Below are 57,671 nucleotides of genomic sequence, written 5' to 3'. Positions count from 1 at the left end.
AATATTTTGAGGAAGAACATTAGTTTTATTTATGGTATCGTCTAATTCTGTTTGAGTGTGCGTCTTGATAGTGGTTGATGACAGTGAAAAAGAGTTGTCTAGCAGTAAGTCTTTGATCCTCATTAACCGATGACTATAGCTACGTCTGCTATCAAGGCATACTTCTGATTGGCTATGGTCGTTTATATCTGCATTTTGTGTACTCATGTCTTTAACATCAGGAGCACATATTTTAGTTAATAAAACGTTGGCATAAGTGTCGATATCAAGTACGTCTTGGGCTGCTTGATTGCCAAAGATAAGCAGTACTCCAGCTTCGGTAGGAATGATGGTAGAGCTATTATTTGAGTACAGCTGTAATTCTAGCCACTCATCATTGATCTGTGTGTCTGCAATGATCAATAAGCAAAGCTCAGGAGACGCTGATTGGGCCAATGGCATCACATGTTCATTGATAAATTGCATAGAGTCGTAAGTGATATTACGTTCTAGATCAATATCATTAGTGACAATCGGGTTAATAGTAATTAAGGATTCTAAAAGCCCATAGGTCGATAGCTGCTCTTTTGTGGCTGCGATGAGTAGATCTGTGTCTGCACCTTCAGGCACGCACAGATAAATGGAAAGTTTAGAGAGTGAGCTATCAGTAGGAGTGACGGTGGGTTCTGCATTGTTTGTTTTGTCTGCACTAACGAGGTAATGCTGCTGCCAATCAGGATGAATATCGATGGCTGAATTGGGCTCAGAAACGTCTTGATTGGAGTGTTCGTAAAAATGTTGAGCAATGCTAGATAACGTCTTATCACTTAAAGAGAGCTGTTCATAAATCAATGAACATAAACGCTCAGTTAAGCCGTTTAAATCTGAATCCGCTAGGTTTGTAGCCTCCATATACTCGTATGGTAAAGGTGCGACATCGGCAAGCGTTGCAATCGGTTTTGTCAGTATTGGCAATCCATCAAAGTCTGTCAGCTTCTCATTTAGTAAAGTAAGATCCTCATCGTTGTCAACTACATCAGACCAGTTATCTCCTTCAGGCAGACAAATGCTGCTGTATATAAACAAATTATAAGAATCCGGCGGTTTGGGGCTTTTTTTCTCACTACTGATATCTGATACATCGGCAGCACTGCTTGCTACTTTTTTTTGTCTCCATCGAAGCGCTAGCATCAAGGCAAGCAATAATATCGGGACAATGACAAACCAAAGCAATAAACCAAATAAAGTAAGCTGTACGGCATGGTCTTTGAAGTACATCCAAGCCAATATGACATAAATGATCAGGAGCAACACTAAGAAATAGCGGGCATAAGATATTAGTTTATTCACTACCACTCTTTTTACCCCTATTTACCGACTTTTTTTCTTAAGTTTTATGAATTAATCAAAATTTTTACTACTGCTTTGTAATATAAACTCAGTCAATAATATAATATTCCCTTTTATTGTTCGACTAAAAATAAGTAATTTTTAGCTTATAGGATTTTTTAGACCAACAGTTTATACAGGATGATTCTCTAAATTGAGTGATTTTCCTTTTAAAAATACGGTAAGAGGAGTAAAGACAATGTAAACATAAAAAGTAATAGTGAAATTAAGTTAGCTTATTTTAAAGCGCTTCATTTGTCTATATACTATCTATAAAATAATGATTACCAACGACTGTTTGTATTTTTATGGTTTACTTAATTGTTTCTGTCTTTACACTGATATCAGTTGTCGTGGTGGTGGTACTTTTTGATCCACAACTGTGTACGCAGATATTTGATAAGGTAAAAAACAATGTCCAGCAGTTATCTGGTTTAAAAACAAGTTTCTTATCAAAGCAGCTACCAGTAACGTTTTCCCGCTCTACTATAAAGGGTACTCATCGTTTTATATTACCTATCAATATAAAGCGCATCCCAATCATATCTACACTGTCACTGTTAATTATTGCGGCGACTATTGGCCTATGTTATGCCCTTATCACGCATAACTCTCTTGAGGTTTACCATGCCAAAGATGCTACGCACAGCACAGCTAATTCACAGATTAACCAGCTACTTGTAGGTGAGCGTCTGCGACCACCGCCATCGCCACCAGAAGAGCTATTTGCTGAACTTGAAGCTGAAATTGCAAGCTATCAAGCCGCACAGACTGAGAAAGGTTATTGGCTCGATGAAAAAACGGATTTTTCTCAAGTCGGAAGGCCGCTCATATTACCTGAGCCAGATTTGTCCACTCTAAATGCTCAAGATAGTACGACTGGCTATCCAGGAGACATCTTGGCTTCGCACCTGCACAATGGTCATATCAATATCAAAAATGCTGACCGCAATTGGAAAAAGATGAACTCAGAATTTGTTCAACGGCTGTTAACTGTTTATAAGGTAATGAGCGATCAGTATGGCTATGATATGGTGCTTTTAGAAGGCTATCGTAGTCCTGCAAGGCAAGCAAGATTGCTTAAAAAAGGCACACACGTAACCAAAGCGGGCTCTTATAAAAGTTATCATCAGTTTGGTCTTGCAGGGGATAGCGCGTTTATTAAAAACGGTAAGATTGTCATTACTGAAAAGGATCCTTGGGCGATGCGAGGCTATAGATTATATGGTAAAGTGGCCAAATCAGCTGGACTTGTGTGGGGAGGAGACTGGCGAATGATGGATCTTGGGCATGTTGAGCTGCGCAAAAAAGGGGTGCTTGGTCGCCCAAAAATGGCAGAGATTTTGACCAGTCAATAATAACTATAGTATTTCAAGGTAAATTGAAAATATGAACATATGTAAGATATTATCCATAGGATTGATGACAGCTGGTTGTCTGTTGAGCGGCACGCTAGCAGGATGTAGCGCTGATAAATTAAGCAAACCAAATAGCAAAGTCTCTACGCTGGCGGGCGAATCTACTATTGCTGATAATATAAAAAGCATCATCAGTAATGGCAAAAACAGTGACAATGACGATCTGCAAAACTTAAAAGCTCAGTTAGAAAAGCAGCAACAGCAGATCGAAAACATGAATATCGAGCAGCAGGCTTTGCAAGAGCAGCTAAATCGGCAACAGGTTACGCTAAATATCAAACCTATGGCCAATGCCAATGCAGGACGTGCCAAACAAGGTACTGCGAGTATCGCTTATATTGCATTTTTAGCAGAAGAAAGTCAGTTCACCGAAGTTGAAAAACTGGCTGCGAAAGAAGTCAGTGTCATCCCCAATCGTGAGACCAGTCTGACTTTAAATATTCCTCAAGATGCACACTTTATGGCGGTTAAAGTGGGACTTAGATACACCAAAAAACGCTCACAGCTCCTTATTCCGCTTAATAGTCTCAATTTTGATAAGCCACTGGTGCTTCATATAGGCGCATGTGACGTCAATATCGTAGAGGGTATCAGCCCAAAGCTTGCGCCTGCATTTACGACCAAACTTAAATATTATCAGCAGCCATTAGTCAGCTGTTTGTAGGAGATTGTCTTGAGTAAACATAGAGTACTATGGGGTGAGGGGCTGTTTTTAAGACCTCAGCATTTTCAGATTCAAGACACGTATCATAACTCACAGCGCGCCCTGAGTATGATGCTGATGCAGCCGTATGCTTACGGAGTATCCGATGTTCAGATAGATAAACAGCTTTTAGAGAGTAACTTGTTAAGCTTTCAAAGTATTTACGCTGTATTGCCAGATGGCACAATATATCAGGCACCTCGTATAGATGCATTACCAAAAGGTATTACGCTAGATAGTCAAGATCATGGTGATGAGGTCTTTGTATTTTTAAGTTTAGAGATTGTCCATAATGACAGCAATAATATACAGACAGAGCATAGTGATAATCCAGCGCGCTATGTGAGGGGAGCTATTGAAGCAAAAGATTTATATAGTCAAGCAGCTGAAGCGGTCATTGATGTTATTAAATTGTCACCGAGCCTGCAACTGAGTCATTCTGCGCAAGCGCCCAGTCAAGATACCCTATCGTTGTTAGTTATCAAACTGGTGCGCACAACCCAAGGCATCTACCAAGTGGACGAAGATTATATCGTCCCTAGCGTTCATATTAAGAGTAACCCTGCGCTCGTTGGCCAAGTTTATCGTTTGATGACCATGATCAATACCAAATCGACTTCATTATATGATCATCATCGTCAGTCTAATAATGATTTACTAGAATTTCGCTCATCAGACATTGCATCTTTTTGGCTATTACATACGCTCAATACTGCATACTCTCAGCTAAGTCACTTATATAACAATGCTAAAATACATCCAGAGCGCCTTTACGAGACACTATTAAATGTGGCCAGTCAATTGGCCACTTTTAGCTCATTATACAAAGTAGGCGATCTGCCGTCTTATCATCATGACAATGCTAATGAGTCGTTTAATAGCATCATCTCAATCATTCGTGAGTTACTCAACACCGTGATTGCGAGTAACTTCATCTCAATCCCATTGCGTCAAAATAAATCGTCTTACTATACAGGGGAGCTGAGCGGCGACAAAATCACACGCAGCTCACAGCTATATCTATCTATTAGCTCCTCACTGCCGATGCATGAATTAATCGATATCGTACCACGCCGCTTTAAGGTCGCGACCCCTGATTCGGTAGAGAAGCGTGTCTTATCAGCGCTGCCCGGTTCATCTGTCTCGCATGTGACTCAAGTACCTAGTGCGATACCTGTGCGGCCAGGATTTAGTTACTTTACCATTGAGCCTGTAGGTGAGCTGTATGATGAGATGATAAAGTCTGAATCTATCTGTATCTATGTGCCAAACGGTTTTGATGATTTAAAAATAGAGCTAATGGCTATCGTACAGTAGTGGATTTTAGAAGCTACTATCGAGCAGCGTTATAAATCGCTACTTGTGTATACACGTTAATTGATAGCTGTCGTTAATTAATATCTCCAAAACCAGTATTTTCAAAAATTAAGCATTAGGAACGATCATGTCAGAGAATAATTCAATTGGTTCTGCGCCCTCATTGTTAGATTCAGGTGAGGTGGCATCAAAGGTCTCAGCAATCGGTCTTGATAAACGCATCAGCAGCCAATCGCTGGTTGATATCATGTATGACGGCTTTTATTTAGTGTTCTTACTACGCAACCACTACTTTAGTACCGAACCACATAAGTTTCGTCAAAAGATATACGACTTCCTAGATAAATTTGAGATAAATGCGCGCAAAAAAGGCTTTTTATCAGAAGATATTCATGAAGCCAAGTACGCTTACTGTGCGCTGATTGATGAGACCATCATGACCTCGCAGGAGCCAGAATTTCAAACGCTAAAAGACGCGTGGGAGATGAACCCTTTGCAACTGGATTTATTTGGCTCACAAATCGCTGGCAACGAATTCTTTGAACGCTTAGATGGCTTACGTCAACAAGGGGAGAAGCGTTTACCTGCTTTAGAAGTCTATCACTATGCAATGCTGCTTGGTTTTCAGGGAAAGTACCGTCTTGAAGCACCGGAAAAGATTCGCTATCTAATCTCACGTTTAGGCGATGAAATTGAGCATCTTCGCGGCAATAAAAACGAGTTTTCACCGTTTTGGGCGATTCCGGATCAGATTAAGCATACTCTCACTAGCGAAACACCGTTATGGATTATTCTCGCGGTCATGGCGGTATTATTGACTATAATATTTGCAACCATGTGGCAATTTACTAATAGTTTTTCTGACAACCAGCTATCAGCGTATGACAATGTGATTAAAGAAAACAAAGAGCAAGCGCATATTTCAATTTTCTTACCGTAAATCGTATTTAAATATGTTACCAAGCCCATAGAGTTAATACTTCATTCAGCCTCATAACAAAAAAAGCCGTTTCATTTATACAATGGAATGACTTTTTTTATTGTACGGATTTATTGCCTGAAAATTGACATATAGTCGATACCAAATAAAATCGACACGTTGTGACGTGATGCGTAACTGGTATAAATTTTTATTGCTTGCTGTGTCTACGCTGACAGAGGCTGCAAAAAATTTATACCAGTCTCGCTGTATCGTTTTTATAGCGAATCGACTATATAGTATAGCTATTAATAACACTTGGCTCTGTCGTTAATAGGTCGTTATTAATAGCTTGTCAATGTTACGTTTTTAACTTCGCCAAGCCATATCTGTTATAGTTATTTATAGTACTATTAATGAATATAACCAGCTCAATCTTTATAACCAATACCATCATAATAATTATTAAAAATAGGGCTTAAAAAGATGGATACCTTAAATATCCTATACCTAGTGGGGGCATTGTTAATTTTTGCCAGTATCATGGCAAGTACACTATCAGCACGCTTGGGCGTTCCGTTGTTACTGCTGTTTTTAGCAGTAGGCATGTTGGCGGGCGAGCAGGGTATCTTAGGAATTGAGTTTTCACAATATAATATTGCCAACTTCGTCGGGCAGGCGGCCTTAGCTTGTATCTTGTTAGACGGTGGATTGCGTACCTCGTTTAAATCATTTCGAGTCGGTCTAAAGCCTGCGGTCACTCTAGCGACTTGGGGCGTACTGGCTACCGTTATGGTGCTAGGGGTCTTTGTCACTTGGCTGCTTGATGTGGATTGGCGCTTTGGTTTGCTGATGGCAGCAATCGTTGGTTCAACCGATGCGGCAGCGGTGTTCTCTCTATTACGAAATGGCGGGGTCAAGCTCAACGATCGTGTTCAAGCCACGCTCGAATTAGAGTCTGGTGCCAACGATCCTTTGGCTATCTTGTTGGTTACGGGCTTAATCGCTCTAAATGTAGATCCTGCTGGGCAGACCGTATTTGGATTTCTAGGATTGCTATTACAGCAATTGAGCTTTGGCTTGGGAATGGGTTTACTCTTTGGTTATCTACTCTCTAGGCTATTACCCAAGGTTCATTTAGCAGAGGGTATGTATGCAATTTTGATACTTTCTGCTGGCTTGTCAGTCTTTGCAGCTACCAATTTAATCGGCGGTAGTGGCTTTTTGGCTGTCTACCTCACTGGTGTGCTAATTGGCAACCATAAAGTGCGCTCAACTGAGCATGTAATGCGAGTGATGGATAGCTTTGCATGGTTGTCGCAAGCGGTGCTCTTCGTCGTTTTAGGACTATTAGTCACACCATCAAACGTCATCAATGTTTGGCATTATTCAGTGGCAATCGCCGCCTTTATGATTTTGGTTGCCCGACCTATCGCCGTCTATACCAGTGTTAAGCCTTTTAAGTTTAAAGATAGGGAGATTGGTTTTATCTCTTGGGTCGGTTTGCGCGGTGCTGTCCCTATTACCCTTGCCATTTTGCCAGTCATGGCGGGAATAGATGGCGCTTTTATGTTGTTCGATATTGCGTTTGGGGTGGTGGTCTTATCGTTGATTTTACAAGGAACGACCATTCCTATTATGGCAAATTTATTTAAGGTGCGTATTCCGACTAATAAAGACCCAAAAGAGGAGCACGAAGTTTGGGTGTCAGACAAGGCAAGTATCACTTTATACGAGTTTGAAGTTCAATCAGGGGCGTTTGCCATCGGTCGTCATCCTAAAGGCATCTCCAACCGAGTCAGTCCTGATGAGATTAGTATTTTTGCGCTAGTGCGTGGACAACAAATAGTCATTGTCGATGAAAATACTAAGCTGAAATTTGGTGATAGCGTCTGGTACGCCATGAGGGGCAATCATGCCAGTAAGATTGCCAAGATCTTTAATGATACGACGTTAGATCGTAAAGCCATTGATGACTTCTACGGAGATTGGTTGTTATCACCCAGTGTAAAGCTTGGGGATTTACCGTTTTTTACTGGTGTCATGGCATCCGAAACCCTCACACATAAGCTCAAGTCTAAAGCTGACGACCCATCAATAAACATGTGGCAGCAGACCGTGGCTGAGTACGTTAAAGAAAGCTTGGACACGGCTCCAGTGTCGGGTGATACGGTCACGATAAATGACGAATGGTCGTTAGTTATTAAAGAGGTCGATGACAAGGGAGCGCTTAGAACCATTGGCTTAAAACACCAAGAATTGCCAACGATGGTCTAAGACAATAAACAAGCTTTGATACTGTTAAAAAACCAAGCTATGCAAAATCAGGCCATGCAAAATCAGGCCATGTCTGACAAAGGGTAATGCTTCTGAACGTAGGCAATACACAGCTCATAAAAGGCTTGCGCTGGCGGTGAGATGGTTTTATTCGCTAATTTAAAGATGCCGATCTGTCTGTCCAGAGCTGGTTCCAGCAAATCAAGCCATACCAGTTCAGGCTCGTTAGAAGGGAAGGCGAGCTTGGGCAAAGTCGTGATACCAAGGTCATTGCGCAGTAGTGAAAACAAGGAGGTAATGTTTTCGACCGTGTAGCGCGCATTGCGGTTAAGCACCTCAGCAGGCGTGTTTTCAAGTAGCCGACAAGTACCATTATAGATAAAGGGCTGCGCGACTAATTGTTGCCATTTAAGCCCTTTTTTTCGTGATCTATTTTGTTGCTTTTCTGACTGATTTTTCAACTGATTTAACGAGTTACTGTTTAAGCAAACGACGCCTATTGGGTCTGAAATGAGCGGTGTAAAATCTATATCCGCCTGATCTATACTAATACAGTTACCCAATGCTAAATCTACTTCTCCTGCCAATAATCGATTGGCCACTCCAACAGAATTATCATCTATCAATACAATCTCAATATCAGGGTGCTTTTTGGCGTATTCGACCAACACGCTTGGCAACAGCTTGGTGACGAGCGATGGCACGCTGGCAATTCTTATTTTACCTTTGTCACCAGAAGCAGATGCTTTGAGATCATCTTCTAGTGCTTTATAAGTGGTCAGGAATTGCTCAATCTTCGGTAAGCAGGTTTCACCAAAAGGGGTGAGTGTGGCTTTGTTACCACTTTCAAATAAACGCTGACCGAGCGTCTTCTCCAGCTCTTTGATGGAGGCTGACAGCGCTGCTTGTGATCGATTGGCGCGCTCAGCCGCAGCACGAAAACCGCCTTCTTTTACCACAAATAAAAAATGCCGTAATTGCTGTATTTTCATATTTTCTGCCGCCGAAATCTGTTTATCAATAATATATCTACTATGATAGATTAAATCTATCAATTTTAATATTTAATTAGTTAGATTTGTCATTATTAAAAGGGTAGCATGGATGCAACATCGCAATACAGGCTATCAATTAAACAGATGATGCCGCCATTTATCTAAGGAAGAACACCGCATGACGACTCAAACCACTAAACAGCCCGTTAAGACCTCACTTTACGCTTCCAAATCTCCGTTAGAGTGGGCAATTACTAACAATGGAACGCTGTATACCGCACAGATTCCTATCGATGAAAATGGTGAAGTGGTCGCAGGTGGCATTGAAGCACAAACTCGGCAAACGCTAGACAACCTTAAGCACACGCTAGAATGTGCGGGTGTCAGCATGGATTCGGTATTGCAGGTGCTGATCTATGTGACGGATCGCGAGTATCTCAAAACTGTCAATCAAGTGTATGCTGAATACTTCGAAGCACCATATCCAAACAGAGCGGCTCTAGTGATAGCAGGACTGGCTCGTGAGGAGATGCTCGTAGAGCTGGTCGTTTATGCCGCTGTGCCTTAAGTTTCTCATAGATTCTCCAATGAATAATAATTGTACGTTTTCAGTATTTTAATTATTCAAATAAATTTTCCAAGCTTTTGATTTTAATCGTTTTACTAAGGATGTTCTTATGTCAGCTCAAACTACCCAAAAAGTATTGCAACAAGATCCAGCCAAATCCATCTATATCAATGGTGAATGGCAAGCGGGCGCTAATAGCATTGCCAATATTAACCCATCTGATACCAGCGAAACCATTGGTGAGTTCGCGCAAGCCAGTCAGGATCAAGTCAAAGATGCTATTGCTGCTGCGCGTCAGGCGCAGCCAAAATGGGAAGCGACGCCACTTGAAAAGAAGCAGTCTATCTTACAAGCGATTGGTGATGAGATGATTGCCCGTTGTGATGAGCTAGGTACTTTGTTGTCACGTGAAGAAGGTAAGCCGTTTGCTGAAGGTCGCGGTGAGATTTATCGTGCTGGGCAATTTTTTCATTATTATGCCGCCGAAGTGTTACGTCAAATGGGCGATCTTGCTGACTCAGTACGCCCCGGTGTCAAAGTGGAAGTCACGCGTGAAGCGGTGGGTGTGGTCGCAATTATCTCGCCTTGGAACTTCCCAACCGCCACTGCAGTATGGAAAATCGCGCCAGCTTTAGCATTTGGTAACAGCGTTATTTGGAAGCCTGCCAATTTAACTCCTGCCAGTGCGGTGGCAATGGCTGACATCATTCATCGTCAAGGTTTGCCTGAAGGTACGTTTAACTTGCTATTAGGTGGCGGCTCTAGCGTAGGTGATGCGCTCATCAATTCTAAAGACATTGATGCGGTCAGCTTTACAGGCTCTGTGCCCACAGGTCGCAAGGTCGCTGCTGCTACGGCGCCGAACTTCATCCGCTGCCAGCTTGAGATGGGCAGTAAAAATGCCTTGGTCATCGCTGATGATGCTGACTTACAAACGGCCATCGATACAGCGGTTGCTGGTGCATTTGGGGGCTCAGGACAAAAATGTACCGCCTCTTCACGTCTTATCGTCATGGACAGTATCCATGATGCCTTCGTCGACGGTGTGGTCGCCAAAATGAAAACGCTAAAGGTTGGTCATGCGCTTGACGACGGTATCTTTATGGGACCTGTGGTCGATGACAAGCAGTTGGCATCAAACATGGATTGGATCGAAAAAGCCAAGCAAGCCGGTGCCAATTTAGCCTTTGGTGGTGAGCGGTTAGAGATGCCACATGACGGCTACTATATGTCGCCGACCTTGTTTACTGAGACTGACAACAGCTGGGATATTAACCAAGAAGAAGTATTTGCTCCGCTGGCCTGTGTCTTGCGCGTCAAGAATTTAGAAGAAGCGATTGCCATGACCAATGATACGCGCTTTGGTTTGACTGGCGGTATCATCACCCAAAGTCTGCGTAATAGCGCGATGTTTAAAGAGCAAGTACAAGCGGGCTGCGTCATGGTAAATCTAGCGACTGCTGGTACCGATTACCATGTGCCGTTTGGTGGCCGTAAAGAATCGAGCTTTGGCCCGCGTGAGCAAGGTCAATATGCCAAAGAGTTTTATACCATCGTCAAGACCGCTTATCAAAAAGCATATTAGCCTTTGATAAAAGGTAGAGGCGTGTTTTGCGTAGGGTGGGTTAGTTTTTCAAACTCTTGCAAAGAGTGCCGACAAAACGTAATCCGCCACTTTAAATATAAATTGTCACATATCGGCGGGTTACGCTACCGCTAACCTACCCTACGACAGAGTTCAGTCGAAAAACGAGTCATAAGAAGGATAACAAGATGTACCAAGATCATATCGTCATCGACGGATTACAGTATAGCCATTGGGATCGTGACTACTTCAAGATGCTAAAAGATAGTGGTATCAATGCGGTGCACGCAACCTTGGTCTATCATGAAGACGCGCGTCAGACCATGACCCGCTTTGCTGAGTGGCACGAACGTTTTGAGCAAAACAGTGATTTGATCTTGCCTGTGTATTCGGTCGCTGATATTAAAACGGCAAAAGAACAAGGCAAAGTCGGTATCTTTTTTGGCGCGCAAAACTGCTCACCAATCGACGATGAGATTGGCCTAATTAGCGTCATGCGCCGTATGGGTCTCTTGATTATGCAGCTGACTTATAACAACCAAAGCTTGCTAGCAACTGGCTGTTATGAATCAAAAGACAGCGGCGTCACCCGCTTTGGTCAGCAAGCTGTTAAAGAGATGAATCGCGTCGGTATGATCGTCGATATGTCGCACAGTGCCGAGCAATCTACGCTTGAGGCGATAGAAGTCTCCTCGCGTCCGATATGTATCAGTCATGCTAACCCAACCACCGCTCATGATGCCTTGCGTAATAAATCAGACACGATTATTAGCGCCTTGACCAAAGCGGGCGGGCTATTAGGCTTTAGTTTATATCCATTCCATTTGCCGAATGGTAGTGATTGTTCGCTTGATGATTTTTGTACCATGATTGCTAATTGTGCTGATAAATACGGTGTCGAGCATTTAGCGATAGGTAGTGATTTATGTCTCAACCAGCCGCAAGCAGTGCTTGAGTGGATGCGCAATGGACGTTGGTCAAAGGCAATGGATTATGGTGAAGGCAATGCCAATAATTCAGGTTGGCCGGATACCCTGCCTTGGTTCGCTGGCAAGGACGGTATGGAAAATATCTATAACGGTCTGCTAAAACACGGCTTTAATGAGGCTGATGCTGGAAAGATCATCGGCCAAAACTGGTTTGATTTTTTAGAGCAAGGTTTAAAGCCTTTGGCTTAAATATTGATACTCTAAAGCTGATTTTTAAAGGTTCATTTTTTAAAGGTTCATTGTTTAAATCTGAACTTTACAAGTTATCACTCTAAAGCGCTATAAGACAAACGACGTTTTATAGCGTTAAACTCCTTTCATTTTTATAGTGGATTGACTATACCTCCGATTTAAACAATGTAACGTTAGCATATGGAGCCACATCATGGCCGATTTAAAGGGATTTAGTAGCGATGAGCAAGGACGCTCAGACGTCGACAAAACAACAGGCACCTTAACCCATGTAGAGGGGCCGTCCGATACTTTAGGTCTCAAAAACCCAGCGTTTTGGTACAGTGGCGGTTTTATTACTCTCTTTGTTTTGATGGCTATCTTTGCTGAGGAGCAACTAGCAGAAATCGTCAATGTCAGTTTTGCTTGGTCGGTCAACATTTTTGGTCCCTTTTGGCAAATACTGTTATTAGCGACCTTCGTCATTGCTTTGGCTGTTGGTGCTGGCCGCACAGGACGAGTTATTTTGGGCAATTTACCCGTGCCGGAGATGGACAGCTTTAAGTGGATGGCCATTCTTTTTTGTACGTTACTTGCTGGTGGCGGAGTATTTTGGGCGGCCGCTGAACCTATTGCGCATTATGTGACGGCGCCGCCTTTATATGGTGAGTCACCAGACTTACAACAACGTGCATTCAATGCTTTGTCACAGTCTTTTATGCACTGGGGCTTTTTGGCGTGGTCGATTGTTGGCAGCTTGACCGCTATTGTAGTGATGCATCTGCATTATGACAAAGGCTTACCACTTAAGCCGCGTACCTTACTTTATCCTGTGTTTGGTGAGCGTGTACTGACGGGTCAAGCTGGCGCCATTATCGATGCTTGTTGTATCGTCGCGGTGGCGGCGGGCACCATCGGTCCTATTGGATTTTTGGGTTTGCAGACCAGCTATGCGCTCAATGAGTTATTTGGTATCCCTGATACCTTTACCACTCAGCTAATTATTATCGTATTCGCTATTGCGCTTTATACCATCTCAGCAATTAGTGGACTGACGCGCGGTATGCAGCTCTTAAGCCGTTTTAACGTTACGCTGGCTTTTGCACTGATGGTGTTTATTTTGATCTTTGGCCCGACCAACTTTATCGTTAATGGCTATATCCAAGGTGTCGGCAGCTTGATTGACAACTTTATTCCGATGGCCACATACCGCGGTGATGAAGGTTGGCTTAGCTGGTGGACGGTATTCTTTTGGGGCTGGTTTTTGGGCTATGGCCCGATGATGGCTATCTTTATTGCTCGTATTTCACGTGGTCGTACCATTCGAGAGTTGATTACCACAGTATGTATCATTGCACCGCTCGTCACCTGCTTTTGGTTCACTATCGTTGGTGGTTCGGGGCTGGCGTTTGAGATTGCCAATCCTGGTAGTGTGAGCGCCGCCTTTGAAGGCTTTAATTTGCCAGGTGCGCTATTAGCGGTCACGCAGCAATTACCGTTTCCTTTGATTACCTCAATTCTGTTTTTAATCTTGACCACGATCTTTATCGTGACGACAGGGGATTCGATGACCTATACCATTAGTGTCGTCATCAGTGGCGAGCGTGAGCCAAACGCTATGATTCGTACCTTCTGGGGTATCATGATGGGGGTTACTGCTATTGTATTGATTTCGCTTGGTTCAGGCGGTGTGAGCGCCTTGCAGTCCTTTATTGTCATTACTGCGGTTCCTGTGTCTTTTGTTTTGCTACCGTCTCTATGGAACGGACCAAAAATCGCCCAGCAAATGGCACGCGATCAAGATTTGTATCGTCCTAACAGGGTTGTGGTTAATCATCGCAAGGCGGAGGAAAAGCTCGCTAAACAAAAAACTATTGAAGAAAAGTAAATTGTTGAACAACTATCATAATAGATCTATTGTGTATAACATGTTGATTATGATAGTAATTTATTTACAGTGGTTTGATTAAAATGGTTGGTTTTTAAATGGCTTTGATTAAAAGCACTTCGTTAAAACGGTCAGCCAGTCAACTGGTCTGACATATTATGTAAGGTAGTGGCATTATGAATTTGGTTCACGCAAACAATGAGAGCATTGACGTAGCGACACTGTCTTTACGCAGCCCCGATGTGGTCATGAATGCTGAGCGACTGGGCGCGATGCACCAGACGCGTATCAGCTTTGTACGTACATTACTGCGTAAAATTGATAGAGAAAAATGGACACTGAGTACGCATCTGTGGGATTTGGATGACAAGGGTTATGGACAAGTCATCTACCGTTTGCAAACCCCTGAGCATACTTATCATCTGGTGGTGTTTTGTAATGAGCTGGCCGATGACGAGCGTAATGATCGAGTGATCGCTCAAAAGTGGGATGTCACCTTTGGCCTCGTATTTGGGGAGATTGGTCAGGAGCTGCTCGATAATCTCAAAGCCAATGTACCGCTACAAGAGGCAGGTCGCAATTCCAACATGGTGATGGTGCTGGCACGCGCTAACAAAAGCGTGCGAGTGTTTGATCATATCGTGAGCGCCTTAGCTGGTGGTCAGCAGCCGGACCTTGAGGTACTTGCGCAAGTCGGCTATATCCTGCGTACCACGGCAGTCTATGGCAATGGCAAATTTGGTATTTATGATTTTAAGCCATTAGATCATAGCGAAGATTTTAATCAGTCGTTTCGCGCGCAGATGTGTGCAGTTTATTTGCTACGTGAATTTAGCCTTGATTGGGTTGATTTTTTAGCCAAGAAAAAAGGCGGTAATAAAGCCGTCGCGCTCCATCCAGAGATTAAGCGTTATCTAGGAATCGGTAACGCGACGGGTCTGGGTATGGCACCGTATCTAATCAATCACCCTTGTATCGTCGATCAGTGGCTCACCACGCGTGAAGAAGCGGTGCAAGCGACCTTGGTCTGTGATATTGAGTCAGAAAAGGTGGCGTATTTTTCTAGCTTGCTTGCGCGCGCGATTCAGCATTTTACCGAAATCGTTACCATCAATGAGCAGCAAGATCAATTGAACGCGACCGTCGTTATAGAGTTGAGTGTATTACAAAGTAAGCTTATGAACATGATTGAAGGTCATAAAACATGGGCGGAGTTCTTGCAAGCTCACGACCACTTAAGTTTTGAGAGCCAAGAAGTCATCATCTCTTGCTTAATGGAGCTATATCCTGAGCGTGTCGATGCGTTTCAAGAAAAGGTCAACGCGGATGAAGCCTTGTCACTACCAAAAGGCAAAGTGATTCAAGATTTGCTTGATGTATTAGAGTCACGTTATCAATGGGCGATTACGATTGATTTTGATGAGCCTGATAATCGCTATTGGTTTTGGTATCGCTCGGTGGATAAAGAAGAGCCACGCATGGGCGTACGCGGGCAAGAGCCCGGTGATGATCGAGAGCTATCATTAGATATCGGGCGGCAAGCAAAGAACTTGTATGTGGCTTTACAACAGGCCGATCCACAGCAGCTGATATCCGAGTTTATGCTAAGCAAGCCTAAATACCGTTCTATCGCTCGCCGCGTATGGACCATGGGCCACAAAAAAATGGGTGACATTCAGATGAATGTTTTGCATAAGCATACACCGCCTATGCATCTACTACGTTGTAAGCTATCGATGTTTGGCGCGACCAAGTTCGATCCTAGGTCTGATCGCTGGGTACGAATCACTTTGTTCCAAGGTGCGCCTTTATTTAACGAAGTACATAGTGATGAATGGCTGTTTCCTTTATTACCTAACTTGTCTACAAAAGATTCATTTACAGAAAATTCGTCTACCCAAACACTGCCCACTCAAGACTCAACCATTACCAAGGAGGTTTAAGACATGATTGTATCGCACAATGAAATCGTGACAATGGTGTATAAAGCCTTTACGGGGATGCACCGAGAAGTCGGCGAGGCTGATGTCATCGCCTCTATGGTGGCTGAGCTTGAGATGGCAGGATTGGATGGTGTGCGTCATTTTAATAATGCCACGCCCTTTATCTTAACTGAGCAAGATACGCCTATTGATATCGTCCATCAAGAAACGGGCGCCATTCGCTTTGATTTGCATGACAGCAGTTTGATTTGTCATTTGCCTGCCATCATGGACTACGCCCTAGAAAAGATGGGTGATTTGGATCATTTTCAGATTTATTTAATGAACTGTCATAATCGCTGGTTGGCGTATAGTGAGTTGGTCAAGCTCGCTGATAACGGTATCGCTTGTCTGGCCAAATGGGATAACGGCTCAGCGCCTAAGCATACTTTATTTACCCTAAATCAAGGCTTTGTCTATCCTGATATTTACTTCTTTAATAAGGCGCAAGCCAACTATAATACTGACGATATGATCATTGAGCTGGCCACCTCAAATTTTGATATCGAAGACGATATCCAGCACTTCGATCATAAGATATCGACGGATGAGCTGTACGCCACCCATCAGCGCTCATGGAAAGAGGGCATCTATGTCGATGATGAACAGTGGGCAATACTCAAAAAAACAGCGGCTGCCATATTGGTTGAGAATAGCGAGATGTCAAGTAAAGGGGCGGGCGGAGTATAAATCTGACTGGTCCATTTATCGACGTCAAAACCTGCTATATTTTTTAGCGGGTTTTTTGCTGTGGGTTGTACGTTGTTAAAAATTGGATTATCAAAAGCATTTAAAATGCTACTTATAAACATTTTTTATTTATTGTTTATTGAATTATTTCCACATGTCTGTATTATTGGACATATGGAAATAACAACTGCTATCGCAAGCTTCGCGGCGCTCTCTCAAGATACTCGTCTCAAAGCCTTTAAACTATTGGTCAGTCAAGAGCCTAAGGGTTTACCTGCGGGTGAAATAGCCCGTCAGCTATCTGTGCCGCATAACACCATGTCGGCGCATTTATCCGTGCTGGCACGAGCAGGATGGGTGGTATCAAAAAGACAAAGTCGGCAAATTATCTATCGTGCGTCGCTGTCGCATATGGAGGCGGTCGTGCAGTTTTTGTTGCAAGACTGCTGTGCAGGACATCCAGAGCTGTGTGCCTCGCTGATGGATAGTTTGGGTGGATGTGAGATTGTCAAACCTAATAATCAAGACAGTTTTTAGGGCAAACGCTAAGTCGATAGCTAATTCAATAGACATATTCTTAATAACTCTAGTCGATTTCAAATAAAACAAATACATTATATTTCAACGTGGAACTGGTATAAATTTTTCTTGCGTGCTGTGCCTGCGCTGCTCGATGCTGCGTAAAATTCATCCCAGTTCCACTGTATCGTTTTTATGCTGAATTCTCTATAGATTCAAACAATAGGTAAAATTGCTATGAAACCATTAATTTTTCATAATCCAAACTGCGGTACCTCTCGCAATACGCTTGCCATCATAAAGGCATCAGGCGAGCAACCAGAAGTGGTGGAGTATCTAAAAAACCCGCCAACCCGTGACTACTTGGTTGAGCTATTGGCAAAAATGAATATCTCACCAAGAGAGCTGCTACGCAGTAAAGAAGCCCTTAATAAAGAGCTGGGCTTAGACAATCCTGAGTTGTCTGATGACCAGATTATCGATGCCATGATGGCCCATCCTATCTTAATCAACCGTCCTATCGTAGTCACGGATAAGGGCGCAGCGTTGTGCAGACCGTCAGAGCGAGTGTTTGAATTGTTAGAAAATCCAGTAAGCAGTTTTAACAAAGAGGACGGCGAGACAATTTATCATGACAAAAACTAATAGAGACCAACCTCACGCAGATGACTCATTTAATCTAGATGACTTGCCCAATATTGATGCCAGTCAATTACAACCGATTGATATTGAGTCGTTGATTGCGCCAAATGACCCACGTCATCCGCCTAAGATACTTGTCCTATACGGGTCTTTACGTGAGCGCTCGTTTTCGCGGCTAGCGGCCGAAGAGTCTAGTCGGCTGTTGCGTTGGTACGGCTGCGAGGTACGAATGTTTAATCCATCAGGTCTGCCGCTCCCAGATGATGCTGATAGTGATCATCCAAAGGTGCAAGAACTGCGCGAACTGGCGCAGTGGTCAGAAGGTATGCTGTGGGTCAGTCCAGAGCGTCATGGCAGCATTACCAGTATTATGAAAGCACAAATAGACTGGATTCCGTTATCACTGGGCGGCGTACGTCCAACCCAAGGCAAGACCTTAGCGGTGATGCAGGTGAGCGGTGGCAGCCAAAGTTTTAACACGGTCAATCAGCTGCGCATTCTGGGGCGTTGGATGCGCATGATTACTATCCCCAATCAATCGTCTATTCCAAAAGCCTTTTTAGAGTTTAACGACGATAACCGCATGGACAAGTCGCCTTTATATCTGCGCCTCGTTGATGTCTGTGAGGAGCTGGTGAAGTTTACGTGGCTCACTCGTGGACGTTCAGCCTATCTGACTGATCGCTATTCAGAACGGGTGGAAAGCGCTGAAGCAGTGTCGAAACGTGTCAATCAAAAGTCGCTGTAATATCTCCTAGTTATAATCAACACGCTGTAAATAAGGTTGCTCCATGCTCGCATTAACTATCTTTATCGTGACTTTGATTTTGGTGATATGGCAGCCTAAAGGATTGGGGATTGGTTGGAGCGCGATGGGCGGAGCATTGGTCGCCTTAGCTTTTGGTGTGGTGCATTTATCCGATGTCGGTATCGTCTGGGATATCGTTTGGGATGCGACCTTTACCTTTGTGGCGCTTATCATCATCTCGCTTATCTTAGATAGAGCGGGGTTTTTTGGTTGGGCAGCGCTACATGTAGCCAGACTGGGCAATGGGCAAGGACGCTTATTGTTTCCCATGATTGTCATATTGGGCGCGTTTATCTCCGCGTTTTTTGCCAATGATGGCGCTGCACTACTCCTGACACCGATCGTCATCGCGATCTTGCTCCGGCTTAAGTTTTCGCCGCCGTCGGCATTGGCTTTTATCATCGCCACAGGCTTTATCGCTGATACCGCGAGCCTGCCGTTAGTGACTTCTAATCTGGTTAATATCGTCAGCGCCAATTATTTTGATATTGGCTTTGGACGTTATGCGGCGGTCATGGTGCCGGTAAATATTGTCTCTGTCATCGCGACATTAGCAGTGCTGTGGGTGGTCTATGCCCGCCAAATCCCAAAACACTATTCCATTGCCAATCTTAGCGCGCCTGCATCCGCTATTGAAGATCCGTTGGTTTTTAAAGCCGCTTTTCCGCTGCTTGCCTTGTTATTGGTTGCTTATTTTACCACCGAGTCACTAGGTATTCCTATCTCCCTCGTAACTGGTGCGGCGGCATTGGTATTAATGGCTATTGCAGGCCGTTGGTGGCAAGGCGGACGAGATGCCGTTGTTTCGGTGTCTAATGTCGTACGTAACGCGCCTTGGCAAATCGTATTGTTTTCAATCGGTATGTATTTGGTGGTGTATGGCTTGGGTAACGCAGGACTGACGGCTTATGGCGCAAAAGTTTTAAATTGGTTAGGGCAGCAGGGTGTCGTTATCGCAACGTTGGGGACTGGATTCCTTTCGGCTATCGTGGCTTCTATAATGAATAATATGCCATCTACCTTAGTTGGTGCACTGGCTATTGATAGCGCGCAAGTACCCGCAGCGACTCGCGAGCTGATGATATATGCTAATGTGATTGGCAATGATTTGGGGCCGAAGTTTACGCCCATTGGTAGCCTTGCGACCTTGTTATGGCTGCATGTATTGGCAGAGAAAGACTATAAAATAAGCTGGGGGCAGTATATGAAAATCGGGCTGCTCATTACGCCGCCAGTATTATTAGCCACGCTGTTGGCCTTGGTGTTTTGGTTGCCGATGCTACCGAGTTATTAAGAAGCTATAGTTGATTCGCTTTAAAACCGATACAGTGCTCGCTACAAAATCACCTCAACTTGGAAGTAATAATCATCTTTGATAGTAATGCTGACTTTGCCGTTATGGGCGTTGACGATAGCTTGCACAATGGATAATCCCAGACCTGATCCTGCGTGCATAGCCTTGGTTTGATCGTGACGATGAAACCGCTCAAATAACTTATCCGCATCGCTTTGTGCCAGTGGCTCGTCCAAACGATTGGTAATAGTTATTTTTAATGACTGTTTTTTTGTGCAAGATGTAACATTTTTTGATAAGTTGTCTTTGTCAATCATGGCCATTTTATGCGCGGCAATAGTAATGACGCTATCGTTAGCCGCATAATAGATAGCATTTGATAGTAGATTGGCAAACAGCCTTTGCAGCAACCCTTCATCACCTAACACACTGCCAAAGTCTCCTAATTTGTCAAAAGTGATACCGCGCTCATCGGCGATCAGCTCAAAATAATCGACAAGTTTGCCAATCAGCCTGTCAGTATCGACAGTACTAAGCTGCGAGTCACTCAGCCCCTTTTGAGTCTTAGCGAGCAGGAGCATATTATTAATCAGACTCGATAACTGCTCTAAAGTTTCATGCTGGTGATGCAGCTGCTCGATATACTCAGCGCTATCTCTAGGTTTACTGAGCATTACCTGTGTTTGGGTGCTAAGGGTCGCAAGTGGGGTGCGCAGCTCATGGGCAATATTGTCAGAGAAGCGTAGCAGGGAGGCAAAATTGCTCTCAAGCTTGCCCATCATTAAGTTATAGGATTCAGCAAGCGGACGCAGCTCCAATGGCATGTCATGAGCGTTAATTCTTTCATCCAGCCGTTCAGGGTTGATGCCTTTCATCTTTTGCATAATAGTAGATAGAGGCGCAAAGCCCCAGTAAACACTTAATGCTGCCACGGAGACTAACAATAGGGTAATGGCCATTAAGATCATACTAAGCTGACGGTTGAACTGTAATAAATATTGGTGATGAATATCGATGGGTAGGGCGATAAATGCCAAGGTATGGTGGTCTTTGATAATGATGGCTCGATAATTTCTATCGTTTATCTCAACGACGAACTGCTGCTCCTGATGCTCTTTCCATAATGATAATATATTAAAGCTGGCTGGCAACTCATCGGCAAAGCGGCTGGGTATGCTGGTCAAAAGCTGCCCCTCTTTATCAGCAATGACTTTTTTTAAATCATAATCGCGCCAAGAGGGGTGCAAATGGTCGTTGTCTGCTGGAACTGTGAGGGTAGATAAGTTAGAGGTAGCCGTTTGATCATTAAAATCAGTTAGACGCTGACGCAAATCAAAAGCAGCATGGGTGATAATCTCCGCGTCCATCTCCTCAAAGTGACCTTTGACAGAACGTTGCACCCAGATATAAATCACTACTTGTGAGAGAATCACGAAGAAGGTTAGTAAAAATATCGTGCGCCATAATAAAGGCCAGCGCCGATTATCAGATTTCGCTTGAGTATCATTAGGTGGTGTTTTATTTAACATCGATTTATTCAATCGTCTGTATCATGTGTATCTAAAACGTCCAATTTATAACCCATGCCGCGCACGGTATGAATCAGCTTTGTAGCACATTCATCATCGATTTTGAGTCGCAGACGTCTTATCGCCACATCGATGACATTGGTATCGCTATCAAAATTCATGTCCCATACTTGCGAGGCAATGACGGAGCGCGGCAGTACCTCACCGCGACGCTCAAGCATAAACTGTAATAAAGCAAACTCTTTAGCAGTCAGCTTAATAGGGGTATCGCCTCTATGTACAGTGCGCTTGGCAATGTCCATTTTTAGATCTGCTATTTGCATAATCGTACTTTTATAATCTGCTTGATTGGCGCGTCTTAGTAGGCTTTTTATTCTGACTATTAATTCTGCAAAGGCAAAAGGCTTGGTTAGATAGTCATCTCCGCCGATTTCAATACCTTTGACCCTATCGCTTAACTCATCTTTTGCCGTTAAAAATAAGACAGGCGTATGCTTGCCAGCGGCTCGATAATTGCATACCAGCTCAAAGCCACTAATATCAGGCAACATCACGTCCATGATGATGACATTAAAGTCTTCGGTCATAAGAGCATGATAGCCGTTGAGTCCTGTGGTCTGATGGTCAACGATAAAGCCGGCTTCGCTGAGCCCTTTTTTTATGTACTCACCAAGCTTTATCTCATCTTCTACTAGCAATACTTTCATAGGCTGGCCTCCATTAGGCGGATCAATTTAATGCGGCTCGTTCTCGCTATTACTTTTAGCCTTACTGTGGTCTTCATACTAAAGGAGTATACTCGGCATGAAAATCTAAAGCGACGAAGATGACAAAATTGTCATCTTATTGTCATCTAGCAGTCAGAATAAATAAGACATAATCTAAGCCAGTAACATGGCTTTTCACCAAAAAATAAGGATTTACCATGTACTCAACCAAATCAATCATCATCACTGCTGTTGCTCTAGTCGTTTCAACGTCTGCTATGGCTCATGATCCCAAATTCCATGCCGAAAAGGATCAAATGAACTGTAAAAAGATGGAAAAACATATGCAAATGATGCAAAAGATGGATCATAGTAAGATGGATATGAACGACCCTGCTATGAAAGCAATGATGGCCAATATGGGCAAAATGAAACAGATTTATCAAAAACACTGCGTCAGTAGTGACAACGGAAGTAATGACAGTAAATCTTAAGAATTTTAAATATAGTCCTATGAAACATACATCACTATTAGGCAGCTTTACTGAATAAGCAGTTTTATTAAGTAAATAGCCTTACTAAATAATAGTGGTGTATTAACAAAAATAGATTTTTAGGATAAGTACATGAAATTCTTATTGGGGATAATTTTTACCCTTGTTGTCGCAATTACTGGTGTTTTTGCTGTCATTACTGGTGGTGTTATAAATATTGGCGCCGATCAAGAGCATAGTCCAATGGTCTACAATTTCTTGGAAACAGCTCGTAATCGTTCTATAGAAAATGCGAGTAAAGATATCATCGTTCCAGATTTAGAACAGGTGGACATGATTAGCAGTGGCGGTGCAGATTATAAAGACATGTGTGCAGGCTGTCATTTGTCTCCTGGCGTAGAACAGACTGACCTTAGTCAAGGCTTATATCCAAAGCCACCTAATTTTACCAATATTGATGTTGTTGCGCGTTATCAAACGCAGGCTGGTGCTAGACAAGGGTTTTGGGCGATTAAACATGGCATCATGGCGTCTGGAATGCCAGCATGGGGTGCAACGCATGATGACGATAGAATGTGGGCCATGGTCGCTTTTATCAGATCGCTACCTAAATTAGATAAAAGCCAGTACACCATGCTAACGACTAGGTTGGACGACGATATGCTGGATATGTCGTTCAATAGCGACATGATGGATATGTCAGACGACGGATTTGAAATGCAGCATTAGTTGTTTTCAAGATCATGGTTTTTAGTCTTATAGCTTTTAATACCTAGTTTTTAATGTCAAAAATACAAACAGACGCTTAGGAGTGGCTTTATGAAGCGCTATACCAATATGTTTTCTAGCGAACACAACCAATTATCTGGTCGTGCTCTTTTAGTGATGGCGACATCTTCATTATTATTAGCGGCTTGTAGCCAATCAAATACGAGCGCTGCTGATTCTCAGCCTGTACAACCTGAGCCAACAGTTGCGACACAATCAGCTCAGATAGCACAGCCCCAAGCTGAGCTGTCAGCGGTGACGGCTCCTTTGATAAACCAATCAGAGCTTCTTAAAAATGTCTCGGCTACGGTCTATAAAGATGCTAATTGTGGTTGTTGTAAAGAATGGATAGGCCATGCAGAAGATAATGGCTTAAACGCTACCGCGCAAGACGTTGCAGACTTATCGATATTTAAAGAGCGTTATGGCGTACCGCCGCAAATGCAGTCTTGCCATACCGCAGTCACCACCGACGGCTATGTCTTTGAAGGCCATGTCCCTGCTAAGCACATGGCGCAGTTCTTAGAGAACCCACCTAGCGATGCTATCGGTCTTGCCGTACCGGGCATGCCAGTCGGTAGCCCTGGTATGGAGTATCAAAATCAGTTTATGCCATATCAAATCATGCAAATCAATAAAGACGGTACAACCAGCGTCTATGCTGATATTGAGTCGCCGCAGCAGCAATTGTAGTTTGATTGATGTTTGAAGTAGATCGTTTAGTACAAACTCAATTCCCATTTTATGGATTAAGTTAGGTCATTATTATGAATAATAACAGCATGCTTAACCGCAGGCGTTTTTTGACAGGGTCATCGACGCTACTTGGCGCGTCTATGCTATCGACGCTACCAACCATTGCCAATAGTGCGTTGGGTGCAAATCAAAAAAACGTCGTCATTAACAGTGATAAACCTGATCATAAAGTACCCATACTGACAGGCAAAGAGTTTGATCTTTATGTCAGCAAAAAGCCCATTATTGTTAACGGCAAGTCGAGCATGGCGACTCTCATAAATGATTCATTACCAGCGCCAACGCTAAAAATGCGCGAAGGCGATACAGTAGTGATCCGCGTCCATAACCAGATGAATGAATCGACCTCTATTCATTGGCATGGTCTGCTCGTACCGTTTGAGATGGACGGTGTGCCAGGTATCAGCTTTGATGGTATCCCAGCCAATAGTACCTTTACGTATAAATTTACGCTGAAACAAGCGGGCACTTATTGGTATCACTCGCATACTGGATTTCAAGAACAAACCGGTATGCGCGGGGCCATTGTCATCGAACCAAAAGGACGCGAGCGTCATCCTACCCAAGAAGATCATGTCATTTTACTCAGTGATTGGACGCACCGTGACCCACACAATTTGCTGAAACTATTAAAACAGCGCGCAGACTTTGATAATTATCATTTGCCAGATTTCAAGAAGCTATTGTCTGATATTGCCGCAACGGATTTAGAAGCTGCTTTTGATAAGCGTAAAATGTGGAATCAGATGCGCATGATGCCAACAGATTTTACGGATCTGTCTGGTGAAACGACTTTTACTTATTTGATGAATGGTAAAACGACTGCGGCTAACTGGACGCAACTTGTCAAAGCAGGTCAGCCAGTCAAGCTACGCTTTATTAATGGCTCAGCGCAGACGATATTTGATGTACGCATCCCTGGTCTAAAAATGACGGTAGTCGCGACAGATGGAATTGATGTGAGTCCTGTCGATATCGATGATTTCCGTATTGGAGTGGCCGAGACTTATGATGTCATCGTTACGCCAACTAAAGATGCCCATACGATATTTGCCCAAAATATCGATCGGACAGGTTATGTAGCGACGACGCTTGCTACTAAAAAGGACGCGCGTGCACCAATACCTGCTATGGATAAAGTTGAATGGTTGACCATGGCTGATATGATGGGTGCGATGGGAGACAAGGGTTATGACGCTCGTCATGCCAATACAGAGTACGACTTTAAGACGGATATGCGCGTCGATAGTCCGCGTATGAATCTTGATGATCCGGGTATTAATCTACGTAATATTGATCGGCAGGTTTTAAACTACAGTCAACTGCGCTCTGTTGATGAGCATATTTTAGCTGAGCAGCAAAAACCGACTAGAGAGCTTGAGATTCACCTAACGGGTAATATGGAGCGTTACATCTGGGCATTAGATGGGGTTATGTTTCGGGATGCCGCGCCGGTCAACATCAAACCTAATGAGCGCGTGCGTATCACCTTAGTCAATGACACTATGATGAATCATCCGATGCATTTGCATGGTATGTGGAGTGATCTGCGTGCGCCTGATGGTGGCTTTCAGGTTCGTAAACATACGATCACGGTACAACCTGCCCAAAAGATTAGTTTTGATGTTACGGGTGAAGTTGGACGCTGGGCTTGGCATTGTCATCTGCTTTATCACATGGAAGCTGGGATGTTTAGAGAAGTTGCCGTTGTTTAATAAACCTTCGAATATGAGCCTTATTATGAAAGTATATAAAGTAGGTCTACCGTTTATTGGCATGTTATCTTTGATGTTATTAATGTCACCTTTAGCAAATGCTGCTGAGATGTCGCACATGGATCATGGCAGTATGGATATGTCTGGTATGGATCACAGCAGCATGGATATGTCAGGTGATATGTCGGATATGGACCATAGTGGCATGGACATGTCAGGTGGTATGTCAGACATGGACCACAGCGGCATGGACATGTCAGGTGATATGTCAGATATGGACCACAGTGGTATGGATATGTCAGGTATGGACCACAGCAGCATGGATATGTCGGGCATGGATCATGGCAGTATGGATATGTCTGGGATGCAAGGCGGCGAACCACCAGCCGATGCTCGTAGTCCAGATTATTCAAATGGCGTTCCTTATGGAGAGCATGGTAAGCCTTTAATGATGGGCACCTTGCCATTATGGGGCGTGTCAGTAGACGATTTGGGTTATCAGTTTGACGATGATCAAATCAATTATGAGTTTGAAGGTTGGTACGGTACAGACAGTAACCGCGTAACGCTACGTAGCGAAGGTAGTATCCAAACTAAAGATGATAAAGAAATTGATAGCTTAACCTCGCTATCTTACTGGAAGCCACTTAGTATTTTTTGGAATGGGGAAGCCGGTGTCGCTTATGATACCGAAAATGACAAGCCTGCTGTGATGACTGGTATTGTAGGCACTGCGCCATACTTCATCGAAACTGACGCTAGAGCGTATTTATATACCGATGGGCAAGTCCGTCTGGATCTAGGTGCGGAGTATGAGTGGCGCTTAGATCAGCATTGGGTAGTCATTCCAGAAGTAGAGCTGACGGCATTTAGTAAAGATGACACAGATAACAATATTAGTAAGGGATTTAACGAACTAGAAACCGAAGTTAGGCTGACTTATGAGACATTGAGTCGACAGCTTGCACCTTATGTAGGTATCAGCTACGAGACTGCTTTGAGTAACGCACGAGATTTGCGGCGTCAAGAAGACGAAGCCGTTGATTCTAGTAGTGTGACAGCCGGTGTAAAGTTTTGGTTCTAGTGTTAACCATGTAAGCAAAAACAGTTATAACACTAGCGCTAAAAACGGGCACCTCTTCATTTAGGTGCCTTTTTTACTAAATTAAGGACAAGAATATGAATAATCATATGGATAATAAACAGAAGCAAATGAACCCCTATGTGAAGTTCACAATCATGATTTTAACATCGACAGTAGTGATGTTTATCATGATGTATTTTAATACTTATCAATGGGATCACGTTTATTTTAGCGAAACTAGAGCTTATATGGCGTTATATATGGGCGCTATGATGGCTATTATTATGCTCGCCTTTATGACCAATATGTATAAAAAGACTAAGGTGAATCTTATGATTTATGGGATTAGCGTCGTACTATTTGCCTTTTGTTTATGGGGCGTTAGATCACAGCAAACGGTTGATCAGGTCGATTGGATGCAAGCGATGATACCGCATCACTCGATTGCTATTTTGACCAGTACCCGTGCTGATATCGAAGATCCGCGCGTACGTAAGCTTGCCGATGACATTATCGAAGCACAAAAGCGTGAAATCGATGAGATGCAGCAATTAATTGATGAATTGAAATAACTAGAATAGAGCATTATCAACTTTGAGTATTACGTATTCGATATTTTCGAGTAACTAGCTAATTGAAAGGTATACGATCACACGCCAGTACTATATCATTACTACTATTAAGGGAATAAAAAGTAAGGAGTTATTTTAATGGTAATTATGATGCATGGTATGACTGATGCTGTTATGTATAGCATGATGAATGGATCAATGCATGGTGTGGGGTGGGGAAGATCCATAGTCTCCCTATTGTTTACGGTACTGGTTTTTGCTGTACTGATATTGGCTATTTTGGCACTGATTAAATATCTGCGTAAACCAGACTAAGTCTGAGGCTCAATTGAATGGTTAGGCATGTAAAGCAGAGTAGAAACCACGGCTATCAGCACTTGATATAATTGGTTCAAAATCTCTACTCGTTGTCTTCAAGGAGTGATTTTATGAAGCATGTTGACGATACAAAGTCTATAGAAGGCAGACAGTACGATAAAGTACCTACTGGCTATAATGGCACAATCTTTATCTGTCCAATGCATCCAGAAGTTAGAGATGTTGAAAAGAGCGATTGTCCAATATGCGGTATGTTTCTGCAACCTGAGAATGAATTTGCTAACTCAAACAATAATAATCACGACCACAACCATAAACATGCATATAGTCATGGAGAAGGCGCGGACAGCAGGGAAGTAAAATCCGTCATCAGACAGAACTTATTCTTCGCCTTTATCTATAATACGCTTGACGTACCGATTGCTGCTGGCGTGCTCTATCCGGTGTTTGGTCTGCTGCTAAGTCCTATGATAGCAGCGGTAGCGATGAGCTTATCGTCAGTCTCGGTGATTGGTAACGTAACGCGCTCAGGTTGAGGGGTTTGGATTTATCGAAATAGCACTGGGTATCAAGATCGAACATAATATGGTTTAAAAATACCTAAGATAATCTAATAAGAAACACCGTTTGAAAGGGCTAACACTGCATGCAGTGGTGGCTCTTTTTTATAGACTATAACGATAATTGAACTGTCAAATTTATAATCTTTTAATTTATAAACTCTTCTTGTATCTGAGATTTTAAACTTAAATCAGCATATATCTGTTTGAATCTGCGGTTCTCTTTAAGCTCTTTTAGACGCTTCACATCAGATGCTTCTATACCACCATATTTAGACTTCCATTTGTAGAAGGTTAAACTAGTGATATCGTATTTACGGCATAGATCTTTGGCAGAAAACCCCACATCAGCTTCTTTTAAAATGGATACAATTTGCGTTTCAGTGATACGTTTGCTCATGTTAAAACGTTTTATGGATGTTTTATAAAAAACTCTATGGCTAAGGTGTATTAGTTTAGGAGATAGTTATACGAGCATAGAATTTTTATAACCTTTCATCAGCAACTTTTATGCTGATCTCTCGTATATGTTTCTTAGGTTTGTAATTTGGCCTTAAACCTTCTTAATAAAATGATGTCTATTGCACATAACTGACATTAACTGCTCTAGTAGAGCTATGCATTCACATACAAATAAGATACCATCGACAATATCTTCTTAGTCGACTGGTGTACAGCCTACAATATTGTATTTACAGCGATATTTATAACAACTTTATATTAACCTTTTGGACAGTGTTCTTATGAAATTTAGAAAAGATATTAATGGCCTTAGGGCAATCGCAGTTATCGCTGTTCTGCTATTCCATTTCAACCCTTCTTGGATGCCAGGGGGATTTGCTGGCGTTGATGTCTTTTTTGTAATTTCAGGGTTCTTAATGACTGGAATAATATTTAAAGGGATTGAGCAAGACAGATTTTCTATTCTAAAATTCTATGTTGCTCGCGCCAATAGAATCATTCCTGCTTTAGCATTGCTTTGCTTAGTCCTGATGATTTTTGGTTGGTTTTACCTTACGCCCTTTGATTACAGAGTATTAGGTAAGCATGTTGCCAGTAGTATAGGTTTTTTATCCAATATCATGTACTGGAGGGAAGCTGGATATTTTGATGCAGCTTCTCTTGAAAAATGGCTGTTACATACTTGGACATTATCAGTAGAATGGCAGTTTTACATTATCTATCCATTGATTCTGGTCGCTATGCGCAAGTTTCTGTCAATAAAGACTATGAAACTTATGATACTAGTGGCAACGGTTCTAGGCTTTATATTTTGTGTTTTTTCTACTTACAAATGGCCCAATGCCTCTTACTTCTTATTGACTACCAGAGCCTGGGAGATGTTGATTGGTGGTGTTGCTTATTCTTATCCTTTTACCTTAAAAGAGGGCAGAAAAAAGTTTGTAGAGTGGATAGGCGTAGCTTTGGTTGTCAGCTCTTATTTTTTAATATCAGCAGAAAATCCTTGGCCAGGTTACCTAGCGTTATTTCCGGTTCTAGGATCGTTCCTAATCATCCAAGCACAGCGTAATGACAGTATTATTACGAGTAATATAGTCTTCCAAAAACTAGGAGCTTGGTCTTACTCAATTTACCTTTGGCATTGGCCACTTGTTGTAGCTATATACTACTTCTCACTAAGTAGCTCTTATATTTATTTAGGTATGGCACTCTCTATACTACTTGGATTTTTGAGCTACAAATATGTTGAAAAAATCAATTTCAGAAGAGAGTTTGGCAACTTATTTACGTATTTAAAGCACAAGCCTATATACATGGTATTGGCAATTGGCGTCCTAGGAAGCTTTGTTTTTGTAGATAAAGGGGTTGAGGAAAGATTTTCGTTAAACGCGTCTGACGAAAATATTATTGATGGCCTAAAAATACCTTATAGAAATAACGGTTATTGTTTTTATTCATCTCACGACCCAAGTTTTGAGGTAAGCCAAAGTAAGGGGATTGATTGTTATTTAGGTAATAAAGAAAAAAATGCCAAAACATTGCTATTTGGTGATTCTTTTGCTGGTCATAATGAACCATTTTTTGACGAGGTATTTAAGGCTAATGACGCATCCTTTCAATCAATAGTTACCAATTGGTGTGTTCCATCTCTTACCGAAAACTTTATAGGTTCTAAAACGAATAAGGCCTATGAGCAATGCTTATTAAACAGGAAATACCTGAAAGAAAATATGCAAAATTATGAAAATTTAATATTCGCAGGATCATGGGGTAATGCTTTAGAATTTGAACAGTTTAAAGATGTGGAAAAACTGATTGATGAAGCAGCTAAGCTGGATGTAAATATATTCCTTATGGCAGCTCCTTATGATTACAAAAAAAACCCGTTACAAGGTTTTTATAAAAGTATTTATTTTGATCAACCATTTGATATAGATGCTTTCGATGGTAATGATACATTTGTAAGTAAAGCAAACATGAGACTGAACAATTTATCTCAAAAACATGACAATGTTTATTATATTGACAGAACAATGCTCTTTGAGAACAATAACACTTTCGATGTTAATGGAACTAATGTTCCGTACACTTTTGATGGAGATCATATCTCAGTTATAGGTTCAAAATATTCTGCAAAACACTTTATGAACCACAGTAATTACCAAGCTATGATAAATAACTTTGAGTTAAAGTAACTGTTTGAGGGCTAAAAGGGGGCGTATGCCCCTTATTGTGGCGTCATAACTAGCGATATACGCTAGAACTGTGGTCACAGCTATCAATACAGCGAACTTCTAGTACAAGGCACTATACATGACCAATAACAATCCCTTTAACCTTATTCCGCTCAATCCTACCGGCAGAAATGAAGAAGACAACGTCAATACTTATGCTCCTGAAGACATGATAACCATATACGAGCAGCAGTTTCTCACGCCAGTGTCTGAAGATGAGTTAACCGAGTTTTTACCCGCACTAAAAGCCTTTTACGATATCGATGACAATACGCTAGATGTTAGCGCGGTCATTTTTGACGCCATAGCTGACGCTACTATCATCTATAATCACAAGGTAAAAACAGGCGATTATCAGATAGTAGGAAGCTTAGTCACAGAGCAGATTGAAAACAGCGAAGGCAATGTAGACGATGAGAATAGTGATAGCCAAGCCTACACGATAGACTGTATGCGCACGTTTTTCATCAATGATGTAGAGATACCTTATCATTTTAATTTATTTATCCAAGGCGATGGTTATTCTACCTTGACCGAAAAAAACACCGTACTAGAAAAGCTATATTGGTTCGTCAATGCTGGATTTGATGAACACTTATTGGGCAACCCTGAAGATGTTGTAAGTTTAGAGTCTATCAACGAAGAGCTGGTCAGCTTAGGTATTAAAGAGATGGATCTGAGCACCATACATCAATTGGTCAATTATATTGAAGACAATCTTATCGATGACGATATGGCAGAAGCGTTAAATACCCTCATAGATGAAGCTGAATAGATTTGGTTTTAGAGTAAGTTATATTCCACATGCTCTATGAGATAGAGTCAATATATATAGCACGCAAGAAAAATTTGTACCAGTCTCTCATATTAATGCAATGTCTCTATTTTATTTAGTAACAACTATATTGTAGATTTTTTAGCATAGATTTATAAACCAACGCGCAAAAAAATACCGCTAACGATTTATGGTTAGCGGTATTTTAGTATTGGTACCAGTGGTCGGACTCGAACCGACACGCTTTTAAAGGCAACGGATTTTGAATCCGTCATGTCTACCAATTCCATCACACTGGCATGTTAGATGATAATGTTTATTAGATAAATATTATCGAATTGGGCTACAGGGTTGACTGTATAGGCTGCGTATTATAACAGCCTATTTTCAGTCGTCAAGAAATATTTATATAAATTGCATTTTAATATTATCAGCCTTAGCCACATTATCCTACAAAGGCACGCTCGACTGCATAATCTGCCTGTACGCCCATACGCGGTGAGACAGTAAGACCAAAGTCATCTAAAATCGCTGAAACTTCCGCATTGAAGGGCATACTACCGCAGATCATCACACGGTCATCTTCTTTATTCATCGGTGGCAAACCAATATCTTCAAACAGTTTGCCTGATTTCATCAAATCAGTGACGCGCCCAGTGTTTCTAAACTCTTCACGCGTGACAGTCGGATAGTAGATGAACTTTTCGCGGTACCATTCGCCAAAGATTTCGTCATTTGGTAGCTCGTTTTCAAACATATCTTGATAAGCCAAATCATCAATATGACGTACGCCATGAACCAAAATGATTTTATCAAAGCGCTCGTAAACTTCAGGGTCACGTGCTAACGCTAAAAACGGCGCAAGCCCAGTACCCGTTGATAGCATATAAAGGTGTTTACCTGGTAATAAATCGTCTAATACCAAGGTACCTGTTGGTTTTTTGCTGACCAATAGCTCGTCACCGACTTTGATATGCTGCAAGCGTGAAGTCAATGGACCGTCTTGGACTTTGATAGAAAAGAATTCTAAATGCTCTTCATAGTTAGGGCTAGCAATCGAGTAAGCGCGCAGTAATGGTCTACCATCGATAGCGAGACCGATCATCGCAAACTCACCATTACGAAAACGTAAACCGTCATCGCGCGTGGTTTTGATGCTAAATAGAGCGTCATTCCAGTGATGAACCTCTGTGACCGTTTCGGTGCGAAGTTTTGACATAAAGTCCTCGTTAATAGATTACTGACTACATTATTAGGTTTAAATGAGTATTAAATTAAAATTTTCAACGGTAGATTCAATACTCTAAAAGTCTATGTCGCTTATGACCATTATCAAAATCATGATAGAGACAGTGAGTGCAACCGCTTAAAATTTAAAATATTAAACTTATTAATCTTGGGTGTTATGAGTTCAATAGCATTATGAATCAAGCAAATAGGCTGCATTATAAACCGCTATTTTAACATTATTATTAAGCGTTATAAGGAGACCTGAATGCCTGTTAAGTATATGTATAGAGACGCCAGTATACGAATACAAACGATTCTCAATAAATTCCACGCTCATAATACCAAACTTTAAAATAAAAATCCGCTCAGCGGCTCTAAGCGGGCATGATAAAATAGAATATCGTTAGTAAATAATTTTGTATGATTGGATGAGACTGTTTTATAGTCAGTCTGTTTTATTGTATAAATCTGTTTTGAATAGACAAATTGTCACTATTGGCAAGTTTTTTGGAGAGTTTTTATGTCAGGTGACAATATGGTAGAGGGCAATCTACCGGAGGGCTATGCGTCAGAAGGCTATCACCATGCGCCAATTATTGGCTATCATCGTGCGCCATTGTCACAGAAGTTTGGGGCGCCAAGACAGCCAAATTTGGTGGCATTGACTAGCGTGATTGAGATGTTAGCGCCTTACGATACACCAGCGGCGTTTGTCGGATTAGAAGCCTTTAGTCATATTTGGCTCAGCTGGCAGTTCCATCATAACAATTTACATAAAAGTGGTCAGGTAAGCAAAGCCAGTCATGGGAGTACAGAAGAGCATGCTAACAAAGCGGATAGTAGTTTTCGCGCGCAAGTACGACCACCACGACTAGGCGGTAATCAGAAGATAGGGGTGTTTGCCAGTCGCAGTATGTATCGACCATCAGGTTTAGGGCTGTCTGTGGTTAAGCTTGAGCGGGTTGAGGTGGTAGAAGGTCGCATATTACTGATCATTAGCGGTGCTGATATGATTGATGGTACGCCAATTATCGATATCAAACCCTATGTCGCTTATAGCGACGCTGTTATTGAGGCAAAAAGTGGTTTTGCACCAACTGCGCCGGCGCTGCTCAATGTGACGATAACTGAGTCTGCTTACAAGCAATTTATGAATTTGGTTAAGATAGGGCAATCTGACAAAACCAACCATCAGGATGTTGGTACAAATAATGCTACGGTATCTTCGACGGTTTGCAAGATACAAAACCAATTGCTCATCTCTGATATCGACTCTATAAAAGCCTTGATCGCGCAAGATCCGCGTCCTGCGTACCGCCGTACGGAGATAAACAAAGTGTTTACGATGCGCTATAAGTCTGTGGATGTGAGCTTTCAGTTGATAGAGTCAGGGCAGTTACAAATCATGGCAATTGTGGAAGTAGCTTAGTTTTTTTAAATAGTTAGCTAACCAATGCAAGCAGTAGTACTCATTTTACCTAGATTAAAAAGAAGAAAAATATGTCCGCTCAGCAGTATTCGATAGTGATTGATTTACGTTGGTGTCTTGATGAACTATTGGCAGATAGGGTGATTGACCAGCGTGGCTATAATTTGGTGATTACTAGTCGCCGTGATAAGGCGCAGCATCCGCTACTGACGATTAGTGAATTTGGTTTGCCAAATGGTCATGCGCTTGATAATAGTTCCGAGAATAAATTAACACTGGCATGGCTCAACCAATGGCTGGCCGCCAAAGCAGATATGTCAATCGTGCGTATTGATCCGTTAAAGGTTGATGTGCCAGCGGTGACACAGTTGATGTCTTTTGAATACGCACGCTCGCAGCATATTTTGCCGATTGAGGTTACATTAAATGAGGTCATCATCGGTACCGATCAGCCGTTTTATACCGATTGGCACACAAACATCGAAAAGCTGATTAAATCTAAAAGCTATCGCACGGTCTATATTAATCCTGAACAAATTAATCGCTATCGGCAAGAGTTTTACCAAGTCACACAAGCGATTGCCGGGGCAAATAGTGTGCATAAGCGTGCGGCTGCTGATGTGACCAATGTTGAGGCTTTATTGCAGTTAGGCGACAACACCAATCCAGATGCCAATGACCAACATATCGTCAAAGTCGTCGATTGGCTGCTGCAATATGCCTTTGAGCAGCGCGCCAGTGATATTCATCTAGAGCCGCGCCGTGAGACAGGCAAAGTACGTTTTCGTATCGATGGCGTGCTGCATACTGTCTATGAGATGCCACTTGCGATTATAGTCGCGGTAACCGCGCGTATTAAAATCTTAGGACGTCTTAATGTGGCAGAAAAGCGCAAACCGCAAGATGGCCGCCTAAAAACCCGTACCCATAATGGAATGGAGACTGAGCTGCGTCTGTCTACCATGCCGACTGCTTTTGGTGAAAAGCTGGTTATGCGCGTCTTTGACCCAGAAGTGTTGGTGCGCTCGTTTGCTCAGCTTGGATTGTCGGGTAAGCAGCTTGAAACTTGGCAGGAGCTGACCGCACATCCAAACGGCATTATTTTGGTCACCGGTCCGACGGGCTCTGGTAAAACGACTACTCTATACAGTACGCTCAAGCAGCTAGCGACTGAGCAAGTCAATGTCTGTACTATCGAAGATCCTATCGAGATGATTGAGCCCGCCTTTAACCAAATGCAGGTCAATACGGGCGTGGATTTGCACTTCGCTGATGGTATCCGCTCTTTAATGCGTCAAGACCCGGACATTATTATGGTCGGTGAGATTCGTGATAACGAGACCGCCAACATGGCAGTGCAGGCATCCCTAACTGGACACTTGGTACTCTCGACGTTGCATACCAATGATGCACCAAGCTCCCTGACTCGTTTGCATGATTTGGGTGTCCAACCGTTTTTGACTTCGGCAACTATCTTGGGCGTGATGGCGCAGCGCTTGTTACGTACATTATGCCCACATTGCAAGCAGGCAGTTGATGTCAAATCAGATAGCGAAATGGCTATTCAGTGGCAGGAGTTGGTACAGCCTTGGCGCGCTGCTGTGCCAGCACAAATCTATACGGCGCAGGGCTGTGAGCACTGTCGCCATACAGGTTATCAAGGCCGCGTTGGTCTGTACGAGATCATGCCATTGTCGAATGAGCTAAAAAAGCTGGTAGCGGCTGATGCCAATTTGGATACCCTCAAACAACAAGCGTACCGCGAAGGCGTGCAACCACTACGCCTGTCTGGAGCGAAGCGCATCAGTGAAGGGGTGACGACCATAGAAGAGGTAATGCGCGTGGTGCCACTTAACTAGCTAACATGGTTTGAGCTATCTTTAGCGCTCCCAGCGTACATTTTGGCGAATGATTTTTGCAGGCGTACCCGCCACCATACAGTTTGGGGTCTCAATGGGTTTATTGACAAAAGCGCCTGCAGCAATGATACACCCGCTAGCGATAGTGACGTTTTTAGAGATAGTCACATTGGCGGCAATCCATATGTGATCTTCTAAGACAACATCAGCATGAGCATCATTTAGTCGCACATTAGAGTCTATATCGTAGACTTTGTGGACGTCAGTTGCCCGAATTTCAATACCGCGCGATATCATGCAAGCGTTACCGATAGTCACGCTCTTATCGCGTGCCAAAATATAACAGTTTATGGCAGTGGTACGCTCACCGATATGAATGTGCAAATGATTGCCAACGATTAATAATTGACCAGAGAATTTGACATGATCTGCGATAGTGACTTGATTGTGACTACCATTGATATCGATTTTTAAGGTGTTAAATTGTCCATGCTCACCGATGGTGATTTGGTTGTCATGGCCCTTACGAATGGTAATGACTGAATTGCCAATAATACGCGCATCTGTAGCAATATCGATTTGATTGTCGTGTCCGTTGTCCTGCAATAAGAACCGCTGTTTGTACAAATACTTAGGTAGCAGAGTCTTTATGATAGGTGGTAGGGTAACGGTTTTTTTATGATTCATAATGATAAGGCTTGTAAAGGGTGAGTAAAAGATGCGATGTTTTTGCTAGTGATACGCCATTATTAGCGTCGTGGGTTTATGAGGTTTTAGCCATGTTTACGGCATCTATAGAGCTAAGTTAAGTTTTATAAATAGCTATAGTCGATTCTAAATAAAATAGATACATTATATTTCAACGCGGAACTGGTATAAATTTTTCTGGCGTGCTGTGCCTGCGCAGCTCGATACTGCGTAAAATTCATCCCAGTTCCACTGTATCGTTTTTATACTGAACTCACTATAGCCTGATAGTTTACTGTTAAAGAACGCTTGAAAACAGTGCTATTTATAGCAATAAATAGTGTAGCGATTACCAAATCCATATTTTAAAAGATGTTACTTATTAACGAGATTGTTTATGTTTACTGATACCCATTGCCATCTAAACCGGTTAGATTTAACGAAGTATGATGGTCGATTGTCCGGCGCGATAGCTGCTATGAAAGAAGCCAATGTCACCCGTGCGATGGCGATTATGTGTGATTTTGCTGAATATGATGAGATTGCCAATATTGTCAGCACTTACGGTGATGAGACGTTAAATCTAGGCATGAGTGTGGGTATCCATCCTTGTGAAGATATTGGCATATTGCAATCAGCGACGGTTGAGCGTTTGATAGAGACCGCTGACGCTAAGCATGTCTGGGCAATAGGTGAGACGGGACTGGATTACTACTGGTCAACAGAAAATAAAAAAGAGCAACAAGCCAGCCTTGCCCGTCATATACATGCCAGTCAACGCTTGAAAAAACCCCTAGTCGTACATATGCGTGATGCCAAAGAGGATACTATCGATATCTTAAAAGCAGAAGGCGCTGAACATGGCATTATTCACTGCTTTACCGAAGATTGGGAGACAGCAAAACGTGCGCTGGATTTAGGGTTTTATATTTCGTTCTCAGGTATTGTGAGTTTTAAGAGTGCGCAAATGATTCAAGATGCAGCAAAAAATATGCCCAAAGACAGAATACTTATCGAAACAGATAGCCCGTATCTTGCACCTGTGCCCAAACGCGGTAGACCTAACGAGCCGGCGTATGTTCCTTACGTTGCCAGTTATCTTGCTAATATGTATGGCTGTAGTAGTGATGAAGTAGGGGCGCTGACTGCAAAAAACTTTGAAAATTTACTGGCACAGTATCATTAAAATCGTTATGCTATGACCAGTCAGTCATTAATTGTATAGTCTTTTTGCTGCGTACCCAGTTATTAAGTATAAGAGCGTAAGCGTATGATTATGCATAAATATAGTTAATTCGCTATAAAAGTTTATACCAGTTGCGCATCACGTTACCACGTATCGGTTTTATTCGGTATCGACTACATTAAGCGAATATAAATATAGTTCATTATAGTTTTTATGCAGTCTTTATACTGACATTATCATTTCACTATCTATTGTACTGGTTATCGCAATATGGTCACGTGCTTATTTTGGCCAAGTTTTAGGAGAGATTATGAGTCGTCAACATCAGTTTAAAGCGCGCGAAGAGAATATCTTAGCGATGGCTGAGCAGTTATTACTTGAGTCAGGCGACGGTGATATCACTTTAGACAGTTTGGCCGATCAACTGGATCTGGCAAAAGGGACGCTATATAAGCATTTCTCGAGTAAAGATGAGCTGTATCTGCGTATTATTATTCGTTATGAAGAGCAGCTGTTTGAGATAAATCGTATTGATGATTGTCCATCGGCAGGGATTGCGCGGATGATATTTCAGCAGCTGCTCAATCCACAAAAAGCCATGCTGCTCAATCAAATAGAAGAACGTCTGGCAGCTTCAGTGACTGGTCTCAATCGTCTGTTCGGTGAGCTATATGATATTCGCCGCCAGCGTATGAAGCGTCTGCTCGATATTATCAGCATTTATCTAAAAGATGAACGTAGCAGTTTGAGCACTCGTGATTATTTGTCTTCCATTTGGGCGATGGGTCAAGGCGGGGCTGGGCTATTGAACTCTAGTTTTTATCAGCGTTATTTAGGTCGCCGCGATACTCTACGTTATGTCTTTGTGCAGCAGATGCTTGAGTTACCCAGTCATTATCCAGCTGATGCGACGGACCAAGATGTATTGGATGAAGACATGCAAGAATTGGTTGAGCAAATTGATACAGAATCAGAAGAACATCGTAATACGACTTATTAATAACAGGTATAACATGCCGATCACTGTAAAGACTCATTCCCGCTCAGTGGTCGAGCATGCCTTTTGTCCCCTAGGCAATAAACTGTCTAGTATAAATAACGACATGGCTATAAAATTCAGTCATTGTCATCGCTGTTGTCAATCTCCTAAGCCTCAAGAAAGCTATTCGCAAAAAAAATATTTTCAAGCATTACCTAATCAAGTACCTTCTTCAAAAACTGTATTGCCAATACTAGCACGTTCACAGACTGGTTTTACTCTAGTCGAAATCATGGTGGTCATGGTTATCTTGTCTATATTTGCTGGCATGATTGCTGTATCAGTCGGTAGTAGTGAGTCCCGAAAAAACCGCGCCTTTTATGAGCATCTTACTGATTCATTGAGCTATGTCAGACTACTGGCAGCTGAGCGTATGCAGCCAATGGGTTTAAGCTTGCAAGCAGACAAGCAAGGTCAAGTAACGCCCTTTATCATGAGTTTATCAAACCCTTATATCGGCTATCAGACTCAATCGGTAATGCCAAACGGCGATAGTACACCCAAAAACGCAATGGAGTTATCTGCAGACTTGTCTGGTATGTCAGGCGCTAATGGCGATAACCAACCAACGCCCAGCTGGGAGCTGGAGACGGAAGTCACATTGCCACAAATGCCAGCTGGGGTCAGCTTAAGCATTCAAAGTCTACAGGCAAACAGTGCGTCAGGGCTTGAGTCCACTCAAACTTTACAGCCTTGGTTTAATGGGCAAGCAGTGCCGCAGGTATTATGGTTTGGTACAGGGCAAGCAACTCCTGTCACGATTGAGGTGCGCCATCAATCGCGATTGGTCGGAGAAGTCATCACTATTATGCCGGATGGTAGTATGACGATAGGACAAGGACTGTAGCTGATGACGAAGAATTGTAAGCCAACAGCGCACATGACAACTCGTAGCACACGCCAAACCTTACTAACAAAGCGTGAGGGTGGGTTTACATTGATAGAAGTGATGGTGGCGCTTGCGATACTGGCAGTGGTCGCTGTTGCCGCTAGCCGAGCTAGTAGTGCATATTTAAGCTCGGTTGAGGTACTACGTACGCGCACGCTTGCGCATTTTGTAGCACAAAACGTCGCGGCTGATTTACGGATTCAAGAGTCGTGGTTGACAGCCAATAGCACGCAAACGATGGATGCGCAAGGCCGCGCGTGGCAAGTAGCAATGACCGTCAATAGTACTTTGTCGCCAGCGTTAAAAGAGGTAAATATTAGCGTTGCGCCTATTGTTGATGGGCAAGTGCGCTCAGCGGTAACAGATATCGATGTGATCTTAGGCAATACAGAACAAGATGTCGGTAGCTTAGATCTGAGTAGTTTAAATCCAAGTGGAGGCAACTTGTGAGGCAGCAGCGCGGCTTTACCTTACTTGAGCTTATGGTCGCGATGGCAATATTTGCAATGCTTGCCGTCGCAGGATGGCAGGTGTTTGATGGAGTCAACCGTGCGCGCGAGCGGGCACAGTTCCATGCCGATCAGCTTGCGGTCTTACAATATGCGTATTTGCAACTGCAACAAGACATGGGTCAAGTCGTTGCCTATCAAGTCCCCTCTACGCAAAATAGTAGCGCGAATGGCTCCAACCTGAATGCCAACACCAATGGTAATGATGCTAACAACAATACTAATAGCGAACAAGACTCTGTAACTGCTGAACCTTTTATGAATTTAGATGGTGAGCAGCTTAGTTTTGTGCGTTTTGCCGATCCGGATCCGCGCTATCAAACCAGTCCAAGTTTGCAGCGTGTGGAGTATGTCTTTACAGATCAACGTCTTATTCGGCGACAATATCATAGTATCGAAAGGGAGGCTGATAGCGTCAGCCTAGATACAGTGCTGCTCAGCGGTGTCACAGCGGGGCGCTGGCAAGCCTACCTACCTGAGGTCAGTAATAACTTCCCTAGTACGGAACGCCAAGTCGGTAATAATGAGAACAACAATAGCGTTAATTCTGCTTTCGATAAAGTGGAGACTGTCTTACTTCCCAAAGGGGTAGGGATAAGCTTTACTTATCAAGATATGCCGCTTACATGGCAATGGGCGCTTGCGCCGCAACCTCTGCCAGTTAATAGTAGTGGACTTAATACCAATATAGGCGGTAATAACAACAACGAGAATAACCCTGATAACATGACAAACGGCCAATAATAGGAGGCGCTTATGACAATGACAGCAGACTCCCAGCGCGGCGTGGCCTTATTGACCATCTTGCTTTTGGTCGTCAGTATTACAGTGGTAGCAGGGGCAATGCTTGCGAGCCAAAAAATCGTTATTCGTCGCAGTGGGCTACTATTTAATCAAGATCAGTTGCTACAAGACCTTGAAGCAGGAAAGCAGTTAGCGATCACCATTATTCGTGCTGATGATAAGCTAAATGATAACGATAGCATGCAGGATATTTGGGCGCAGCCGATGCCGTCCTATACTTTAGGGTCGCACAGCATCACTATCGCGTTGCGCGATGAGGCCAGTCGTTTTAATATCAATAATCTTTATCATGATAACGCAGTCGATAGCGATGCATTGGAGGTATTTCAGCGTTTGTTAACCCAGTTAAACCTAGAGCCTGAAATCGCTATCGCGATACTTGATTGGCAAGACCCAGACAATGAAATCTATAACGATGGCGGTGATGAAAGTGTCTTATATGGTGAGCAAACAAATATTCGCGCAAATAAAGCACTGCCCAATCAATCATTGGTCAGTATCGACCAACTCCAAGAGGTACGCGGGGTAAATGCTGATACATTGGCAATTTTGCGCCCGTATGTTACCGCAGTCCCTTATTTTGTGCCAATTAATATCAATACAGCAAGCCCCGTACTATTAGCTGCATTGATGGATGAGGCGACCCCACAGCAGATGCAAGCGTTTACAGACTTGCGCACGCAGCAAGTGTTGGCCTCTGTTGATGATTTATGGCAGTTACCGCCATTCATCAGTATGAGTGCTGAGGCGCGTCAAGGGTTTGAATCGTTATTAGCGGTGGATAGTCAAGCATTCAGAGCGCTTATTACCGCAACTGGCAATAGCGATGTAGGCGTCTCGCCGCAACGGTTTGCCACAGTATTAATCAGTAAAACGAACTCTGAAAATGACGACGACGATATAAATAATAATGATGATGTTAACAACAGCGGTAACAATAATAGCAAAGCTAAGACCGTAACAGTCGTAGCACAGCGCTTATGGGCATTTCGTCCTAGTTTTTAACAGCCAGTACTATTATTCAAAAATGCATTGTTAATCATTAAGCTGCGTCTTTTCGCTTGACTTCCAATTGTAAGCACCATAAAACAACATTTGCGCTTGGCGAGTACAATTATGTAGCATTAATTGTTTTTTCTCCTCGATTTCTGCTGGATTCATCTCATCGTCGTGCTCTTCAGAATATGTGAGCTCTAACCAATCAATAATCCAAGAAAAAAACATATTGACCCCAGCTTCGGCCAATAAACGGCGGTCATAATCGTTGATATGCGTGAAGGCAGGCTGCAGTGCCAAATCCTCTCCCAAGATTTTTCCATGCATTTTTATTAGATTGCTAATGGCTTTACGGACAGCTTCTGAGCCACCAAAGCGCTCACTGACCAAAAACTGCCAATAACGAGGCTGTGCATTGACGGTTTGTAAAAACAATTGAATGCTTTTTGCAATTTGACGATCAAAACTGCGTTTGCGACCGATCTGTAGACCATCACGTAAGATCGCAAGGGTACCGCCTAGCTCTTCAACGACCAATGCTTCACCCAATGATTCCATGTCATCAAAATGACGATAAAATGCCGTCGGCACCACACCAACTTCACGAGTTACTTGTCTAAGACTAATGGAGCTAAATGATTGCCCTGTGATGCATAAGTCTAGCACTGCATTAAAAAATGCTCGCCGAGTTTGAAGCTTTTTTTGTTCGCGACTGCTCATAATATTTCAAAATTACCTAATAGATGTTTATCATACTCATTTCAACGCAAAAATACGAATGAAATACGTGGTTAGCGTCGATACTAACAGCGAGATTATCAAACCATTGTACCCCAATGACCCTGCAACTCTTGCGCCAACCTATAAGCTTCATGATCATTCATACCAGTAATAAAGTCTAAAATATTTAGAATATTATGATAAATATCCTCTGTCAGTAGGCGTCTGTTTTCATCAAGATGGGGCTGTAACAAGCTTAAGAGGCGTTGCTGCTCAAAAGGTTTTGATGCGCTTGTATGTGCCATCCATGCCAATGGCATAAATGAGTCAAGTAGACGATGTAAGCATTGGTTCGCCATAAGCTCCATGCGCACTTTACTTGGATGATTAAATATCTGTTCGCGTGCTAATTGCTTGGCTTGATTGATACCATTTTGCACACTTGCATCACAATGCGCAAATAAACTGCCATTGAGGGTTCCAGCTAGCAACTTATCGCTATTTACCACAAAAGCATCGGTCACGGTATTGACCAAGCGCATCATTGCGCGTGCTCGCAGTGAAGCTAGGCTCTGTCGCACAGAGAGATGTGCAGGTAAGTCAATACTACTAGGACGCTCGCCAATCAACTCATAAAATATCGTCGCCACCTCATGATAAGTGAGCATATTCAAATTGATTCCATCCTCTAAATCTATAAGCGCATAGCAGATATCGTCTGCCGCTTCCAGCAGATAAGCCAGCGGATGACGAGCAAAACCATCGTGCTGCTCTGAGCGTGGCAATTGCAAACAGTCCGCCAACTGCTCCAACTGTGCAGCTTCACTATAAAAACAGCCAAATTTTTGTATTTTAGGGATAGGGTCGTTTTGATAAGCACTCTGATGTTGGTTGCTGTTTATTAGAGTGCTATTTATCGGATTGCTGTGCGCCGCTAGCCATGGGTATTTCATAAAGGCGCCTAATGTCGCACAGGTTAGGCGCATGCCGCCCAAGTCAGGATGATGCTCATTACGGACCAGTAGGCGAAACCCTTGCGCATTGCCTTCATATGCAAACAGATCAAGACGCTCGTTATCGCTGATATTCTGTAAAACTGATTGGCGATCAGAATGCATAAACCAATCACGAATGGCGTACTCACCAGCGTGACCAAAAGGGGGATTACCAATATCATGAGCAAGACAGGCTGCTTGGACGATGACGCCTACATCTGCTGGCGTGACACCTGCAGGTAGGCCATTGCCTAATTTATCATGAAGCTTTTCTGCTGCCATGATTCCTAGCGAGCGCCCAATACAAGACACTTCTAAAGAGTGAGTTAGGCGTGTATGAATGCCTAGCTGATTGGTTAATGGATGGACTTGAGTCTTTTGATTGAGCTGACGAAAGGAGTGCGAGAACACCAAACGATCATAGTCTTTATGAAAGGAGGAGCGAGCACTGTCTTGGATAGGGGCTGGTTTTACACTACCTAGACGCTGTGCGGTGAATAATCGTGCCCAATGATCGGCTGGGGTAGTAAGCTTATTAAAATGAGCAGGCATGGTTTATATTCCATTATTATTGTCATTAACATTATCGTCTTTTGAGATACGCTTTATAAAAATGTGCGATGTCTAATGCGTGAGGTTTGACATCCGTTAAATCAGTATAATAAAAAAAGCCAGCGCGAAGGCTGACTTTTAGTTGTACTATGCTAAGACTGTGTAAGTCAGCAAGCAGGCAAAATGCTCATACTGTTGGGACACTTATACGTTAAAGCGGAAATGCATCACATCGCCATCTTGTACAATATAGGTTTTGCCTTCTAGGCGTGATTTACCAGCGGCAGCAGCCCCTTTTTCGCCGTTATATTCGATAAAATCATCATAAGCGATGACCTCAGCGCGGATAAAACCACGCTCAAAATCAGTATGAATCACGCCCGCCGCTTGCGGCGCTGTTGCACCAATAGCGACAGTCCAAGCACGCACCTCTTTAACGCCAGCGGTAAAGTAAGTCTGCATATCGAGTAAGTCATAACCACCGCGAATCACTTGATCCAAACCTGCCTCTTCCATACCCATGTCTTCTAAGAAGTCTTTTTTGTCATCTTCATCCAGTTGCGCGATTTCAGATTCGATTTGGTTGCATAAGGCGATTACGATAGAGTCTTCACCCGTGGCGTAGTCGCGTACAGCATCGAGATAAGGGTTGTTTTCAAAACCATCCTCAGACACGTTAGCAATATACATGGTAGGCTTTAAGGTAATCAGACCATAACTTCTGATCAGTTTTTTCTCATCGCTATCTAATCCTGCTGCGCGCGCCGCTTTACCTTCAGCTAAGAGCGGCTCGATTTTTTTGAACACATCGAGCATAGCTGATGCATCTTTATCACCGCCTTTGGCTTTTTTGGTTAAGTTGAAAATCGCGCGCTCAACCGCGTCCAAATCAGCAAGTGCCAGCTCTGTATTGATGGTTTCGATATCATCAATTGGGCTGATGCGTCCATCGACATGCACCACATTATCATCATCAAAGCAGCGTACCACATGGGCAATGGCATCGGTTTCACGGATATTGGCCAAAAACTGGTTGCCCATACCTTCACCTTTTGAGGCGCCAGCGACCAAGCCTGCGATATCGACGAATTCCATCGTCGTTGGCAAGACGCGCTCAGGATTGACGATGTCCGCCAGCTTCTTTAAACGTGGATCTGGCACTGGTACGATACCAGTATTAGGATCTTTGGTACAAAACGGGAAGTTTTCAGCGGCGATTCCCGCTTTGGTTAAGGCATTAAATAAAGTGGACTTGCCTACGTTTGGTAGGCCGACGATGCCGCAGTTAAAACCCATAGTAATCTCTCAATCATTTAATATATTGTGGAATAAAAATTGGCGCTATTGTAGCAAAGTTTAGCTGTTAGCGGGCGTATAGATATGCTAATTTCATAGTAAGGCATTAGTAAATAGTGCGGGACTGAGGCAAAGACATGAGTAGCTTAAGTGATAGAGAACTGGTATGGATGGCGTTGTCAGACTTGTTCGTCGACCATCGTATCAATCATGAGCACATAGCCAATCAAGTGGCTCATTTGACCATCAGCGAAGTAGAACAAATCTTATTTCATGAAGTCGCCCCTGTTTGTATGAGCAATTTACTGATGCCCACACCGACTGTCTGCGAGAAATTTAGTGAGAATTACGTCCTCTCTAGCATGCAGCAGCATTTGGCTAAAATGCAGTCCAATGGGTTTTATCGTCGTAAGGTCTTATTAAAGGCAAAGTTTTACAAGGTTTTTTTGAAGCAAGATTGGTTAAAGCTAATGGCCAGAATGCGCCGAGCACAAAAAAAGCAAGCAAACGAGTTACAAAATTTTGACTTTTAAAGTTAAGGCTTATTCTTTAGTTTCAACCACTCCAATCATCACACCCATCTCTTTTTTATCGTGCTTATCAATACTGGGCGCATATAATGCTGAAGCAACACCGCCATCTAAAAACAGCGCATCTGGACAGTTTAAGTTATCCTTAAATAAGGATGCAAACTGATAAAATGTCACAGGCTCATCGCTATTGACGAGCTGTATGCTGCCATCCTTACAAACGCCTGCACCGTTACGAAACTTACGTGAGCTACTATCAGGGTTAAACTTTGGATGTATCTCATCATTGATGACCAGCATTGGCCCTGATTGGGTGGCGTACCAAGGATCTACTTCGCCACTGTTAAGCTGCTCAGCTAAAGCATGACTTTCAGTGATTTGCACGTTGCCAGATTTATCCCACCACATGACTCCATTGGGTAATAGATGAAAATTACCACCGCCTGCGTTTAGATTTAAAGCGCGAATCTTGTCACCTTCAATGATTGTATAACCAATCGGTGCGTAACGCTCATTGTACATGCCTGCATTCATGGCAAAAACTAAGTTCTGTTTCTTTGGCAGCGTATTCAATAAATTAGCAAAAGTAAGTAATGGTTTTGAGCCATCAGGTTGTTGCCAAAACAGCTGTAGAGAGTAGCGTTCACTATTTAGTATCTCAGCATTGATGCGACAGGTACTATAAGTAAAGGGTGAATCTTGCGACTGGCATGACCAGCTTTGCGTACCAGTATTAGATTTGTCAGCATCTATCGGCTGGCAGGCGCTAAGGCTTACCGTGAGTAGGGTCAACAGTAAGGCAAACACAAAGCTTGATATCAATCCGCTATCTTTTGTCATATCAATAATAATAGCTCAGCCCCTATAAACTATTTTTAATGATTAGTGGATGGAAGGTCGCGAAAGGTATTGTTTACATTACCAATCAGTTGACCGCCATCGACTTCATCATACTCTGGGCTATTAACGGTTTTTTCTGTAGGGGCGCTGGTCTCTTTACCTTTATCACGCGAGTCTTTGTTATAAGCAATCAGCGCATCGTTGTTTGCCAAAAAGCTATTAGGGTTTGCCATGACCCACATCTGGTTAAAGACATCAGCACGAGCGCTTTGATCAAGTAGCGCCCCCTTATCTGTAAAGTAAAAGTACTTCGATAGTAGCTTAATTTGACCATCATCTAGGCGACGTGCAATATGATAAGGTTGCAATTGGCTTGGGTGCTCAAGACCAACTGCCCCGACAATACTGGCGAGCGATTTGAGTGTGTTTTTGTGAAAGCTTGCAACGCGCTCAGCTTTGCTTGGCACATCGAGCGCTTTTTGACGATACGGATCTTGGGTTGCAACCCCTGTTGGACAAGTATTGGTATGACAAGAGCGCGACTGAATACAGCCAACCGCAAACATAAAGCCGCGCGCAGAGTTACACCAATCGGCGCCTAGCGCGATTAGACGAGCAATATCAAAACCTGTCACAATCTTGCCACTGACGCCAAGTTTAACCTTGTCACGGACGCCAGCCCCAACTAAGGTGTTATGTACCAACAAAAACCCTTCAACCATGGGCATGCCGACATTGTCCATAAACTCAACGGGTGCTGCGCCCGTACCACCTTCTGCACCATCAATCACGATAAAATCAGGGTAATTGTCCATCTCTATCATGGCTTTGACAATCGCCATAAACTGCCACGGCTGACCAATACACAGCTTAAAGCCCACAGGTTTACCGCCGGACAGCTCGCGTAGCTCTTGCCAAAAATTCACCAGCTCGCGCGGGGTACTAAAGGCAGTATGCGAGGAGGGCGACACACAGTCTTGACCAGTAGAGACTTGACGCGTATCTGCAATCTCTTGAGTGATTTTTTCGCTTGGTAGCACGCCACCTTTACCTGGTTTTGCGCCCTGTGATAGTTTGATTTCAATCATTTTTACTTGTGGGTCAACCGCTTTTTCGGCAAAGGACTGTGGGTCGAAGTCGCCATTTTCATCACGGCAACCAAAATAACCCGTACCAATCTCCCAAATCAGGTCCCCACCGAATTTACGGTGATAAGGACTGATTGCGCCCTCGCCCGTATCGTGGGTAAAGCCGCCCATCTTCGCGCCTTGGTTGAGCGCCATAATGGCATTGGCAGACAAGCTTCCAAAGCTCATCGCTGAGATGTTAAATACGGACATATCATGCGGCTGGGTGCAATGCTTGCCACCGACGATGATACGAAAGTCTTTATTTTTTATAGGTGCGCTAATCGCTGATTGCAAAAACCACTCTTTACCATGCGCGTATAAATCATCGAGCGTTCCAAAAGCATTGGTGTCACTGACCCCTTTTGCACGCTGATAGACCAATGCCCGCTGTTGACGTGAAAACGGTACTTGTTCTTTATCGTCCTCAAGCAAATACTGACGAATCTCGGGGCGAAAATCCTCTAGTACGTAACGAATATGACCTGCGACAGGGTAGTTGTTTAAGATGGAATGCTTGGATTGAACTAGATCATAAATACCTAAACCTACTGCCAAACCACCAATAACAATCAACCACCAGTTGATTAATAATAGCCCTGCCAAAAAAATTAAAATAGAGGCACCAAAGGTACTATAGCGTAGTAGCAGTCCTGTGATGTAAGGGCGACTGTGTTTGGGTTCAGGATTTAGATTGGTACGAGATTGGGGCATAGCAAGGCTCGGCAGTAATACGTAAAGATTAAAAAGGCGATAATAATCGAAAGAGCAAGTAGATCAAAAAACCCCTCTTTTATCATTATTAAGCACAAATAACGCGCTCAAATTTATCGCCTATATCATACACATATGATATCACTGCATAGCGGTATTTGAGTAACAATGTGCTAATGTGGTTATTATAATGTTCATACTCATAGGTGGCTTAACAGACGACTTGCACCAGTATTTTATCGTCATCAATAGCATTAAACTTAATTTCAACGGGCAAGAACTGCTCAATCAACCACGCTTGCGTCTCAGTATGCCCACTAATCATACGCGCTGTAAATTCACCACCACCTGACAAGGCTAAAGGTAATAGTAGCTGATCGGTTGAATATTCGTCGACCAGCGCATCCGTTTGAAATAGATAACGTTTCACCAGTCCTGCTAAGCGGCTACCCACATTTTCCGCTGAGCTGCGTTTTTCTCCTAGCAAGGTAAAAACTTCTTGGTGCGTGTGCTCTCCAGTTTTGTGGGTTACTCTATGAGTGACGAGGGCATAACAAGTATTTCCCTCACCGATGCCGCGTAGTTTATTGCCTTGCGTACTAATAAGCGTCTCGTTGATACCTGACTCAATGAGCGCACTTTTGGCGCTGGCAAGCTCGCGTTTGCAAATATCATAGTCTAGATTGAGCACACTAGCGATCAGCTCTATGCTGATAAGCTCTCCACGTTTGGTTAGCTGTAATGATTTTGAATCAGCACGACGCATAAACGGTGTGATAGTCGCTTGAACCACGCCGCCACCAATAGGTGCAAAGCCAGCTTGCTGGCATTCAAGTTCGACTTGCATGCCCAGCTTCGCTAGTGCAGGTATAAAGGCCTGCTGTAAAAAGTCGCTGGTCGGTGCCATCGGATTATGGGTGCCGCCTTTAATGGTCACGGTTGATTTGCAATGTTGATCGGCATTGGCAAATAGTAGAGCAGGGAGCAGGGTTTGTAGCACCAGACTGGTACTGCCTGCCGAGCCAATATCAAAGGTGTAGTCACCGAACTTAACAGTATTTGGCGTAAAACTAAAAGCCGTGCTACCTAAATGCGCGCCTGATACGCTGGCGTTTGAGATTGCTTGCGATGCCTCTACGCACATCAAGTGCTGGCGCATAAGTCCGGGTTTGGCACGACCTGCGCGGATATTGCTAATCTCAATCGGCGTGCCCGTTAGCATCGATAGTGAGAGCGCGGTACGGATGATTTGTCCGCCGCCTTCGCCGGTGCTGCCGTCGATTTTTAGGGGTTTGGTTTTTGGCATAGGGTTTTCTTTTTAGCGAATGAGTAGGGCTTCGGCAAGTTTAATTTTGGTACTCTCTTATTCTTCATTTTCTAAGTATATTTTTTTTGTTCAAGAAACTTATTTTGAATTAAAATATCAGGGATATTGTTAAGAGCTTCCCTCTCGGCTTTGATCCTAACTGCAAAGACGAAGGAAAAAATGGCTGAACGTGTCAATTGCAGGACATGCTCGGCGCTCTCAACAAATTCGGACTCTGAAATAAAAACTGGTTCTTCATAATAGGCTAATGAGGTTTCAATATCTTCAGGTTTTTCATTCTCATAAACAAATACAAAACTATGCTCCAAGGCATTTCGCCATTGCTTGTAAAAACTAAGCTCACCTTCTAGCTTGTGATTTAAATCACAAGCTATGCTATATAAACCAATCAAACCTTCATTATCATAAGCTTCAAACTTTTGACGTCTGTCTTCGTTTTCAAGTTCCCAAAAGGTATGAAAGTATGAGGGCCTGACTTTACCTTTATTGGTTTTAAGTTGTAAATCAAATAACAAAGCAATGGCATTACCTATCTTATCTAGTATACCAAAGCAAATTCGAAAAGCAGTACGAAGCTTTTCGATGTTTGTTCCTAGCAGCTCGTTGTCATATAGCTCCGCATAGCAAGCATCATCGTCAATATCGTTATCTTTCTTATCAGATTGATGTTCATACAACATTAATCTAGCAAGTCCAAATTCGGATTTAAGCCTATTTAATACCTTCTCCATCGGTAATATAAAATCTCCAGCAACTGCTCTAGTGGGCACTGGGATATTCAAGTTATCACGCGCACTTCCATGACACTTACAATATAAACCATGTTCACTAAGGCTTAAAAAATTATCTAAACACCATCTACGATATTCTGACAAAGATTGATATTCCTGTTCGTCTAAATGTTTGTCATCTTCTATATCTATACCCAAATCCAAACAATAATCTTCGATCTCTTTTTCCGTGTGTTTAGCCTTATTGAAAAAGTTATTTTGCCAGTCATAAGGAAATTCACTCGAAACACTAGCATGATAATAGCCTTGAGCTACCTCTTTATATTGTTGGATCGAGAATACTTCTGTAATCTGATTTAATAGTGATAAACATTCACTGCGATTTACCCAAGATTCTGGAATGTCTAATCCCATACAATTGACCTTGTCAAACAAACTTAATGCTTCTGAAAATCTATACTGCAGATATAGATTTATTCCCATATTAACCATGACCTGTGGCGACAAAACATCTTTATTTTTTCTACGAATCATAGTTGCTTTGAGAAGTAATGATCCTACTTCTGAAAATCTTTCTATCTTACTGACATCAGTTTTACAATAGTTATTGGAATCACTTTGAGTCAAATTACCTTTAGCGCTTGCTAAGCAGTAGTAATAACTATCACGAGTTAAACAGTGTTCAAAGCTATTAGACTCCATTATTTCCAATCCGATTTGAGAAGACTCTAGGTTGGAATCCCTATTACCTAAATCAACAAATAGTCCAGCAAGTCTAAAAAATGCGTAGGAAAAACTAGGGTCACTGAGATCATGGACTTTTTCTAGAAGCTCCTTTAAATATAAGCATAACTTATAGCTTTGTTCAAACTGCCCTTTATTAATCATTTCAGATGCATTATCTAACTGCAAGTTTGTATATATAAGCTTAGACTGGATGGAATCTTCCATAATTTTATCCTTGTGATATTAGAAAATAATAGTTCCTACCTATCCTTTAACACAAACTACCTGCCGCAAGGTATGTACCACTTCTACCAAGTCGTTTTGCGCTTGCATCACGTCATCAATATTTTTATAAGCCGCTGGAATCTCATCAATCACATCCGCATCCTTTCGGCATTCTACGCCTTCAGTCTGTGCAATTTGATCGGCGACCGTAAATACCTTTTTGGCTTCGGTACGTGACATGATACGACCTGCACCATGCGAGCAAGAGCAAAACGATTCTTCGTTTCCTTTACCGCGCACGATGAATGACTTGGCACCCATTGACCCCGGAATGATGCCGTATTCACCGACGCGGGCACGTACTGCGCCTTTACGCGTGACGAATACTTCCTCACCGTAGTGCTCTTCTTTTGCCACGTAGTTGTGGTGGCAGTTCACCGCTTTTCTTTGGGCATTGAAGGGTTTGGTAACAATATTGCGTAGTGCTTTAATAGCATTTTCCATCATGATTTCACGGTTTTTAAAGGCAAATCTTTGTGCCCAACCAACGGCAAACCAGTAATCATCGAAATGCTCTGTACCCTCGGCAAAGTAGGCCAAATCTTTATCTGGCAAGTTGATAAACCACTTGCGCATGTCCTCACGTGCCAGCTCAATAAAGTAGCGACCGATGGCATTACCCACACCGCGTGAGCCTGAGTGCAGCATGATCCAAACTTGATTGGTTTCATCAAGGCACACCTCGACAAAATGGTTACCCGTACCCAGCGTACCCAAGTGCTTTAGGTTATTGGTGTTTTTAAGCTTAGGGTGCTTTTGGGTTATATAGTTAAAGTCATCAACCAGCGTTCCCCAACCGTTCATTACGGTATCATCAGGGTTTGCCCATGCGCCAACATCACGGCGTGACCCGCGACCACGCGTTTTACTACGACCATGTGGAATGGCTTTTTCTAGTTCGGTACGCAGACCAAGCAAGCTATCTGGCAAATCGTTTGCGGTTAGAGTAGTTTGTACTGCCATCATTCCGCAGCCGATATCGACGCCAACGGCAGCCGGAATAATCGCTTCTTTGGTTGGCAATACGGTACCGATAGTCGCGCCAATACCGACATGCACATCAGGCATCACCGCAAGCCATTTATATACAAAAGGCATTTTTGAGGCTTTGATCAATTGGTCGTGCGCTTTTGGATCAACAGGCACGCCCTTGGTCCAAAGTTTTATCGGGGTTCCGCCATCTTGAATGATGTTATGAGTGGTAGGTTGCATAGCGTGCTCCTTAGCGTTGTAAAAATTGTTTTTCTTATTTTATATAGTGCTAAGGGTATGCCAAATTTTCTATTCCCTAGAATTATTTTTATAAGTATCTGATATAAAAAGAAAAATAGTTTTACATTTTGAGAAGAGTTATATTCATAAAATAGCTTTGAACTTTAAAAATATAAATTATTCTATTGTTATATAATTTAATATATATTAGGTAAGATTAAAGTTAAGTAGTATTTGAATATATTTTTAAGTGTGTAGTTTAGAGACAGGTGTAGCGTAGATGATGGCTCACGGAGTGCAATACTACATAATCATCCGGTTACCTTATGAAACCAATCAGGACTTTGTATTTACAAATAAAACATCTGGCAGTTTGGCTTAAGTATTGGGACTATATGAGATGGCTATCGGGGGCAATAACTACATTGACGATGGGCAAGCGACTGATGAGCTAGATATGGATCAGCTGATAAAGATAGACAGCTAATTAAAGTAACTGTCTAAAAAGAATACGCTTGTTTTAACCTTATAAAAAACAGTATTAATCATTCGCCAAATGTTTTGCAGACTATTAATACTGTTTTATTACTCAGCGACTGGCTCTACCGGCTCAACTTCAGTATCTGGCGGTCCTTCAACTGGCGCTGCTTCTTCTGGTGGCGGCTCAGCACAAGCGCCAAGCAGTAATGTGGCTCCTAATAGACCATACATGATTTGGTTTCTCATTTTTGTTCCTTATTTATAATAGGCATTTATACGCTATGGTTATAATGATAGCTGGTTGCTTTGATTATAGCAGAATGTCCCTTTTTACAAAGCTCAATAGAGCAGCTGACTTATAATAAAAATATGCCTAATAACTCTCAGTCTAATATAAAACATCTTAACCAAGCTATCCCTAACAAAACCGCCATCATCGGCTTTCTCGGTACCACCTTAGACAACGGCTTTAATGACAAGCGTTGGCAACGCTGGCGACCGACGGTAAGTCTATGCCTGCACGATGATATGCTCGTCGATGAGCTGCATGTTTTATATAGCAAGCGTGATAAGCGCCTGTTTAAGATTGTCAAAGACGATATCGCCAAAGTCAGTCCGCAGACACAAGTCATCGCTCATCATGTGACGTTATCAAGCCCGTGGGACTTTGCCGATGTCTATGCCGAGCTATATGACTTTGCCACAGGCTTTGATTTTCAAGATAATACTGATTACTTGCTACATCTCACCACAGGCACGCATGTGGCACAGATTTGCTGGTTTTTACTGGTGGAGGCGGGGTTTATTCCTGCCGATCTGGTTCAAACTTCGCCGTGCCCAAGACCCGACCAAGCTGATCCGCAAGGCCGCTATCAAGTGATTGATTTGGATGTCTCACGCTACGATGGCTTGCGTGAGCGTTTTGAGGCCGAAAAGCAGCAACATTGGCAAACCTTACAAGCCAATCTGGTCACCCAAAACGCTGCTTATCAAAAGCTAATATCCGATATCGAAAAAGTCGCGACGCGCTCCACCGCGCCAATACTTTTAATAGGCGCAACAGGGGCAGGCAAGTCGCAATTGGCGAGCCAAATCTACGCGCTTAAAAAAGCCAAAGCCAATAGCAGCGCGCAAAACAAATATACCCTTGATAACTTTGTCGAGGTCAACTGTGCCACCTTGCGCGGCGATACCGCTATGAGCGTACTCTTTGGTCATATCAAAGGCGCGTTTACTGGCGCGGCGTCCAGTCGTGAGGGACTGCTAAAATCAGCCAATGGCGGATTGTTGTTTTTAGATGAAATCGGCGAGTTGGGTCTTGATGAGCAAGCGATGTTACTAACCGCTTTGGAGGAGCAGCGCTTTTATCCGCTGGGTAGTGATACGCCGATCAGTGTCTCATTTCAGCTGATGGCAGGAACCAATAAAGACCTGCGACAAGCAGTTGCCAATGGAGAGTTTCGTGCGGATTTATTTGCACGGCTCAATACTTGGACGTTTTTTTTGCCCTCATTAAAAGACCGCTTAGAGGATTTACCTGCCAATATCGACTATGAGCTGGCGCGTTTGGGTAGCGAGCAGCAACAGCAATTCCGCTTTACGGTTGATGCGCGGCAATTATACGAAGACTTTGCGACAAGTTCTGAGGCGACATGGCAAGGTAACTTTCGTGATTTGACCGCGAGTATGATTCGCTTAACAACGCTGGCTGAAAGTAAAGTGATTCGGAAAACAGACGTACAAGCAGAGATCGCGCGCTTGATGAATATTTGGGGTTTGGTAGATGGTTTGAATGGCTCGAATAGTTTAAGTAATGATAAAGGCAATGACGCAACTAAAAATAGCCTAAGTAATAATATTCAAGCAGGTTTTAATAGTGAGTTAGTCGAGCAGGGAAGTTATGACATTCTAAATAAATATTTAGATAATGAAACCCTTGCCACGATTGATCCGTTTGACGCAGTACAACTGGCGTATGTCATTGAGGTGTGTATCAGCCATAAAAACCAAGCGGCGGCGGGGCGTTATTTATATGCCAACTCCCGCGATAAGCTCAAAAGCCCCAATGATAGTGATCGTTTGCGTAAGTATTTGCTCAAATTCGGGCTTAAATTTGATGAGCTGGGGTAGAGTTTAAAAGCATTGTTTTTGCTGATTGAATATTAAAATAAAAGGAAGTAGTTATGAGTGATCCACGATGAAATCTGTGGCGGCGATCCTTACATTGCTCATGTTCGTAATCGCTATAAGATTAATGCCAATGGTTCAATAATGATTTACAGCGTTAAAGATGATAAATATCAACCGCTTTAATCCCCACCACCAATCCGCTCCGCCAATGCCTGCAACTTTGGCACTATCATCTCAGCATAGTCATCTGCTTCCCAGTTGGCACTTGGCACACTAGCATTGAGTGAATACGCATATTGCCCAGTGGCGACATCAAACACCCCAACCGCGACTGCTAATATGTCAGTAGAAAACTCTCCATCAGACACAGTATAACCGTACTGCTCATAATGCTCTGCTGCGCTGGCTAGAGTGCTTTGCGCATGGTTATAATCTTCGACAGACAAACTCTCTTGTAGATTGCTAATGATAACCGCCTGTCTTTCTTGTGAGCTTGCCGCATAAAAAGCCCGCCCGATGGCGGTGCGTGCGATAGGTACGGCTGAGCCAACTTGTAAATTGACCGATAGGCGAGCAGGGCTACGGCAGCAGGCAAGATAACGCATTTCGCCTGCAATCTCTGTGGCTAAGTTCACTGACACTTCGTTTTGTGTTGCAAACTGACGTAGCAAAGGTTCAGCAAATGCGACTACATCATGACGACTCCAAGCAGTAGCGCTTAATCGCACTGCGCTACTACCCAACTCATACTGACCGTAGGCGGTGATACGTAAAAATCCAAGCGTGGTTAAAGTGTAAATTAACCGAGTGATGGTCGCTTTCGGTAGTGCTGTCATTTGGCACAATTGCTGATGACTTAACTGCTCTTGCTGTTCAAAGGCAGCAAGTATAGACAAGCCGCGCCCAAGCGCCGTGACAAACTGTCTGTCTTCTGTCTCTTTGCTTTGCACAAGGGCATTATTCGTGCGTACTAGTAAAGGCGTCGGTTTTGGCAAGTTTTTTATCATTTTTTGACCGTATATATTCAAAAAGGTTTACAAGAGAGATAAATTTTGCTTAAATAGTTTTACATTATGGAACCAAGTTTCACATAGCGGAACTTGGTTGTCAAATAAAATTGTTGTCAAATAAAATTTGCTTGTGATTTAGCTGGTTATATAAGTAGTTTTTGATAAAACGTTGATGAACAGTTTTTACAAGCCGTCTTAAGTAAAGGAGTACGATATGTCAGCACCTACTAACCTACGAACGAATGCCAGCCCAAGTTTTGA

The 57,671-nt window shown here is 42.9% G+C and carries 52 protein-coding genes, 1 tRNA gene and 2 pseudogenes (2 of these 55 cut by a window edge); 37 read left to right on the top strand and 18 right to left on the bottom strand.

All coding sequences use genetic code 11. The features are described 5' to 3' along the window. On the bottom strand, positions 1-1,329 hold the 5' portion of the coding sequence (locus ACS8FB_RS03770) for a hypothetical protein (protein WP_439261073.1). It extends 273 nt beyond the left edge of the window; only the first 1,329 of its 1,602 coding nucleotides appear in the window; the start codon lies at positions 1,327-1,329; its stop codon lies beyond the left edge, outside the window. A 347-nt stretch (positions 1,330-1,676) separates the two neighbouring features. On the opposite strand from ACS8FB_RS03770, the gene ACS8FB_RS03765 reads away from it, so the two are divergent. The 5 genes from ACS8FB_RS03765 (at position 1,677) to ACS8FB_RS03745 (ending at position 8,002) form a co-directional block, all read left to right on the top strand. Continuing rightward, positions 1,677-2,726 (top strand): M15 family metallopeptidase, encoded by a 1,050-nt coding sequence (locus tag ACS8FB_RS03765; protein WP_439261072.1) that lies wholly within the window; start codon positions 1,677-1,679, stop codon positions 2,724-2,726. A gap of 31 nt (positions 2,727-2,757) precedes the next feature. After that, positions 2,758-3,450: a hypothetical protein gene (locus ACS8FB_RS03760; protein ID WP_439261071.1), complete on the top strand. Its 693-nt coding sequence runs from the start codon at positions 2,758-2,760 to the stop codon at positions 3,448-3,450. Between the two features lie 9 nt (positions 3,451-3,459). Further along, positions 3,460-4,806 carry a type VI secretion system baseplate subunit TssK gene (gene tssK, locus ACS8FB_RS03755; protein WP_439261070.1) on the top strand — a complete coding sequence of 449 codons (1,347 nt, stop codon included), beginning with the start codon at positions 3,460-3,462 and terminating at the stop codon, positions 4,804-4,806. A gap of 127 nt (positions 4,807-4,933) precedes the next feature. After that, entirely contained in the window at positions 4,934-5,746 is an 813-nt protein-coding gene (gene icmH, locus ACS8FB_RS03750) for a type IVB secretion system protein IcmH/DotU (protein WP_439261069.1), read from the top strand. 465 nt (positions 5,747-6,211) lie between these two features. Beyond that, on the top strand, positions 6,212-8,002 hold the full coding sequence (locus ACS8FB_RS03745; protein ID WP_439261068.1) for a potassium/proton antiporter: 1,791 nt from the start codon (positions 6,212-6,214) through the stop codon (positions 8,000-8,002). 62 nt (positions 8,003-8,064) lie between these two features. On the opposite strand, the gene ACS8FB_RS03740 is transcribed toward ACS8FB_RS03745, so the two are convergent. Then, positions 8,065-8,994, bottom strand: a complete 930-nt coding sequence (locus tag ACS8FB_RS03740; RefSeq protein ID WP_439261067.1) for a LysR family transcriptional regulator — start codon at positions 8,992-8,994, stop codon at positions 8,065-8,067. Between the two features lie 181 nt (positions 8,995-9,175). Here ACS8FB_RS03740 and ACS8FB_RS03735 point away from each other — a divergent pair, with 181 nt between their 5' ends. The 10 genes from ACS8FB_RS03735 to ACS8FB_RS03690 all read left to right on the top strand — a co-directional run bounded on the left by ACS8FB_RS03735 (position 9,176) and on the right by ACS8FB_RS03690 (position 20,133). After that, positions 9,176-9,565 (top strand): RidA family protein, encoded by a 390-nt coding sequence (locus ACS8FB_RS03735; RefSeq protein WP_439261066.1) that lies wholly within the window; start codon positions 9,176-9,178, stop codon positions 9,563-9,565. 109 nt (positions 9,566-9,674) lie between these two features. Further along, the gene (locus ACS8FB_RS03730) at positions 9,675-11,150 is read left to right on the top strand and encodes an aldehyde dehydrogenase family protein (RefSeq protein ID WP_439261065.1); all 1,476 of its coding nucleotides are present in this window, start codon (positions 9,675-9,677) and stop codon (positions 11,148-11,150) included. Positions 11,151-11,338: 188 nt separating this feature from the next. Continuing rightward, positions 11,339-12,328 (top strand): membrane dipeptidase, encoded by a 990-nt coding sequence (locus ACS8FB_RS03725; protein WP_439261064.1) that lies wholly within the window; start codon positions 11,339-11,341, stop codon positions 12,326-12,328. 196 nt (positions 12,329-12,524) lie between these two features. After that, positions 12,525-14,198 carry a BCCT family transporter gene (locus ACS8FB_RS03720; protein ID WP_439261063.1) on the top strand — a complete coding sequence of 558 codons (1,674 nt, stop codon included), beginning with the start codon at positions 12,525-12,527 and terminating at the stop codon, positions 14,196-14,198. 176 nt (positions 14,199-14,374) lie between these two features. Beyond that, positions 14,375-16,141 carry a hypothetical protein gene (locus ACS8FB_RS03715; protein WP_439261062.1) on the top strand — a complete coding sequence of 589 codons (1,767 nt, stop codon included), beginning with the start codon at positions 14,375-14,377 and terminating at the stop codon, positions 16,139-16,141. Positions 16,142-16,144: 3 nt separating this feature from the next. Further along, positions 16,145-16,870, top strand: coding sequence for a DUF3726 domain-containing protein (locus ACS8FB_RS03710; protein WP_439261061.1), 726 nt, complete (start codon positions 16,145-16,147; stop codon positions 16,868-16,870). Positions 16,871-17,044: 174 nt separating this feature from the next. Further along, complete coding sequence (locus tag ACS8FB_RS03705; RefSeq protein ID WP_439261060.1) at positions 17,045-17,407, top strand: ArsR/SmtB family transcription factor; 363 nt, start codon at positions 17,045-17,047, stop codon at positions 17,405-17,407. A gap of 219 nt (positions 17,408-17,626) precedes the next feature. After that, positions 17,627-18,034 carry an arsenate reductase (glutaredoxin) gene (gene arsC, locus ACS8FB_RS03700; RefSeq protein ID WP_439261059.1) on the top strand — a complete coding sequence of 136 codons (408 nt, stop codon included), beginning with the start codon at positions 17,627-17,629 and terminating at the stop codon, positions 18,032-18,034. Then, a complete protein-coding gene (gene arsH / locus ACS8FB_RS03695) occupies positions 18,021-18,779 on the top strand; it encodes an arsenical resistance protein ArsH (protein ID WP_439261058.1) in 759 nt (252 codons plus the stop codon). The genes arsC and arsH overlap by 14 nt, the downstream gene beginning before the upstream one ends. Before the next feature lie 43 nt (positions 18,780-18,822). Continuing rightward, positions 18,823-20,133 carry an arsenic transporter gene (locus tag ACS8FB_RS03690; protein WP_439261057.1) on the top strand — a complete coding sequence of 437 codons (1,311 nt, stop codon included), beginning with the start codon at positions 18,823-18,825 and terminating at the stop codon, positions 20,131-20,133. 41 nt (positions 20,134-20,174) lie between these two features. Here the strand turns inward: ACS8FB_RS03690 and ACS8FB_RS03685 are convergent, their stop codons facing one another. Together ACS8FB_RS03685 and ACS8FB_RS03680 are read right to left on the bottom strand one after the other, a co-directional pair. Further along, positions 20,175-21,662 carry an ATP-binding protein gene (locus ACS8FB_RS03685; protein WP_439261056.1) on the bottom strand — a complete coding sequence of 496 codons (1,488 nt, stop codon included), beginning with the start codon at positions 21,660-21,662 and terminating at the stop codon, positions 20,175-20,177. An 8-nt stretch (positions 21,663-21,670) separates the two neighbouring features. After that, positions 21,671-22,369: a heavy metal response regulator transcription factor gene (locus ACS8FB_RS03680; protein ID WP_439261055.1), complete on the bottom strand. Its 699-nt coding sequence runs from the start codon at positions 22,367-22,369 to the stop codon at positions 21,671-21,673. A 218-nt stretch (positions 22,370-22,587) separates the two neighbouring features. Between ACS8FB_RS03680 and ACS8FB_RS03675 the strand changes: the two genes are divergently transcribed. The 9 genes and pseudogenes from ACS8FB_RS03675 to ACS8FB_RS03635 form a co-directional block, all read left to right on the top strand. Continuing rightward, positions 22,588-22,863, top strand: coding sequence for a hypothetical protein (locus ACS8FB_RS03675; protein ID WP_439261054.1), 276 nt, complete (start codon positions 22,588-22,590; stop codon positions 22,861-22,863). Positions 22,864-22,995: 132 nt separating this feature from the next. Further along, a complete protein-coding gene (locus ACS8FB_RS03670; protein WP_439261053.1) occupies positions 22,996-23,592 on the top strand; it encodes a c-type cytochrome in 597 nt (198 codons plus the stop codon). Between the two features lie 90 nt (positions 23,593-23,682). After that, positions 23,683-24,324, top strand: coding sequence for a DUF411 domain-containing protein (locus tag ACS8FB_RS03665; RefSeq protein ID WP_439261052.1), 642 nt, complete (start codon positions 23,683-23,685; stop codon positions 24,322-24,324). Positions 24,325-24,398: 74 nt separating this feature from the next. Continuing rightward, the gene (locus tag ACS8FB_RS03660; protein WP_439261051.1) at positions 24,399-26,102 is read left to right on the top strand and encodes a copper resistance system multicopper oxidase; all 1,704 of its coding nucleotides are present in this window, start codon (positions 24,399-24,401) and stop codon (positions 26,100-26,102) included. A gap of 25 nt (positions 26,103-26,127) precedes the next feature. After that, positions 26,128-27,186: a copper resistance protein B gene (locus ACS8FB_RS03655; protein ID WP_439261050.1), complete on the top strand. Its 1,059-nt coding sequence runs from the start codon at positions 26,128-26,130 to the stop codon at positions 27,184-27,186. A 95-nt stretch (positions 27,187-27,281) separates the two neighbouring features. Next, on the top strand, positions 27,282-27,758 hold the full coding sequence (locus ACS8FB_RS03650) for a DUF305 domain-containing protein (RefSeq protein WP_439261049.1): 477 nt from the start codon (positions 27,282-27,284) through the stop codon (positions 27,756-27,758). A gap of 138 nt (positions 27,759-27,896) precedes the next feature. Continuing rightward, positions 27,897-28,073, top strand: coding sequence for a hypothetical protein (locus ACS8FB_RS03645; protein WP_439261048.1), 177 nt, complete (start codon positions 27,897-27,899; stop codon positions 28,071-28,073). 113 nt (positions 28,074-28,186) lie between these two features. After that, positions 28,187-28,333 (top strand): annotated as a pseudogene (locus tag ACS8FB_RS03640) (heavy metal-binding domain-containing protein); the annotation flags it as partial. Positions 28,334-28,444: 111 nt separating this feature from the next. Continuing rightward, positions 28,445-28,612 (top strand): annotated as a pseudogene (locus ACS8FB_RS03635) (cation transporter); the annotation flags it as partial. 172 nt (positions 28,613-28,784) lie between these two features. Here the strand turns inward: ACS8FB_RS03635 and ACS8FB_RS03630 are convergent. After that, positions 28,785-29,036, bottom strand: a complete 252-nt coding sequence (locus tag ACS8FB_RS03630) for a transposase (protein ID WP_439261047.1) — start codon at positions 29,034-29,036, stop codon at positions 28,785-28,787. A gap of 343 nt (positions 29,037-29,379) precedes the next feature. Here ACS8FB_RS03630 and ACS8FB_RS03625 point away from each other — a divergent pair, with 343 nt between their 5' ends. Then, positions 29,380-31,293, top strand: a complete 1,914-nt coding sequence (locus ACS8FB_RS03625; RefSeq protein ID WP_439261046.1) for an acyltransferase family protein — start codon at positions 29,380-29,382, stop codon at positions 31,291-31,293. A 118-nt stretch (positions 31,294-31,411) separates the two neighbouring features. Next, positions 31,412-32,107, top strand: coding sequence for a hypothetical protein (locus ACS8FB_RS03620; protein ID WP_439261045.1), 696 nt, complete (start codon positions 31,412-31,414; stop codon positions 32,105-32,107). 212 nt (positions 32,108-32,319) lie between these two features. Here the strand turns inward: ACS8FB_RS03620 and ACS8FB_RS03615 are convergent. Together ACS8FB_RS03615 and ACS8FB_RS03610 are read right to left on the bottom strand one after the other, a co-directional pair. Then, a tRNA-Leu gene (locus ACS8FB_RS03615) sits at positions 32,320-32,406 on the bottom strand. A gap of 146 nt (positions 32,407-32,552) precedes the next feature. Continuing rightward, positions 32,553-33,326 (bottom strand): ferredoxin--NADP reductase, encoded by a 774-nt coding sequence (locus ACS8FB_RS03610; RefSeq protein WP_439261044.1) that lies wholly within the window; start codon positions 33,324-33,326, stop codon positions 32,553-32,555. 546 nt (positions 33,327-33,872) lie between these two features. On the opposite strand from ACS8FB_RS03610, the gene ACS8FB_RS03605 reads away from it, so the two are divergent. Both ACS8FB_RS03605 and ACS8FB_RS03600 read left to right on the top strand, forming a co-directional pair. Beyond that, positions 33,873-34,766 (top strand): SAM-dependent methyltransferase, encoded by an 894-nt coding sequence (locus ACS8FB_RS03605; RefSeq protein ID WP_439261296.1) that lies wholly within the window; start codon positions 33,873-33,875, stop codon positions 34,764-34,766. A 71-nt stretch (positions 34,767-34,837) separates the two neighbouring features. Beyond that, positions 34,838-36,625 (top strand): GspE/PulE family protein, encoded by a 1,788-nt coding sequence (locus tag ACS8FB_RS03600; protein WP_439261043.1) that lies wholly within the window; start codon positions 34,838-34,840, stop codon positions 36,623-36,625. Between the two features lie 21 nt (positions 36,626-36,646). On the opposite strand, the gene ACS8FB_RS03595 is transcribed toward ACS8FB_RS03600, so the two are convergent. Further along, positions 36,647-37,312 (bottom strand): acyltransferase, encoded by a 666-nt coding sequence (locus tag ACS8FB_RS03595; protein ID WP_439261042.1) that lies wholly within the window; start codon positions 37,310-37,312, stop codon positions 36,647-36,649. A 397-nt stretch (positions 37,313-37,709) separates the two neighbouring features. On the opposite strand from ACS8FB_RS03595, the gene ACS8FB_RS03590 reads away from it, so the two are divergent. From ACS8FB_RS03590 to gspK, 6 genes are all read left to right on the top strand, one after another. Next, on the top strand, positions 37,710-38,498 hold the full coding sequence (locus tag ACS8FB_RS03590; protein ID WP_439261041.1) for a TatD family hydrolase: 789 nt from the start codon (positions 37,710-37,712) through the stop codon (positions 38,496-38,498). Between the two features lie 310 nt (positions 38,499-38,808). Next, positions 38,809-39,498, top strand: coding sequence for a TetR/AcrR family transcriptional regulator (locus ACS8FB_RS03585; protein ID WP_058369688.1), 690 nt, complete (start codon positions 38,809-38,811; stop codon positions 39,496-39,498). A 13-nt stretch (positions 39,499-39,511) separates the two neighbouring features. Next, positions 39,512-40,384: a pilus assembly FimT family protein gene (locus tag ACS8FB_RS03580; RefSeq protein ID WP_439261040.1), complete on the top strand. Its 873-nt coding sequence runs from the start codon at positions 39,512-39,514 to the stop codon at positions 40,382-40,384. Positions 40,385-40,387: 3 nt separating this feature from the next. Beyond that, positions 40,388-40,876 carry a type II secretion system minor pseudopilin GspI gene (gspI, locus tag ACS8FB_RS03575; protein ID WP_439261039.1) on the top strand — a complete coding sequence of 163 codons (489 nt, stop codon included), beginning with the start codon at positions 40,388-40,390 and terminating at the stop codon, positions 40,874-40,876. After that, positions 40,873-41,679: a type II secretion system minor pseudopilin GspJ gene (gspJ, locus tag ACS8FB_RS03570; RefSeq protein WP_439261038.1), complete on the top strand. Its 807-nt coding sequence runs from the start codon at positions 40,873-40,875 to the stop codon at positions 41,677-41,679. The genes gspI and gspJ overlap by 4 nt, the downstream gene beginning before the upstream one ends. 12 nt (positions 41,680-41,691) lie before the next feature. After that, positions 41,692-42,744: a type II secretion system minor pseudopilin GspK gene (gspK, locus tag ACS8FB_RS03565; protein WP_439261037.1), complete on the top strand. Its 1,053-nt coding sequence runs from the start codon at positions 41,692-41,694 to the stop codon at positions 42,742-42,744. Positions 42,745-42,774: 30 nt separating this feature from the next. Here the strand turns inward: gspK and ACS8FB_RS03560 are convergent, their stop codons facing one another. The 3 genes from ACS8FB_RS03560 to ychF all read right to left on the bottom strand — a co-directional run bounded on the left by ACS8FB_RS03560 (position 42,775) and on the right by ychF (position 46,298). After that, a complete protein-coding gene (locus tag ACS8FB_RS03560) occupies positions 42,775-43,455 on the bottom strand; it encodes a TetR family transcriptional regulator (protein WP_075103641.1) in 681 nt (226 codons plus the stop codon). 98 nt (positions 43,456-43,553) lie between these two features. Then, positions 43,554-45,002, bottom strand: coding sequence for a deoxyguanosinetriphosphate triphosphohydrolase (locus ACS8FB_RS03555; RefSeq protein ID WP_439261036.1), 1,449 nt, complete (start codon positions 45,000-45,002; stop codon positions 43,554-43,556). Positions 45,003-45,206: 204 nt separating this feature from the next. Beyond that, positions 45,207-46,298 carry a redox-regulated ATPase YchF gene (gene ychF / locus ACS8FB_RS03550; RefSeq protein ID WP_439261035.1) on the bottom strand — a complete coding sequence of 364 codons (1,092 nt, stop codon included), beginning with the start codon at positions 46,296-46,298 and terminating at the stop codon, positions 45,207-45,209. Positions 46,299-46,435: 137 nt separating this feature from the next. Here ychF and ACS8FB_RS03545 point away from each other — a divergent pair, with 137 nt between their 5' ends. Continuing rightward, complete coding sequence (locus ACS8FB_RS03545) at positions 46,436-46,831, top strand: DUF7079 family protein (RefSeq protein WP_439261034.1); 396 nt, start codon at positions 46,436-46,438, stop codon at positions 46,829-46,831. 9 nt (positions 46,832-46,840) lie between these two features. On the opposite strand, the gene ACS8FB_RS03540 is transcribed toward ACS8FB_RS03545, so the two are convergent. From ACS8FB_RS03540 to ACS8FB_RS03515, 6 genes are all read right to left on the bottom strand, one after another. Continuing rightward, complete coding sequence (locus tag ACS8FB_RS03540) at positions 46,841-47,668, bottom strand: phosphodiester glycosidase family protein (protein ID WP_439261033.1); 828 nt, start codon at positions 47,666-47,668, stop codon at positions 46,841-46,843. A gap of 35 nt (positions 47,669-47,703) precedes the next feature. Next, positions 47,704-49,509 (bottom strand): FMN-binding glutamate synthase family protein, encoded by a 1,806-nt coding sequence (locus ACS8FB_RS03535; RefSeq protein ID WP_439261032.1) that lies wholly within the window; start codon positions 49,507-49,509, stop codon positions 47,704-47,706. Positions 49,510-49,720: 211 nt separating this feature from the next. After that, complete coding sequence (gene rtcA, locus ACS8FB_RS03530) at positions 49,721-50,815, bottom strand: RNA 3'-terminal phosphate cyclase (protein ID WP_439261031.1); 1,095 nt, start codon at positions 50,813-50,815, stop codon at positions 49,721-49,723. Between the two features lie 71 nt (positions 50,816-50,886). Then, entirely contained in the window at positions 50,887-52,518 is a 1,632-nt protein-coding gene (locus ACS8FB_RS03525; protein ID WP_439261030.1) for an LA2681 family HEPN domain-containing protein, read from the bottom strand. A gap of 39 nt (positions 52,519-52,557) precedes the next feature. After that, a complete protein-coding gene (locus tag ACS8FB_RS03520; protein ID WP_439261029.1) occupies positions 52,558-53,790 on the bottom strand; it encodes an RtcB family protein in 1,233 nt (410 codons plus the stop codon). A gap of 585 nt (positions 53,791-54,375) precedes the next feature. Then, positions 54,376-54,516, bottom strand: a complete 141-nt coding sequence (locus tag ACS8FB_RS03515) for a hypothetical protein (protein ID WP_439261028.1) — start codon at positions 54,514-54,516, stop codon at positions 54,376-54,378. A gap of 123 nt (positions 54,517-54,639) precedes the next feature. Here ACS8FB_RS03515 and rtcR point away from each other — a divergent pair, with 123 nt between their 5' ends. Continuing rightward, positions 54,640-56,400 carry an RNA repair transcriptional activator RtcR gene (gene rtcR / locus ACS8FB_RS03510; RefSeq protein ID WP_439261027.1) on the top strand — a complete coding sequence of 587 codons (1,761 nt, stop codon included), beginning with the start codon at positions 54,640-54,642 and terminating at the stop codon, positions 56,398-56,400. A 179-nt stretch (positions 56,401-56,579) separates the two neighbouring features. On the opposite strand, the gene ACS8FB_RS03505 is transcribed toward rtcR, so the two are convergent. Beyond that, positions 56,580-57,407 (bottom strand): IclR family transcriptional regulator, encoded by an 828-nt coding sequence (locus ACS8FB_RS03505; RefSeq protein WP_439261026.1) that lies wholly within the window; start codon positions 57,405-57,407, stop codon positions 56,580-56,582. Between the two features lie 217 nt (positions 57,408-57,624). Between ACS8FB_RS03505 and ACS8FB_RS03500 the strand changes: the two genes are divergently transcribed. Beyond that, positions 57,625-57,671, top strand: partial view of an acyl-CoA dehydrogenase gene (locus tag ACS8FB_RS03500; RefSeq protein WP_439261025.1) — the 5' portion only. It continues 1,156 nt past the right edge of the window; the window shows 47 of its 1,203 coding nt (coding positions 1-47); it begins with the start codon at positions 57,625-57,627; its stop codon lies beyond the right edge, outside the window.

The organism is Psychrobacter sp. 1U1 (assembly GCF_051847535.1).
Classification (GTDB): Bacteria; Pseudomonadota; Gammaproteobacteria; order Pseudomonadales; family Moraxellaceae; genus Psychrobacter; species Psychrobacter saeujeotis.
This window is presented reverse-complemented; position numbering and strand designations above follow the sequence as displayed.

Excerpts from the sequence above, each read along its gene's own strand:
- ACS8FB_RS03670 (WP_439261053.1), top strand. The coding sequence starts at position 22,996 with ATGAAATTCTTATTGGGGATAATTTTTACCCTTGTTGTCGCAATTACT.
- ACS8FB_RS03685 (WP_439261056.1), bottom strand. The coding sequence starts at position 21,662 with ATGTTAAATAAAACACCACCTAATGATACTCAAGCGAAATCTGATAAT.
- rtcA (WP_439261031.1), bottom strand. The coding sequence starts at position 50,815 with ATGCCAAAAACCAAACCCCTAAAAATCGACGGCAGCACCGGCGAAGGC.
- ACS8FB_RS03520 (WP_439261029.1), bottom strand. The coding sequence starts at position 53,790 with ATGCAACCTACCACTCATAACATCATTCAAGATGGCGGAACCCCGATA.
- ACS8FB_RS03690 (WP_439261057.1), top strand. The coding sequence starts at position 18,823 with ATGCTCGCATTAACTATCTTTATCGTGACTTTGATTTTGGTGATATGG.
- gspK (WP_439261037.1), top strand. The coding sequence starts at position 41,692 with ATGACAATGACAGCAGACTCCCAGCGCGGCGTGGCCTTATTGACCATC.
- ACS8FB_RS03765 (WP_439261072.1), top strand. The coding sequence starts at position 1,677 with ATGGTTTACTTAATTGTTTCTGTCTTTACACTGATATCAGTTGTCGTG.
- ACS8FB_RS03560 (WP_075103641.1), bottom strand. The coding sequence starts at position 43,455 with ATGAGCAGTCGCGAACAAAAAAAGCTTCAAACTCGGCGAGCATTTTTT.
- ACS8FB_RS03660 (WP_439261051.1), top strand. The coding sequence starts at position 24,399 with ATGAATAATAACAGCATGCTTAACCGCAGGCGTTTTTTGACAGGGTCA.
- ACS8FB_RS03600 (WP_439261043.1), top strand. The coding sequence starts at position 34,838 with ATGTCCGCTCAGCAGTATTCGATAGTGATTGATTTACGTTGGTGTCTT.
- ACS8FB_RS03580 (WP_439261040.1), top strand. The coding sequence starts at position 39,512 with ATGCCGATCACTGTAAAGACTCATTCCCGCTCAGTGGTCGAGCATGCC.
- arsC (WP_439261059.1), top strand. The coding sequence starts at position 17,627 with ATGAAACCATTAATTTTTCATAATCCAAACTGCGGTACCTCTCGCAAT.
- ACS8FB_RS03540 (WP_439261033.1), bottom strand. The coding sequence starts at position 47,668 with ATGACAAAAGATAGCGGATTGATATCAAGCTTTGTGTTTGCCTTACTG.
- ACS8FB_RS03645 (WP_439261048.1), top strand. The coding sequence starts at position 27,897 with ATGGTAATTATGATGCATGGTATGACTGATGCTGTTATGTATAGCATG.
- gspI (WP_439261039.1), top strand. The coding sequence starts at position 40,388 with ATGACGAAGAATTGTAAGCCAACAGCGCACATGACAACTCGTAGCACA.
- ACS8FB_RS03675 (WP_439261054.1), top strand. The coding sequence starts at position 22,588 with ATGTACTCAACCAAATCAATCATCATCACTGCTGTTGCTCTAGTCGTT.
- arsH (WP_439261058.1), top strand. The coding sequence starts at position 18,021 with ATGACAAAAACTAATAGAGACCAACCTCACGCAGATGACTCATTTAAT.
- ACS8FB_RS03610 (WP_439261044.1), bottom strand. The coding sequence starts at position 33,326 with ATGTCAAAACTTCGCACCGAAACGGTCACAGAGGTTCATCACTGGAAT.
- ACS8FB_RS03680 (WP_439261055.1), bottom strand. The coding sequence starts at position 22,369 with ATGAAAGTATTGCTAGTAGAAGATGAGATAAAGCTTGGTGAGTACATA.
- ACS8FB_RS03760 (WP_439261071.1), top strand. The coding sequence starts at position 2,758 with ATGAACATATGTAAGATATTATCCATAGGATTGATGACAGCTGGTTGT.
- icmH (WP_439261069.1), top strand. The coding sequence starts at position 4,934 with ATGTCAGAGAATAATTCAATTGGTTCTGCGCCCTCATTGTTAGATTCA.
- ACS8FB_RS03720 (WP_439261063.1), top strand. The coding sequence starts at position 12,525 with ATGGCCGATTTAAAGGGATTTAGTAGCGATGAGCAAGGACGCTCAGAC.
- rtcR (WP_439261027.1), top strand. The coding sequence starts at position 54,640 with ATGCCTAATAACTCTCAGTCTAATATAAAACATCTTAACCAAGCTATC.
- ACS8FB_RS03655 (WP_439261050.1), top strand. The coding sequence starts at position 26,128 with ATGAAAGTATATAAAGTAGGTCTACCGTTTATTGGCATGTTATCTTTG.
- ACS8FB_RS03735 (WP_439261066.1), top strand. The coding sequence starts at position 9,176 with ATGACGACTCAAACCACTAAACAGCCCGTTAAGACCTCACTTTACGCT.
- ACS8FB_RS03715 (WP_439261062.1), top strand. The coding sequence starts at position 14,375 with ATGAATTTGGTTCACGCAAACAATGAGAGCATTGACGTAGCGACACTG.
- ACS8FB_RS03555 (WP_439261036.1), bottom strand. The coding sequence starts at position 45,002 with ATGCCTGCTCATTTTAATAAGCTTACTACCCCAGCCGATCATTGGGCA.
- ACS8FB_RS03585 (WP_058369688.1), top strand. The coding sequence starts at position 38,809 with ATGAGTCGTCAACATCAGTTTAAAGCGCGCGAAGAGAATATCTTAGCG.
- ACS8FB_RS03590 (WP_439261041.1), top strand. The coding sequence starts at position 37,710 with ATGTTTACTGATACCCATTGCCATCTAAACCGGTTAGATTTAACGAAG.
- ACS8FB_RS03650 (WP_439261049.1), top strand. The coding sequence starts at position 27,282 with ATGAATAATCATATGGATAATAAACAGAAGCAAATGAACCCCTATGTG.
- ACS8FB_RS03620 (WP_439261045.1), top strand. The coding sequence starts at position 31,412 with ATGACCAATAACAATCCCTTTAACCTTATTCCGCTCAATCCTACCGGC.
- ACS8FB_RS03745 (WP_439261068.1), top strand. The coding sequence starts at position 6,212 with ATGGATACCTTAAATATCCTATACCTAGTGGGGGCATTGTTAATTTTT.
- ACS8FB_RS03515 (WP_439261028.1), bottom strand. The coding sequence starts at position 54,516 with ATGAGAAACCAAATCATGTATGGTCTATTAGGAGCCACATTACTGCTT.
- ACS8FB_RS03725 (WP_439261064.1), top strand. The coding sequence starts at position 11,339 with ATGTACCAAGATCATATCGTCATCGACGGATTACAGTATAGCCATTGG.
- ychF (WP_439261035.1), bottom strand. The coding sequence starts at position 46,298 with ATGGGTTTTAACTGCGGCATCGTCGGCCTACCAAACGTAGGCAAGTCC.
- ACS8FB_RS03525 (WP_439261030.1), bottom strand. The coding sequence starts at position 52,518 with ATGGAAGATTCCATCCAGTCTAAGCTTATATATACAAACTTGCAGTTA.
- ACS8FB_RS03710 (WP_439261061.1), top strand. The coding sequence starts at position 16,145 with ATGATTGTATCGCACAATGAAATCGTGACAATGGTGTATAAAGCCTTT.
- ACS8FB_RS03665 (WP_439261052.1), top strand. The coding sequence starts at position 23,683 with ATGAAGCGCTATACCAATATGTTTTCTAGCGAACACAACCAATTATCT.
- ACS8FB_RS03595 (WP_439261042.1), bottom strand. The coding sequence starts at position 37,312 with ATGAATCATAAAAAAACCGTTACCCTACCACCTATCATAAAGACTCTG.
- ACS8FB_RS03705 (WP_439261060.1), top strand. The coding sequence starts at position 17,045 with ATGGAAATAACAACTGCTATCGCAAGCTTCGCGGCGCTCTCTCAAGAT.
- ACS8FB_RS03535 (WP_439261032.1), bottom strand. The coding sequence starts at position 49,509 with ATGCCCCAATCTCGTACCAATCTAAATCCTGAACCCAAACACAGTCGC.
- ACS8FB_RS03505 (WP_439261026.1), bottom strand. The coding sequence starts at position 57,407 with ATGATAAAAAACTTGCCAAAACCGACGCCTTTACTAGTACGCACGAAT.
- ACS8FB_RS03605 (WP_439261296.1), top strand. The coding sequence starts at position 33,873 with ATGGTAGAGGGCAATCTACCGGAGGGCTATGCGTCAGAAGGCTATCAC.
- ACS8FB_RS03625 (WP_439261046.1), top strand. The coding sequence starts at position 29,380 with ATGAAATTTAGAAAAGATATTAATGGCCTTAGGGCAATCGCAGTTATC.
- ACS8FB_RS03730 (WP_439261065.1), top strand. The coding sequence starts at position 9,675 with ATGTCAGCTCAAACTACCCAAAAAGTATTGCAACAAGATCCAGCCAAA.
- ACS8FB_RS03740 (WP_439261067.1), bottom strand. The coding sequence starts at position 8,994 with ATGAAAATACAGCAATTACGGCATTTTTTATTTGTGGTAAAAGAAGGC.
- ACS8FB_RS03545 (WP_439261034.1), top strand. The coding sequence starts at position 46,436 with ATGAGTAGCTTAAGTGATAGAGAACTGGTATGGATGGCGTTGTCAGAC.
- ACS8FB_RS03630 (WP_439261047.1), bottom strand. The coding sequence starts at position 29,036 with ATGAGCAAACGTATCACTGAAACGCAAATTGTATCCATTTTAAAAGAA.